At 64.6% G+C, this 54530-nt stretch carries 54 protein-coding genes, 1 tRNA gene and 1 pseudogene (2 of these 56 running past the window's edge); 28 read left to right on the top strand and 28 right to left on the bottom strand.

Going from position 1 to position 54530, the window contains the following annotated elements; translation table 11 throughout:
- Positions 1–112, top strand: the final stretch of a protein-coding gene (locus ACUCV0_RS05080) for a 3'-5' exonuclease (protein WP_482212179.1). Its footprint begins 440 nt before the window's first position; the window shows 112 of its 552 coding nt (coding positions 441–552); the start codon falls outside the window, past its left edge; its stop codon occupies positions 110–112.
- Positions 113–385: 273 nt separating this feature from the next.
- Here ACUCV0_RS05080 and ACUCV0_RS05075 read toward each other — a convergent pair whose 3' ends face one another.
- A complete protein-coding gene (locus tag ACUCV0_RS05075) occupies positions 386–607 on the bottom strand; it encodes a hypothetical protein (RefSeq protein ID WP_482212178.1) in 222 nt (73 codons plus the stop codon).
- 85 nt (positions 608–692) lie between these two features.
- On the opposite strand from ACUCV0_RS05075, the gene ACUCV0_RS05070 reads away from it, so the two are divergent.
- Positions 693–2768: a DNA cytosine methyltransferase gene (locus ACUCV0_RS05070; protein ID WP_482212177.1), complete on the top strand. Its 2076-nt coding sequence runs from the start codon at positions 693–695 to the stop codon at positions 2766–2768.
- A gap of 10 nt (positions 2769–2778) precedes the next feature.
- On the opposite strand, the gene ACUCV0_RS05065 is transcribed toward ACUCV0_RS05070, so the two are convergent.
- The gene (locus tag ACUCV0_RS05065; protein ID WP_482212176.1) at positions 2779–3489 is read right to left on the bottom strand and encodes an SLATT domain-containing protein; all 711 of its coding nucleotides are present in this window, start codon (positions 3487–3489) and stop codon (positions 2779–2781) included.
- A gap of 106 nt (positions 3490–3595) precedes the next feature.
- Here ACUCV0_RS05065 and ACUCV0_RS05060 point away from each other — a divergent pair, with 106 nt between their 5' ends.
- Both ACUCV0_RS05060 and ACUCV0_RS05055 read left to right on the top strand, forming a co-directional pair.
- The gene (locus tag ACUCV0_RS05060; protein WP_482212175.1) at positions 3596–3832 is read left to right on the top strand and encodes a DUF4224 domain-containing protein; all 237 of its coding nucleotides are present in this window, start codon (positions 3596–3598) and stop codon (positions 3830–3832) included.
- Between the two features lies 1 nt (position 3833).
- On the top strand, positions 3834–4901 hold the full coding sequence (locus ACUCV0_RS05055) for a tyrosine-type recombinase/integrase (RefSeq protein WP_482212174.1): 1068 nt from the start codon (positions 3834–3836) through the stop codon (positions 4899–4901).
- 121 nt (positions 4902–5022) lie between these two features.
- Here the strand turns inward: ACUCV0_RS05055 and ACUCV0_RS05050 are convergent.
- A tRNA-Ser gene (locus ACUCV0_RS05050) sits at positions 5023–5110 on the bottom strand.
- 127 nt (positions 5111–5237) lie between these two features.
- On the opposite strand from ACUCV0_RS05050, the gene ACUCV0_RS05045 reads away from it, so the two are divergent.
- The 7 genes from ACUCV0_RS05045 to ACUCV0_RS05015 all read left to right on the top strand — a co-directional run bounded on the left by ACUCV0_RS05045 (position 5238) and on the right by ACUCV0_RS05015 (position 9368).
- On the top strand, positions 5238–5906 hold the full coding sequence (locus tag ACUCV0_RS05045; protein WP_271654694.1) for a Bax inhibitor-1/YccA family protein: 669 nt from the start codon (positions 5238–5240) through the stop codon (positions 5904–5906).
- Between the two features lie 49 nt (positions 5907–5955).
- The gene (gene tusD, locus ACUCV0_RS05040) at positions 5956–6351 is read left to right on the top strand and encodes a sulfurtransferase complex subunit TusD (RefSeq protein WP_482212173.1); all 396 of its coding nucleotides are present in this window, start codon (positions 5956–5958) and stop codon (positions 6349–6351) included.
- A 1-nt stretch (position 6352) separates the two neighbouring features.
- Positions 6353–6709, top strand: coding sequence for a sulfurtransferase complex subunit TusC (gene tusC / locus ACUCV0_RS05035; RefSeq protein WP_482212172.1), 357 nt, complete (start codon positions 6353–6355; stop codon positions 6707–6709).
- Entirely contained in the window at positions 6706–7005 is a 300-nt protein-coding gene (tusB, locus tag ACUCV0_RS05030) for a sulfurtransferase complex subunit TusB (protein WP_482212171.1), read from the top strand. Before tusC ends, tusB begins: the two co-directional genes overlap by 4 nt.
- Position 7006: 1 nt before the next feature.
- Positions 7007–7321, top strand: coding sequence for a TusE/DsrC/DsvC family sulfur relay protein (locus ACUCV0_RS05025; protein WP_271654691.1), 315 nt, complete (start codon positions 7007–7009; stop codon positions 7319–7321).
- Positions 7318–8301, top strand: a complete 984-nt coding sequence (locus ACUCV0_RS05020) for a glycosyl transferase family protein (protein ID WP_482212170.1) — start codon at positions 7318–7320, stop codon at positions 8299–8301. Before ACUCV0_RS05025 ends, ACUCV0_RS05020 begins: the two co-directional genes overlap by 4 nt.
- A gap of 65 nt (positions 8302–8366) precedes the next feature.
- Positions 8367–9368 carry a glutathione S-transferase family protein gene (locus tag ACUCV0_RS05015; protein WP_482212169.1) on the top strand — a complete coding sequence of 334 codons (1002 nt, stop codon included), beginning with the start codon at positions 8367–8369 and terminating at the stop codon, positions 9366–9368.
- Between the two features lie 3 nt (positions 9369–9371).
- Here ACUCV0_RS05015 and cysG read toward each other — a convergent pair whose 3' ends face one another.
- From cysG to ACUCV0_RS04990, 5 genes are read right to left on the bottom strand one after another with little or no spacing between them, the layout of a single operon-like run.
- Entirely contained in the window at positions 9372–10766 is a 1395-nt protein-coding gene (gene cysG, locus ACUCV0_RS05010; RefSeq protein ID WP_271654688.1) for a siroheme synthase CysG, read from the bottom strand.
- Positions 10766–12043 (bottom strand): serine--tRNA ligase, encoded by a 1278-nt coding sequence (serS, locus tag ACUCV0_RS05005; protein ID WP_434776447.1) that lies wholly within the window; start codon positions 12041–12043, stop codon positions 10766–10768. The genes cysG and serS overlap by 1 nt, the downstream gene beginning before the upstream one ends.
- Before the next feature lie 48 nt (positions 12044–12091).
- Positions 12092–13420 (bottom strand): replication-associated recombination protein A, encoded by a 1329-nt coding sequence (locus ACUCV0_RS05000; protein WP_313649034.1) that lies wholly within the window; start codon positions 13418–13420, stop codon positions 12092–12094.
- A 10-nt stretch (positions 13421–13430) separates the two neighbouring features.
- Positions 13431–14054, bottom strand: a complete 624-nt coding sequence (gene lolA / locus ACUCV0_RS04995; protein ID WP_482212168.1) for an outer membrane lipoprotein periplasmic chaperone LolA — start codon at positions 14052–14054, stop codon at positions 13431–13433.
- A 17-nt stretch (positions 14055–14071) separates the two neighbouring features.
- Positions 14072–16555 (bottom strand): DNA translocase FtsK 4TM domain-containing protein, encoded by a 2484-nt coding sequence (locus tag ACUCV0_RS04990; protein WP_313649036.1) that lies wholly within the window; start codon positions 16553–16555, stop codon positions 14072–14074.
- 256 nt (positions 16556–16811) lie between these two features.
- Here ACUCV0_RS04990 and aat point away from each other — a divergent pair, with 256 nt between their 5' ends.
- From aat to infA, 3 genes are all read left to right on the top strand, one after another.
- Positions 16812–17501 carry a leucyl/phenylalanyl-tRNA--protein transferase gene (gene aat, locus ACUCV0_RS04985; RefSeq protein WP_482212167.1) on the top strand — a complete coding sequence of 230 codons (690 nt, stop codon included), beginning with the start codon at positions 16812–16814 and terminating at the stop codon, positions 17499–17501.
- Positions 17502–17536: 35 nt separating this feature from the next.
- Positions 17537–18244 (top strand): arginyltransferase, encoded by a 708-nt coding sequence (locus ACUCV0_RS04980; protein ID WP_059314652.1) that lies wholly within the window; start codon positions 17537–17539, stop codon positions 18242–18244.
- Positions 18245–18339: 95 nt separating this feature from the next.
- Positions 18340–18558, top strand: a complete 219-nt coding sequence (gene infA / locus ACUCV0_RS04975; protein ID WP_002553999.1) for a translation initiation factor IF-1 — start codon at positions 18340–18342, stop codon at positions 18556–18558.
- Positions 18559–18630: 72 nt separating this feature from the next.
- On the opposite strand, the gene clpA is transcribed toward infA, so the two are convergent.
- Positions 18631–20901 (bottom strand): ATP-dependent Clp protease ATP-binding subunit ClpA, encoded by a 2271-nt coding sequence (clpA, locus tag ACUCV0_RS04970; RefSeq protein WP_482212166.1) that lies wholly within the window; start codon positions 20899–20901, stop codon positions 18631–18633.
- A 48-nt stretch (positions 20902–20949) separates the two neighbouring features.
- Positions 20950–21306 (bottom strand): ATP-dependent Clp protease adapter ClpS, encoded by a 357-nt coding sequence (gene clpS, locus ACUCV0_RS04965; RefSeq protein ID WP_059314650.1) that lies wholly within the window; start codon positions 21304–21306, stop codon positions 20950–20952.
- Positions 21307–21527: 221 nt separating this feature from the next.
- On the opposite strand from clpS, the gene cspD reads away from it, so the two are divergent.
- On the top strand, positions 21528–21803 hold the full coding sequence (gene cspD, locus ACUCV0_RS04960; protein ID WP_271654681.1) for a cold shock domain-containing protein CspD: 276 nt from the start codon (positions 21528–21530) through the stop codon (positions 21801–21803).
- Positions 21804–21805: 2 nt separating this feature from the next.
- Here cspD and ACUCV0_RS04955 read toward each other — a convergent pair whose 3' ends face one another.
- Positions 21806–22126, bottom strand: coding sequence for an Rdx family protein (locus ACUCV0_RS04955; protein ID WP_482212164.1), 321 nt, complete (start codon positions 22124–22126; stop codon positions 21806–21808).
- Between the two features lie 71 nt (positions 22127–22197).
- On the opposite strand from ACUCV0_RS04955, the gene ACUCV0_RS04950 reads away from it, so the two are divergent.
- Positions 22198–24396, top strand: coding sequence for a patatin-like phospholipase family protein (locus ACUCV0_RS04950; protein ID WP_482212163.1), 2199 nt, complete (start codon positions 22198–22200; stop codon positions 24394–24396).
- Here the strand turns inward: ACUCV0_RS04950 and ACUCV0_RS04945 are convergent, their stop codons facing one another.
- From ACUCV0_RS04945 to recQ, 3 genes are all read right to left on the bottom strand, one after another.
- On the bottom strand, positions 24397–26595 hold the full coding sequence (locus ACUCV0_RS04945) for a FimV/HubP family polar landmark protein (RefSeq protein ID WP_482212162.1): 2199 nt from the start codon (positions 26593–26595) through the stop codon (positions 24397–24399).
- 240 nt (positions 26596–26835) lie between these two features.
- Positions 26836–27273, bottom strand: coding sequence for a MarR family transcriptional regulator (locus ACUCV0_RS04940; protein WP_059314645.1), 438 nt, complete (start codon positions 27271–27273; stop codon positions 26836–26838).
- 73 nt (positions 27274–27346) lie between these two features.
- Positions 27347–29485 (bottom strand): DNA helicase RecQ, encoded by a 2139-nt coding sequence (recQ, locus tag ACUCV0_RS04935; RefSeq protein ID WP_323148710.1) that lies wholly within the window; start codon positions 29483–29485, stop codon positions 27347–27349.
- A gap of 162 nt (positions 29486–29647) precedes the next feature.
- On the opposite strand from recQ, the gene ACUCV0_RS04930 reads away from it, so the two are divergent.
- Positions 29648–30235, top strand: a complete 588-nt coding sequence (locus ACUCV0_RS04930; RefSeq protein WP_482212161.1) for a UPF0149 family protein — start codon at positions 29648–29650, stop codon at positions 30233–30235.
- Positions 30236–30263: 28 nt separating this feature from the next.
- Here ACUCV0_RS04930 and dld read toward each other — a convergent pair whose 3' ends face one another.
- The 5 genes from dld to ACUCV0_RS04905 all read right to left on the bottom strand — a co-directional run bounded on the left by dld (position 30264) and on the right by ACUCV0_RS04905 (position 34998).
- Entirely contained in the window at positions 30264–31952 is a 1689-nt protein-coding gene (gene dld, locus ACUCV0_RS04925) for a D-lactate dehydrogenase (protein WP_482212160.1), read from the bottom strand.
- Positions 31953–32005: 53 nt separating this feature from the next.
- The gene (locus tag ACUCV0_RS04920; RefSeq protein ID WP_482212159.1) at positions 32006–32413 is read right to left on the bottom strand and encodes a ribbon-helix-helix domain-containing protein; all 408 of its coding nucleotides are present in this window, start codon (positions 32411–32413) and stop codon (positions 32006–32008) included.
- 69 nt (positions 32414–32482) lie between these two features.
- Positions 32483–34048: a GMC family oxidoreductase gene (locus ACUCV0_RS04915; RefSeq protein ID WP_482212158.1), complete on the bottom strand. Its 1566-nt coding sequence runs from the start codon at positions 34046–34048 to the stop codon at positions 32483–32485.
- Positions 34045–34572, bottom strand: coding sequence for a hypothetical protein (locus ACUCV0_RS04910; RefSeq protein WP_482212156.1), 528 nt, complete (start codon positions 34570–34572; stop codon positions 34045–34047). Before ACUCV0_RS04910 ends, ACUCV0_RS04915 begins: the two co-directional genes overlap by 4 nt.
- A gap of 30 nt (positions 34573–34602) precedes the next feature.
- A complete protein-coding gene (locus ACUCV0_RS04905) occupies positions 34603–34998 on the bottom strand; it encodes a VOC family protein (RefSeq protein WP_482212155.1) in 396 nt (131 codons plus the stop codon).
- Between the two features lie 294 nt (positions 34999–35292).
- Between ACUCV0_RS04905 and ACUCV0_RS04900 the strand changes: the two genes are divergently transcribed.
- Positions 35293–35652 (top strand): YbaN family protein, encoded by a 360-nt coding sequence (locus ACUCV0_RS04900; RefSeq protein WP_482212154.1) that lies wholly within the window; start codon positions 35293–35295, stop codon positions 35650–35652.
- A gap of 67 nt (positions 35653–35719) precedes the next feature.
- On the opposite strand, the gene ACUCV0_RS04895 is transcribed toward ACUCV0_RS04900, so the two are convergent.
- The 5 genes and pseudogenes from ACUCV0_RS04895 to ACUCV0_RS04875 form a co-directional block, all read right to left on the bottom strand.
- A complete protein-coding gene (locus ACUCV0_RS04895; RefSeq protein WP_482212153.1) occupies positions 35720–35896 on the bottom strand; it encodes a hypothetical protein in 177 nt (58 codons plus the stop codon).
- A gap of 57 nt (positions 35897–35953) precedes the next feature.
- A complete protein-coding gene (locus ACUCV0_RS04890; protein ID WP_482212152.1) occupies positions 35954–36565 on the bottom strand; it encodes a tRNA-uridine aminocarboxypropyltransferase in 612 nt (203 codons plus the stop codon).
- A 62-nt stretch (positions 36566–36627) separates the two neighbouring features.
- Entirely contained in the window at positions 36628–37758 is a 1131-nt protein-coding gene (locus ACUCV0_RS04885) for a methyl-accepting chemotaxis protein (RefSeq protein ID WP_482212252.1), read from the bottom strand.
- A gap of 153 nt (positions 37759–37911) precedes the next feature.
- Positions 37912–38193 (bottom strand): annotated as a pseudogene (locus tag ACUCV0_RS04880) (PAS domain-containing protein); the annotation flags it as partial.
- Between the two features lie 104 nt (positions 38194–38297).
- Positions 38298–39200 carry a LysR family transcriptional regulator gene (locus tag ACUCV0_RS04875; protein WP_482212151.1) on the bottom strand — a complete coding sequence of 301 codons (903 nt, stop codon included), beginning with the start codon at positions 39198–39200 and terminating at the stop codon, positions 38298–38300.
- Positions 39201–39336: 136 nt separating this feature from the next.
- Between ACUCV0_RS04875 and speB the strand changes: the two genes are divergently transcribed.
- The 5 genes from speB to ACUCV0_RS04850 all read left to right on the top strand — a co-directional run bounded on the left by speB (position 39337) and on the right by ACUCV0_RS04850 (position 45996).
- Entirely contained in the window at positions 39337–40287 is a 951-nt protein-coding gene (speB, locus tag ACUCV0_RS04870; RefSeq protein WP_482212150.1) for an agmatinase, read from the top strand.
- A gap of 136 nt (positions 40288–40423) precedes the next feature.
- On the top strand, positions 40424–41929 hold the full coding sequence (locus ACUCV0_RS04865) for a purine-cytosine permease family protein (protein ID WP_482212149.1): 1506 nt from the start codon (positions 40424–40426) through the stop codon (positions 41927–41929).
- 62 nt (positions 41930–41991) lie between these two features.
- The gene (locus ACUCV0_RS04860; protein WP_482212148.1) at positions 41992–43371 is read left to right on the top strand and encodes a sodium:solute symporter family protein; all 1380 of its coding nucleotides are present in this window, start codon (positions 41992–41994) and stop codon (positions 43369–43371) included.
- Between the two features lie 22 nt (positions 43372–43393).
- Positions 43394–44998: a 5-guanidino-2-oxopentanoate decarboxylase gene (locus ACUCV0_RS04855; protein ID WP_482212147.1), complete on the top strand. Its 1605-nt coding sequence runs from the start codon at positions 43394–43396 to the stop codon at positions 44996–44998.
- Between the two features lie 284 nt (positions 44999–45282).
- The gene (locus ACUCV0_RS04850; RefSeq protein ID WP_482212146.1) at positions 45283–45996 is read left to right on the top strand and encodes a DUF2238 domain-containing protein; all 714 of its coding nucleotides are present in this window, start codon (positions 45283–45285) and stop codon (positions 45994–45996) included.
- Here the strand turns inward: ACUCV0_RS04850 and ACUCV0_RS04845 are convergent.
- Positions 45993–47690: a dihydroxyacetone kinase family protein gene (locus ACUCV0_RS04845; RefSeq protein ID WP_482212145.1), complete on the bottom strand. Its 1698-nt coding sequence runs from the start codon at positions 47688–47690 to the stop codon at positions 45993–45995. The genes ACUCV0_RS04850 and ACUCV0_RS04845 overlap by 4 nt on opposite strands.
- A 109-nt stretch (positions 47691–47799) precedes the next feature.
- Between ACUCV0_RS04845 and ACUCV0_RS04840 the strand changes: the two genes are divergently transcribed.
- The 3 genes from ACUCV0_RS04840 to msrQ all read left to right on the top strand — a co-directional run bounded on the left by ACUCV0_RS04840 (position 47800) and on the right by msrQ (position 51796).
- Entirely contained in the window at positions 47800–50049 is a 2250-nt protein-coding gene (locus ACUCV0_RS04840) for a xanthine dehydrogenase family protein molybdopterin-binding subunit (protein WP_482212144.1), read from the top strand.
- A gap of 125 nt (positions 50050–50174) precedes the next feature.
- On the top strand, positions 50175–51185 hold the full coding sequence (msrP, locus tag ACUCV0_RS04835; protein WP_482212143.1) for a protein-methionine-sulfoxide reductase catalytic subunit MsrP: 1011 nt from the start codon (positions 50175–50177) through the stop codon (positions 51183–51185).
- Positions 51185–51796 (top strand): protein-methionine-sulfoxide reductase heme-binding subunit MsrQ, encoded by a 612-nt coding sequence (msrQ, locus tag ACUCV0_RS04830; protein WP_482212142.1) that lies wholly within the window; start codon positions 51185–51187, stop codon positions 51794–51796. Before msrP ends, msrQ begins: the two co-directional genes overlap by 1 nt.
- A 107-nt stretch (positions 51797–51903) precedes the next feature.
- Here msrQ and ACUCV0_RS04825 read toward each other — a convergent pair whose 3' ends face one another.
- Entirely contained in the window at positions 51904–52503 is a 600-nt protein-coding gene (locus ACUCV0_RS04825; protein WP_313649710.1) for an START domain-containing protein, read from the bottom strand.
- Between the two features lie 51 nt (positions 52504–52554).
- Positions 52555–52809 (bottom strand): YkgJ family cysteine cluster protein, encoded by a 255-nt coding sequence (locus ACUCV0_RS04820; protein WP_271654665.1) that lies wholly within the window; start codon positions 52807–52809, stop codon positions 52555–52557.
- Between the two features lie 184 nt (positions 52810–52993).
- Between ACUCV0_RS04820 and ACUCV0_RS04815 the strand changes: the two genes are divergently transcribed.
- Together ACUCV0_RS04815 and ppnP are read left to right on the top strand one after the other, a co-directional pair.
- Positions 52994–53545 (top strand): 3'-5' exonuclease, encoded by a 552-nt coding sequence (locus tag ACUCV0_RS04815; RefSeq protein WP_482212141.1) that lies wholly within the window; start codon positions 52994–52996, stop codon positions 53543–53545.
- Between the two features lie 83 nt (positions 53546–53628).
- Entirely contained in the window at positions 53629–53910 is a 282-nt protein-coding gene (ppnP, locus tag ACUCV0_RS04810) for a pyrimidine/purine nucleoside phosphorylase (RefSeq protein ID WP_027597776.1), read from the top strand.
- A gap of 83 nt (positions 53911–53993) precedes the next feature.
- On the opposite strand, the gene pdxB is transcribed toward ppnP, so the two are convergent.
- Positions 53994–54530 carry the final stretch of a 4-phosphoerythronate dehydrogenase PdxB gene (gene pdxB / locus ACUCV0_RS04805; RefSeq protein ID WP_482212140.1) on the bottom strand. 627 nt of this gene lie beyond the right edge of the window, so the window shows 537 of its 1164 coding nt (coding positions 628–1164); its start codon lies off the right edge, out of view — the gene reads right to left on this strand; it ends in the stop codon at positions 53994–53996.

Genomic DNA, 54530 nt, shown 5'->3' with positions numbered 1-54530 from the left:
AGCTGACCTGCCCTTCGAAGGGATCCAGCACCACGCGCTACACGATGCCAGGCATGAAGCGGCTCAGCTGATCATGGCGCTGACCCTGCACGAGTCGAGGCCAGCAGCATGATCCCTCTCTTTGCTCACGACATCGCCGAGCGCAACAGGGAGCGCGACTGGCTGAAAGGTAGAATGGACGCATACCAGGCCGCCGGCGGCAGCATCGCCACCCTGCCCTACCTGGCACCGCGGGAGCTGACCCGGGCGGCCGAATTCAACAGCAGCGCGCCCCGGGTTCGCGGTATCGCTGCTGAGTCCCAAGCAAAGAAACGCGCTCAGGCCGGACTACTACCTCACGGGGAAGAGCAATGCGCGGCAGCTCAAACGGAACTGATCCAAGACGCTACGCGTGCATAGCAACTGCCGAATCACGCGCCTCTTCTAGCTCAGTTATCGCGTTCGTTACATGCGGGTGCTCCACTATCCGGAGCATTTCATTGCCGAGCAGGCGCGTTCTGATTTCCTCCACTAGGTCGTCAATGTCGACGCCCTGCTCCTTCGCAACATAAAGCACCCCGACGAGAGCCTGATGAAGGGCTATCTCACGATCTGGTAGCTGGGCCATAGCTGATCTCCGACTAGATGGATTGATCAGCATAGCCCAGCCGAAGCGGTGCGCTGACCGATTCCACCTCACAAGGAAACCGAACATGACCGCATTCCAGCGGCGGGCCTCGCTCGACTTCAAAACACAGTATGGCCTGGGCTTCAGCAGCCAGGACGACGAGATCATCGTGGACTTCTTCTGTGGTGGCGGTGGCGCTGGCACCGGTCTGGAGATGGGTCTGGGCAGGCCGGTGGCCGTGGCCAAGAACCACAGCGCTGCGGCGATCAGCATGCACACCGCCAACCACCCCACCGCCCGGCATTTCACCACCGACGTGTTCGATGGCGACTCCGATACCGAGTGCGCGGGCCGGCCGGTCGGCTGGTTCCACATGAGCCCCGACTGCACCCACCACAGCCAGGCCGCCGGCGGCCAGCCGCGGAAGCGCGAGATCCGCAACCTCAGCTGGATCGGGCTGAAGTGGGCCGGCAAGAAACGCCCCCGGGTTATCAGCCTGGAGAACGTGAAGCAGATCCTGCAGTGGGGCCCGCTGATCGCCAAGCGCTGCAAGGCGACCGGCCGGGTGATGAAGGTCGACGGCACGGTGGCCGCCCAGGGCGAGCGCGTGCCGGTGCACCAGCAGTTCCTGGTGCCGGACCCGAAGCGCAAGGGCCAGACTTGGCGCCGTTTCGTCCAGCTGCTGCAGGGCATGGGCTACCAGGTGGAGTGGCAAGTCGGCCGGGCCTGCGACTACGGCGCGCCCACCAGTCGCGAGCGTCTCTTTATGATCGCCCGCTGCGATGGCCAGCCCATCGTCTGGCCAGCGCCGACGCACGCCAAGGCCCCGGCCAAGGGGCAAAAGAAGTGGCGCAGCGCCGCCGAGTGCATCGACTGGTCGATCCCCTGCCCCTCGATCTTCGAGCGGAAGAAGCCGCTGGCTGCCGCCACGCTGCGCCGAGTGGCCAAGGGCATGCGCAAGTTCGTGCTCGACGCTGCTGACCCCTTCATCGTGCCGATCGCCAACTGGTCGCAGGAGGTCGCGCTCTCGACGGCCAACCCGCTGCACACCATCACCGCCTGGCCTCGGGGTGGATCGTTCGCAGTGGCCAGCCCGGTCTTCGCGCCAGCCACCCACCAGGGCGGCGACCGGGTGAACGACCCGCGGCAGCCCCTGCCCACTGTCACCTGCGCAAACCGCGGCGAGCAGATGGTGGCCGCCCCCGTGTTGGTGCAGGCTGCCCATGGTGAAGGAAAGCCTGGCGGGGTGCAGCGCTGGGGCTCTGGCAGCCGGGACATCGCTCAGCCGGTGGGCGCAGTCACCGCCAGTGGCAGCGGAGGCCACTCGGTGGCCATGGCCCACTTGCTGAAATTCCGCTTCGACTCAGCAGGTGCTGCAGCCGATGAGCCGATGCCGACCATCACCAGCGGCGGCAACTGCCAGCGGCCGGCCGGCGCGGCCCATGCCATGGGCGTCTGCACTGCCTTCCTGGAGCAGGCGAACGGCGGCTTCAATACCACGCCAGCGCACAGCGTAGAGCGGCCGATGACCACCGTGACCAACTCGGGCAGCCAGCAGCGCCTGGCGGTGGCCACCCTCGCCCACCTGCGCGGTAACTGCGATGCCCGGGCGCCGCAGGATCCGCTGCACACTATCAGCGCTGCGGGCCAGCACCATGGTGCGGTCACCGCGTTCCTGTCCCGTCAGTTCGGCGCCTCCATTGGCCAGGGCGTGGACGAGCCGGCGCCGACCGTCACCGCCGGCGGCGGCGGCAAGACCTCGGTGGTCGAGCTGCAGCTGGCGCCCGAGGTCGAAGCCGGCGCCCTGCGCGTGGCGGCCTTCCTGATGAGCTACTACGGCACCGACAACACCAGCCGGCCGGACGAGCCGTCGCCCACGGTCACCACCAAGGACCGCCTGGCCCTAGTCACCGTCACCATCCAGGGCACGCCCTATGTGGTGGTGGACATCGGCCTGCGCATGCTGCAGCCGCGCGAGCTGTACCGCGCCCAAGGCTTTCCGGACAACTACCAGATCGACCGCGGCGCCGATGGCAAGGCCTTCACAAAGAGCCAGCAGGTACATATGTGCGGGAACAGCGTCAGCCCTCCTCACATGGCAGCGATCGCCAAAGCAAACGACCCTTGGTCGAACTCGAAGGTCCGGGCTTCGGCCGCCTAAAAGGCCTAAACTAGCGCCGATCTGAAACCACATAAAAAATACTGGGCATAAGTTTGGTCACGCCCAGCATGTCCAAAATAAAAACCGTCTCGAAAGCAAACAGAAACAATGGAATACCATATGGAAAGAGAGATACCCCTATCGTAACCGCGCGGTACCAAATACGAGGTATTCCGTATATAAAATAATCCCGAGGCATATCAAGCTTAGCCCAGCGATAGTCTACTCGGGAGTGGTTCTCAACGTCGGTCACGATTCTTGAGTATCGGAGCTCAATGTCGCCCAACTTGGATATCTCTATGTTTTTGTCAGCATCCATCAGGCGATTCATTTCCCTGACAAGCTCCTTCAGCCGGCTCCCGCATTCCGTTAGCAGCTCCGCCCTCATATCGTACTTAGCCGTACCTATGACGACCGAGAAGACCAGAACAGCAACAGCGAGGAATATCTGCATTGCATTCAATACAGGCCCACTAAAAGCCAACTCTATATTGGAGCTTTGAACGAGGGGGATCAATATCAGACCAAGCGACAGATAAGTCGTGGTAAAAAACGAGAACTTTGAATAATTTCTTAACCTATCAGCCGCTTCGAATCGACACTTTACTGTCGTCCTCATACTTGTGAGTAGCTTATCAGCTGGAGTCGTAACTATTTTCTCATGCGCATACAAAGAGAAAATATCTCGACTGATTTTCGAAACTGCTTCTTTCAAGTCCAATGCCGTATCCCTGGTTAAGTGACAGCTATTGACGCTTGTATCGGCAGTCACCCTCCTCCCTTTAGCAGAAGCTTATCGCTGGCGTCAGGCCAGCGAAGGACTCCCCATGCCAGAAGTATCCGAGTTCCTCGACGGCCAGGAGCTGGCCACCTTGATCGGCCGCAAGTCGAAAGCTGCCCAATGCGCCTGGCTGGACGCGCACGGGTGGCGCTACGAACGCAACGCCGCCGGCCGCCCAGTTGTAGGGCGCGTCTATGCACGATTGAAGCTGGCCGGTGTGAAACCCAATGCCACCAATGCCGCGTCTGACGCCTGGGCGCTGGACCTATCGAGAGTGAGTTGAGATGCGCCCGAAGGAACCAGGGAATAGGGATTTGCCGCCAAGGATGATCAGGCGGACCAGGAAGCTGAAGTCCGGAAGGGTCTGGGTGGCCTACTACTACAACCAGACCCTGCCGGGAGGGGGACAGAAGGAGATTCCGCTGGGCGGGGACCTCGACGAGGCGAAAGCGGAATGGGCGCGGCTTGAACGGACAACGATGCCGAAGTCCATGAAGCGCCTGGGAGATGTGTTCGATCGGTACGAGCGGGAGATTATCCCGTCGAAGGCAACCCGGACACAGCGGGACAACCTGCTATCGCTGAAGCAGCTCCGAGCAGCGTTCTCCGATGCGCCAGTCGAGGCGGTGACGCCGCAGGTCATTGCCCAGTACCGGGACAAGCGGACAGCGAAGGTTCGGGCGAATCGGGAGATTGCCCTGCTATCCCACGTCTACAACATCGCCAGGGAGTGGGGGATCACCAACATGGAGAACCCGGCCAAGGGCGTGCGGAAGAATAAGGAAACGCCGCGGGACTTCTATGCGCGGGACGAGGTATGGAATGCGGTCTACGCCCACGCCTGCATCGAGCTGCGCGACGCCATGGACCTGGCCTACCTGACGGCGCAGCGGCCCAGCGACGTGCTGGTCGCTCGCGCCGCCGACATCCAGGACGGGTTCCTGCTGGTTGCCCAAGGCAAGACATCCAAGAAGCTGCGGATCAGGCTTCTGGCCGGTGAGGTGCCGACCGCCTTGGGCGTGCTGGTCGAGAAGCTGCTGGAGCAGCGGAAGGAGCGGCGAGTGGTCGGGCCGTACCTGGTCACCACGCCAGACGGTCGCCGACTGACTTCGAGCATGCTCCGGATCCGCTTCGACGAGGCACGGATAGATGCTGCAGCGGCAGCGCTGGAAAGCCTCGATGAGATGTTGGCCGCCGCGATCCGCCAGTTCCAGTTCAGGGACATCCGGCCGAAAGCAGCCTCCGAGATCGAGGACCTGGGGCGCGCCTCGAAGCTCCTCGGCCACACCGACAAGCGCATCACCGAGACCGTCTACCGGCGCGTCGGCGAAGTGGTCGACCCTACCCGCTGATCCGGTAGTTACGGAAACCGGCTTTAAAGTTACGGAAACCGGCCGCATATAAAGGCTAGCTGGACTCGTGCGCCCAGAAACGCGAAAGCCCCGTCATGCGGGGCTTCCAGGGTGCTGCAGGTGGCGGAAGCGCAGAGATTCGAACTCTGGGACCCTTGCGAGTCGGCGGTTTTCAAGACCGCTGCCTTAAACCACTCGGCCACACTTCCGTAAGAGGGGCGCATAGTACCTGATGGCAACACACTGTCAAACACTCGCAAGCGATCCTTAAGCAACATTTGCTATCTTCGGGGTCGTACGGTACATCACACCGTCTATTTAGCTTTGGAGTACACCATGAACGAGCGTCAATACGCCTACAACCCTGCCCTCGCGCAATCTCGGGACGTCAGCCGTGTATTGCGCAACACCTACGCCCTGCTGGCCATGACTCTGGCGTTCAGCGGCCTGGTCGCCTTCGTCTCGCAGCAGATGCGGTTGCCCTACCCCAACATCTTCGTGGTCCTGATCGGCTTCTACGGCCTGTTCTTCCTGACCATGAAGACGCGTGACAGCGGCTGGGGTCTGGTCAGCACCTTCGCCCTGACCGGCTTCATGGGCTACACCCTGGGCCCGATCCTGAACATGTACCTGGGCTTGCCCAACGGTGGCAGCGTGATCGCCTCCGCAGCGGGCATGACCGCCCTGGCCTTCTTTGGGCTGTCGGCCTACGCCCTGATCAGCCGCAAGGACATGAGTTTCCTGAGTGGCTTCCTGATGGCGGGCTTCTGGATCCTGCTGGGCGCCGTGGTGCTGTCCTTCTTCGTCCAGATCAGCGGCCTGCAACTGGCCATCAGCGCGGGCTTCGTGCTGTTCGCCGCCGCGGCCATCCTATTCCAGACCAGTGCCATCGTGCACGGTGGTGAAGACAACTACATCATGGCTACCATCACCCTGTACGTCTCGATCTACAATATGTTCCTCAGCTTGCTGCAGATCTTCGGATTCGCCAGCAACAACGATTGATCATCAGCGGTAGCCCAAGAGGCCCGCTTCGGCGGGCCTTTTTACATCCATGAAATTTGCCATCGTTGTCCTTTCCCCCCCCCAGGCGCCCTCGGCGCGGCGGGCCCTGCGCTTCTGCGAAGCGCTGTTGGGCGGGGGTCACGAACTGTCGCGACTCTTCCTCTACCGCGACGGCGTCCATAACGCCTCACACGCCTCGGTCAGCGGGCAGGACGAGTTGGACCTGCCCGCGCGCTGGCGCGAGTTGATCGAACGTCACCAGATCGACGCCGTGGTCTGCATCGCCGCTGCCCTCAAGCGCGGGCTGCTGGACGAGAACGAAGCGCGGCGCTATGAACGGGGTGGCGCAGTGAACGTGCACGCGCCCTGGCAGTTGTCCGGCTTGGGGCAGTTGCATGAAGCGATACAGGACGCCGATCGCCTGCTCTGCTTTGGAGGCGACTAGCATGGCCAAGAGTACCCTCGTCATCTCTCGTCAGCCGGCGCTGGGCGGTCCGGCTCCTCGCGAGGCACTGGATATCGTGCTGGCAGGTGGCGCCTTCGAGCTGCCCCTGGCGATGCTGTTCGCAGGCCCTGGGGTGACCCAATTGCTGGCAGCCGACAGCACTGCCCTCGAGCAGAAGGATCTGAGCGCCAATCTCTCCGCCCTGTCGCTGTTTGGCGTCGACGCTATCTATGCGGAAGCCTCGGCCCTGCAGCGTCTGGGCATCACGCCCGAGCAGTTGCCCGGCTGGGTGACCCCACTCGAACCCGAGGCGTTGGCCACGTTGATCCACGACCATGACCAGGTGATTTCCATTTGACGACTCTGCACCTGTTTTCCCGCTCGCCGCTGACGGAGTCCGATGCGCTGGACGGCTTGACCTGGGTCCGTGGCGGGGACGCCATCCTGCTCACCGGTGGCGCCGTGGAGGCACTGCGCCCGGGTAGCACCGCCAACCAGGCGTTGGCACGACTGCCTGCGGAAGCAGGCCTCTACGCGCTCGCGGAAGACGTCCAGGCCCGCCGCCTGCATCCGGAGCGTGGCGTGACCCTAATCGATTACCCCACTTTCGTCGACCTGAGCGTGAGCCACGCCAAGGTCATCAGCTGGACCTAGTATGCCCTCTCTCGACCTCGACCCCGAAGGCTATCTGCGCGATCTCTCCCAATGGAGTCCCGAGGTAGCCCGGCAACTCGCACTCAAGGAAGGCATCGAATTGACCGAACGCCATTGGCAGGTGCTGCAGGCGCTCCGTGACTTTTATGCGCAATTCCAGCTATCACCAGCCAATCGGCCGCTGATCAAGTACATCGCCCAGACACTGGGCCCCGAACTGGGTACCAGCCTGCAGCTCAACCTGCTGTTCAAGGGAGCGCCGGCCAAGCTCGGCGCCAAGCTCGCCGGCCTGCCGAAACCGGACAATTGCCTATGACCTTCACCACGCCCGAAGAACATCCCTTCGCCGTCTACGTCCGCGCCCTGGGCAAGGGCAAGCGCGGTGCCCGCAGCCTGACCGAAGTCGAAGCCGAAATGGCCATGGGCCTGATCCTCGACGGCCAGGTGACCGATGCCCAGCTCGGCGCCTTCCTCATGCTGCTGCGCCACAAGGAAGAAAGCCCCGAAGAGCTGGCAGGCTTTACCCGCGCCGTTCGGGCGCGCCTGCAGTCTCCCGGCTTCCCCGTTGACCTCGACTGGCCGTCCTACGCCGGCAAGAAGCGGCACCTGCCCTGGTACCTGCTCGCGGTGAAGTGCCTGGCCGGCAGCGGCGTGCGGATCGTCATGCATGGCGGCGGCACCCACACGGGGGGCCGGCTCTACACCGAGCAATGCCTGGGAGACCTGGGTCTGCAGACGGCCAAGGATTGGCAGGACGTCGGCGCCCTGCTCGACCGCGGCCAGCCCGCCTTCCTGCCGCTGGCGGCCTGGATGCCAGCGCTGCAGCGGATGATCGACCTCAAGGCCGAACTTGGCTTGCGCTCTCCGATCCACTCCCTGGTACGGCTGCTCAATCCCAGTGGCGCGCGCTGCATCCTGCAGAGCATCTTCCATCCGGGGTACCAGGAGGTACATCGCGAGGCCAGTCGCCTGCTGCGTGACGACAGCATCGTCATCAAGGGCGAAGGGGGCGAGGTCGAGCGCAATCCCGATGTCATCGCTCATCTCTATGGCACCCGTGGCGGCGAAGCCTGGGACGAAAGCTGGCCGGCGCTTACCGAGCGCCGCCAGGTCAAACCGGAGCGCCTCGATCCGGCGCTGCTGGCCGCTACCTGGCACGGCGAGGCGGAAGACCCCTATGGCCGTCTGGCAGTCATCGCGACGCTAGCCGTGGCCTTGCGCGCCCTCGGCCAGGATCAGGCGAGTGCCCAGAGCGAAGCCGAACGCCGCTGGGAGGCGCGTGATCGCACGCTCTGACGTCGCCGTCGGAACCCAGGGTGGTCACCTGGGTTCCTAACCGCAACGTAGCGGAGGATGACGATATGGGCTTGTTGGTCGATGGGCAGTGGCAGGACCGTTGGTACGACAACGGCAAGGACGGCCATTTCAAACGGGAAGAGGCCCAGCGCCGTGACTGGATCGCCCGCCCGGAGCAGGCCATTCCGGAAGAAGCCTCGCGCTACGCGCCTGAGGCCGGCCGCTATCACCTCTATGTCTCCCTGGCCTGCCCCTGGGCCCATCGCACCCTGATCTATCGCAAGCTCAAGGGTCTTGAAGCCCTGATCGACGTTTCGGTGGTCAGCTGGCTGATGCGTGAGGAAGGCTGGACCTTCGATCCCGCGCACGGCTCCAGTGGCGACGATCTCTATCAGCTCGACCGCCTGTACCAGCTCTATCAGCGCGACCAGGCCGACTACACCGGTCGGGTCACGGTACCGGTGCTCTGGGATCGCCAACAGGAACGCATCGTCAGCAACGAATCCGCGGAGATCATCCGCATGTTCAATGGCGCTTTCGATGACCTGACGGGGAATCACCTGGACCTCTACCCGGAAGCCCTGCGCGGACAGATCGATACCCTCAACGAGCGCATCTATCCGACGGTCAACAATGGCGTCTATCGTGCCGGCTTCGCTACCACCCAGGAGGCTTACGAAGAAGCCTTCGACGAGGTCTTCGCCACCCTCGACGATCTCGAACGACTGTTGCAGCAGCAGCGCTATCTCACTGGCGAATGGCTGACCGAAGCCGACTGGCGCCTGTTCACCACCCTGATCCGCTTCGACGCCGTCTACCACGGTCACTTCAAATGCAACCTGCGAAGAATCCTTGACTATCCGGCGCTACAGGGCTGGCTCAGGGAGCTTTACCAATGGCCAGGTATCGCCGAGACCGTGGACCTCCAGCACATCAAGCATCACTACTACGGCAGCCATGCCCAGATCAACCCGACCGGCATCGTACCCAAGGGGCCGGCCCTGGAGCTGGACCTGCCCCATGGCCGAGAGGTCCTGACTGGGGCAGGCATCCAGGGATCGGGCTGAACGTCAAGCCGTGGCCTGGGCGCCTTCGAACCAGGCCAGCTTCTCCCGTAGCGCTACCACTTCGCCGACGATCACCAGGGTCGGCGCATGGACTTCATGCTCGGCTACCAGTTGGGGCAGGTCTTGCAAGGTGCCGGTAAACACGCGCTGATTGCTCGTGGTGCCCTGCTGGACCAAGGCCGCCGGCGTCGCCGGGTTCTTGCCATGGGCGATGAGCTGCTGGCAGATGGTCGGCAGCCCGACCAGCCCCATGTAGAACACCAGGGTCTGCCCGGGAGCGACCAGGTCGGTCCAGGGCAAGTCGGCCGAGCCATCCTTGAGATGGCCAGTGACGAAACGCACTGATTGGGCATGGTCCCTGTGCGTCAAAGGAATGCCGGCATAGGCGGCGCAGCCGCTGGCGGCAGTGATACCCGGCACCACCTGGAAGGGAATGCCTTCCGCTGCCAGCTCCTCGATCTCCTCGCCGCCCCGACCGAAGATGAAGGGATCCCCGCCTTTTAGCCGCAAGACCCGCTTGCCCTCCTGGGCCAGCTTGACCAGCAGCCGGTTGAGATCATCCTGGGGTACTGCGTGCTCGGCGCGCCGCTTGCCGACATAGATGCGATCGGCGTCGCGACGGCACATGTCGAGGATGGTAGGCGCTACCAGGCGATCGTAGAGCACCACGTCGGCCTGCTGCATCAGCCGCAGCGCGCGGAAGGTCAGCAGATCCGGATCGCCAGGACCGGCACCGACCAGATAGACCTCACCCCGAAAGGTGGCCGTCTCGCTGGTGAGCTTGGCTTCCAGCAGTTGCTCGGCGGCCTGAGGCTGGCCTGAAAAGACTTTTTCCGCGACCTCGCCCTGGAATACCTCTTCCCAGAAGATCCGCCGCGCCTGCAGATCGGCGAAGCGCGTCTTGACCCGGGCACGGAAGCGCTGGGCCAGTTGCGCCAGTTGACCATAGGTGGCAGGAATCCAGCTCTCCAGCTTGGCCCGCACCAGGCGGGCCAGCACCGGGGCATCCCCACCACTGGAAATGGCGATCACCAGCGGCGAGCGATCGACGATGGCCGGGAAGATCACGGTGCACAGCCGCGGCGCATCCACCACGTTGACCGGCAGACCGAGGGCCTGGGCGTCATGGGATACCGCCTCGTTGACGCCGTCATCATCGGTGGCCGCGATCACCAGGCAGTGCCCGGCGAGCTGATCCGCCGCATAGCGCTCGACCCGACAACTACCGCCCCGCGCCTCGACGAAGGCGCGTACCTCCGGCTCGATCTCCGGCGCCACCAGGGTGATGCGGGCACCGGCTTCGGCCAGCAGCACGCTCTTGCGCAGGGCGATATCGCCCCCGCCGACCACCAGCACCGGACGGCCATCGAGCTTGTGGAAGAGCGGCAGGTAATCCATCAGCCGATGACCTCGAGGCCGCCCATGTAGGGCTTGAGCACCTCGGGTACGCGGATGCTGCCATCGGCCTGCTGGTAGTTCTCCAGCACGGCGACCAGGGTGCGACCCACGGCCAGGCCGGAACCATTGAGGGTGTGCACCAGTTCGGGCTTGCCCTCGGCGTTGCGGTAGCGAGCCTGCATGCGGCGGGCCTGGAAGTCGCCGCAGTTGGAGCAGGACGAAATCTCACGGTACTTGCCCTGGCTCGGCACCCAGACTTCCAGGTCGTAGGTCTTGGTGGCGCCGAAGCCCATGTCGCCGGTGCACAGCGACAGTACACGGTAGGGCAGCTCCAGGCGCTGCAGCACGGTCTCGGCGTGGCCGGTCAGTTCTTCCAGGGCCTGGAAGGAAGTGCTCGGCTCAACGATGTGGACCATCTCCACCTTGTCGAACTGGTGCTGGCGGATCATGCCGCGGGTATCGCGACCCGAGGCACCGGCTTCGCTGCGGAAGCACGGCGTGTGGGCGGTGAATTTCAGTGGCAGACGCTTGGAATCGAGGATCTGGCCGGCGACCAGGTTGGTCAGGGTGACCTCGGCGGTAGGGATCAGGTAGAGGTCGCTCTCGCCTTCCCGGCCGATCTTGAACAGGTCTTCCTCGAACTTGGGCAGCTGACCGGTGCCCTGCAGCGTCTCGGCCTGCACCAAGTAAGGCGTGTAGGTCTCTTCGTAGCCATGCTCTCCGGTGTGCAGGTTCAGCATGAACTGCGCCAGGGCGCGGTGCAGACGCGCGATGGGACCGCGCATGACGGCGAAGCGGGCGCCGGAGAAGCGTGCAGCGGTCTCGAAATCCAGCCAGCCGTAGGTTTCACCTAGGGCGACGTGGTCCTTGATCTCGAAATCGAAATCGCGCGGCGTACCCCAACGGCGCACTTCGACGTTCTCGTCCTCGTCCTTGCCAACCGGCACCGAGGCGTCGGGCAGATTGGGCAGGCCCAGCAACAGGGCATCCAGTTCACCCTGGACACTGTCCAGCTCGCGCTTGGCCTCTTCCAGTTCGCTGCCCATGCGATCGACTTCGGCCAGCAACGGCGCGATGTCTTCACCGCGGGCCTTGGCCTGGCCGATCCCCTTGGAGCGGGCGTTACGCTCGGCCTGCAAGGTCTCGGTGCGGGTCTGCACGGCCTTGCGACGGGCTTCCAGCGACTCCACCAGGCTGACGTCCAGGACGTAGCCACGGGTCGCCAGACGTGCGGCTACCTCCTCGGTTTGGGTGCGAACCAGTTTCGAATCAAGCATGTCCGTGTCTCTTACTTAGGAATTGGGGGCAGCAGTGTGGGCGAAGCGTCAGGAACGCCGCCGGCGCTGGCGCGGGCTGGACTGGTCGAGGTCCGCCAGGTGCTGCAGTTTATCGCGGATCTTCAGCTCCAGCCCACGGGGAACCGGCTCATAGTAGCGGCGCGGCTCCAGTTCCTCGGGAAAGTAGTCCTCCCCCGCGGCATAGGCTTCCGGCTCATCATGGGCGTAGCGGTATTCGTCGCCGTAGCCAAGGTTCTTCATCAGCTTGGTGGGCGCGTTACGCAGGTGCAGCGGCACCTCGCGCGAGCCGTTCTGGCGAACATCGGCCAGGGCGGCCTTGTAGCCCAGGTAGACGGCATTGCTCTTGGGCGCGCAGGCCAGATAGACGATCGCCTGAGCGATGGCCAGTTCGCCTTCGGGACTGCCCAGGCGCTCCTGGACGTCCCAGGCATCCAGGCACAGGCTCAGGGCGCGCGGATCGGCGTTGCCGATGTCCTCGCTGGCCATGCGCACCACGCGCCGGGCGATGTACAGCGCATCGCAACCGCCGTCGATCATCCGGGCGAACCAGTAGAGCGCGCCATCGGGGTTGGACCCACGCACCGACTTGTGCAGCGCGGAGATCTGGTCGTAGAAGGCCTCACCGCCCTTGTCGAAGCGGCGACGCTGGTCACCAAGCAGGCTCTGGAACAGGTCGGCGTCCAGGGCGCCGCCATCCTCGGCCAGGTCGGCAGCATTCTCCAACAGATTGAGCAGGCGCCGGCCATCGCCGTCGGCGGCGGCCAGCAGCAGCGCCAGGGCATCGTCGGGCAGGCTCAGATGGCGCTCGCCCAGCCCCTTGGCACTGGTCAGGGCGCGATGGGCCAGACCACCGAGGGCCTCGTCATCCAGACTCTTGAGCACATAGACCCGGGCCCGCGACAGCAGCGCATTGTTCAGCTCGAAGGAGGGATTCTCGGTGGTCGCCCCGATAAAGATCAGGGTGCCGTCCTCGACATAGGGCAGGAAGGCATCCTGCTGCGACTTGTTGAACCGGTGTACCTCGTCGACGAAGAGGATGGTACGCCGGCGGTACTGTGCGGCCTGCTGCTTGGCCACTTCCACCGCATGGCGGATTTCCTTGACCCCGGAAAGCACGGCCGACAGCGTTTCGAAGTGGGCATCGGAGACCTGGGCCAACAACCGCGCCAGGGTGGTCTTGCCCACCCCGGGCGGCCCCCAGAAGATCATCGAATGCAGCGCGCCCTGCTCCAGCGCCTCGCGCAGGGGCTTGCCCCTGGCCAGGAGGTGTTGCTGACCCGCGTATTCATCGAGGGTCTCGGGACGCATGCGGGCAGCCAAGGGCTGCCCGACGGGTGCGGTGCTGAAGAGATCCATAGGGGTGCGATCACTCCTGGATGACGTCGGCTCCCTTGGGCACCTGGAAGGTGAACTGGGATGCGGCCACCGGCTCGTTGAGCTTGACGTTGAAGAAGAGGATGTTGGTTCTCTGACCAGCGCCGTCGATCAACTGCATGTCGTTGATCACCCCGTTGCGGAAGGACAACCGCAGGCTGTCGAACAGGGTGTCCTTGGTCTTGGGCTTGAGCACGAAGTCGACGACGTTGCCCGCGTCCTTGCTGCTGACGTCGAAGCTACTTTCGATCTTGGAGATGTCACCCGACAGCAGCAGCGCCGGCGTCTGGGTCAGGCGCAGGTCCAGCTTGCGAATGGTGACCTGCTCCAGATCCGGATCGTACAGCCAGACCTGCTTGCCATCAGAGACCAGCAACTGCTCCTGGGGCGCATCGGAATGCCAGCGGAACAGCCCAGGGCGCTTGAGGCTCATGTTGCCCGCCGTTTCCTGCAACCGGGTCCCGGAGCCGTCCAGGGTCAGCTGCGAGAAACGTGCGGTCAGGGTCTGGGCCTTGTCCAGCAGTTGCGACAGACGACTCACCGACGCCTGGTCGGCATGGGCGGAAACGCTTACGGCAGCCAGGGCCGCCAGGGCAAAGCAACGCAGCTTGTGCATCAAAGTCCTCATGGATATCAGTCTCTCACCGGAGCAGGCGCTGTGACTTCGCGCGAGCCGTTGGTGTTCATGGGCGATACGACACCGGCCATCTCCATGGTTTCGATCATCCGTGCCGCCCGGTTGTAACCGATCTTGAGCTTACGCTGGACCGCGGAGATGGAGGCACGCCGGCTCTCGGTCACGAAGCGCACGGCCTCGTCATAGAGCGGATCATCCTCGTCGCTATCACCGCCTTCGCCACTACCGCCCTCGCCACCCGCACCAGCGCCCTCATCCGGGCCGCTGAGGATGTCCTCGATATAGTCAGGCGCGCCCCGCTGCTTCCAGGCCTCGACGACCCGATGGACCTCGTCGTCGGAGACGAAGGCGCCATGGACGCGGATCGGCAGACCGGTACCCGGCGGCAGATAGAGCATGTCCCCGTGACCGAGCAGCTGCTCGGCGCCGCCCTGGTCAAGAATGGTCCGGGAGTCGATCTTGCTCGATACCTGGAAGGCCATCCGGGTGGGAATGTTGGCCTTGATGAGACCGGTAATGACATCCACCGAGGGTCGCTGGGTCGCCAGGATCAGGTGGATACCGGCGGCGCGCGCCTTCTGCGCGATCCGCGCGATCAGCTCTTCGACCTTCTTGCCGACGATCATCATCATGTCGGCGAATTCGTCCACCACCACCACGATGGTCGGCAGCGTCTTCAGCAGCGGTGCCTCGTCGTCCATGCTCTCGCGACGATAGAGCGGATCGGTGAGCGGCGTGCCCGCTTCTTCGGCGTCCTTCACCTTGCGGTTGAAGCCGGCGAGGTTACGCACGCCCATGGCCGCCATCAGCTTGTAGCGGCGCTCCATCTCCGCCACGCTCCAGCGCAGGGCGTTGGCGGCCTCCTTCATGTCGGTGACCACCGGGCAGAGCAGGTGCGGAATGCCCTCGTAGATCGACAGTTCCAGCATCTTGGGGTCGATCATGATCAGCCGTGCGTCTTCCGGGCTCGACTTGAACAGGATTGACAGCAGCATGGCGTTCACGCCCACGGATTTACCGGAACCCGTGGTACCGGCCACCAACAGGTGCGGCATCTTGGCCAGGTCGGTAATGACGGGCTTGCCACCGATGTCGTGGCCCAGGGCAAGGGTAACGGGCGACTTGAACGCCGCGTACTCGGGCGATTCGAGCACCTCGGAGAAACGCACCATCTGGCGGTCTTCGTTAGGAATCTCGATACCCACGGTGGTCTTGCCAGGGATGACTTCCACCACTCGCACACTGAACACCGCGAGCGAGCGCGCTAGGTCCTTGGCCAGGTTGGAGATACGACTGACCTTGACGCCTGCGGCCGGCTGGATCTCGAAACGGGTGATCACCGGACCGGGATGCACGCTCTCCACGAGCACCTCGACGCCAAACTCCTTGAGCTTGACCTCCAGCAGGCGCGACATGTTCTCGAGGAACTCCGGCGAATAGCTCTGCTGTTTCTTCTCGGCACGATCCAGGATCGACAGCGGCGGCAGCGTGCCTTCCAGGCCCGCATCGACCCAGGTTGCGGCAGCCGGCGTCGAATGAGGGACCGGCGCCGCTGCGGGAGCGGCCTTGCGCGGTGGTGGCGTCGGCATGGCAACGGTGGCAGCCGCAGCGACCGGGGCGGCGGCCTTGGGTGCAGGCTCGACCGGTTCGGCAACGACGCGACTGGACGCCGGCATCTCGATGCGCGGTGCAGCACGCTCCATCCGAGGCGGCGGTGCGATATCGAGCAGATCGTCCAGGTCTTCGTCGGCGACCGGAATCGGCACCTCGCGGGCCTTGGCCTTGCGCGCGACCGGCGCTGATACCGGTTCGTCGAAGACGTCCAGCTCCGGCGCCTGGCGACGGCCACCCGCGAGACGACTGAAACCGCCCTGCACCAGATCCAGGAGATCAAGCACGACCTTGCCGGTGAAATCCATCACCTTGAACCAGGACAGGTCGGTGAACACCGTCAGTCCCAGCAGGAACAACGCCAGGAACAGCAGTGTACTGCCCTGCACATTGAGCGCAGCGACTGACAGCTGCCCGAGGCTTTCCCCCAGGGCACCCCCTGCGGAAGCCGGCAGTGCCGATACCGCATGGAAATGGATGTAGGCCAGTACCGACCCCGAGATGATCAGCAGCACCAGGCCGGTCAGTCGCCAGGAGAACAGCCAGCCACTCCATTCCCAGGGCAGATGCCGCTTGCGGAAGATTTGCCAGGTCTTGACCGCGAGCAACACGGGAAACACGAAGGCGAAATAGCCGAGCGCCATGAACAGGACATCTGCCAGCCAGGCACCGGCGCGGCCGGCGGCATTGTGGACCTGATCGATGCGACTGGTATGGGTCCAACCCGGATCAGAGGGGTCATAGCTCAGCAGAGCCATGAGCAGATACAGGCACAAGGCGGCCAGTGCGATGAGCACCACCTCCTTGAGACGATAATGCAGATGCTCACGCCATTGGTTGACGTGGCTGACAGAACTGGATTGCTTCAAGCGCGCTTTTCCCGCACACGGAACGTGTGACCGTGAATCAAAAACAGTGCGCCATTCTAGATCGCCCGGGCCCTGGTTCTACAGTCCCGAGGCGAAACATGGCACGATAGCGGACGGCAGTACCGGAACCGCCTTCAGGCACAACATTGGAGCATTCTTTCGTTGTCCTGACAAAGAGTTATGACGATTTCTTGAGCTGGTTACGCACTAGGCTCCCACCTGCAGCTTCCTGCATCAGAAGGCGCCCTCCCCTACCATGGTGAAATGGCTGACTCGCGAAAGCCCAGACTTTCCGCCCCTGCAACAGGCATTACGCGAACCCAATGGCCTGCTGGCCATTGGCGGTGACCTCAGCGCAGCGCGCCTGGTCAGCGCCTACCGCCATGGCTGTTTCCCCTGGTACCAGGACGGCCAGCCCCTGCTCTGGTGGTCGCCCGATCCGCGCACGGTGCTCTTTCCTCCCGACCTGCACGTCTCTCGCAGCCTGGCGAAGACCTTGCGCAAGACCCGGCTCAGCGTGACCTACGACAAGGCCTTCGCTCAAGTCATCCAGGCTTGTGCCGGACCTCGGCGCGATGCCGACGGCACCTGGATCACTACCGAGATGCAGCAGGCCTATGGGGAGCTCCACGCCCAAGGCTGGGCTCACTCGGTAGAGGTCTGGGACGGCGACCAGCTGGTTGGCGGACTCTATGGCATCGCCATGGGCAAGCTGTTCTTTGGCGAATCCATGTTCAGCCACGCGGACAATGCCTCCAAGATCGGCTTCGTGACCCTGGTGCGCGATCTCGCAGCCTGGGGTTTCGTGATGATCGACTGCCAGATGCAGACGGCGCATCTGCAGAGCCTTGGCGCCAGCAGCCTTCCTCGGGAACGCTTTGCCGAATACCTGGCCAAATACCTGGATCAGGCCAGTATGGCCGCCTGGCCTACCTCATGCGGGTGACTTACACTCAGGCTAGGCTTATGTAGAGGTTCGACATGACCGAGCTGGCGAGACTCAAGTTCTACGCAACCCAGCCTCACGCTTGCAGTTACCTGCCCAACGAGCAGGCGACCACGTTGTTTCTCGACCCCTCGCAGCCCATGAACGGCCAGATCTACGCGGAACTGTCCGAACTGGGTTTTCGGCGCAGTGGCGATCACCTCTACCGCCCCCACTGCCAACTGTGCAAAGCCTGCGTTCCCGCCCGCATCCCCGTCATCCGCTTCCGCCCCAGCCGCAAACAGAACCGCGTCCTCAAGCGTAACCTCGACATCAAGGTCACCCGCTGCGACCCGGGCTTCACCGAAGAACGCTATCAGCTGTACGCCCGCTACATCAGCGAGCGCCATGCCGATGGCGATATGTTCCCACCAAGCCGGGGGCAGTTCTCCACTTTCCTGGTCAGCCACCTGCCTTACGCCTTCTTCTACGAGATGCGCGTAGAGGATCGCCTGGTCGGTGTCGCCGTTACCGACGTGCTGCCCAATGGCATGTCGGCGGTCTATACCTTCTACGACCCCAACGAAGAGAAGCGCAGCCTGGGTGTCTTCGGTATCCTGTGGCAGATCGCCGAATCCCGCCGACTGGGCTTGGATGCGGTTTATCTCGGCTATTGGATCAAAGGGTGTCGCAAGATGTCCTACAAGACCGAGTATCGCCCCATAGAGCTCTTCGTCAATCAACGCTGGGTAGCCCTGGCCTGACGAAATAGCGCTTTTTCTGAATTTCTGTCAGAATATGGGCCTTTTTCGCCCGGACTGCTCTGGGCCTATTCTTGTCACCGAGGGCTTTTCTATATATGTCGAAAGAAGACAGCTTCGAAATGGAAGGTACTGTCGTCGACACCCTGCCCAACACCATGTTTCGCGTGGAGTTGGAAAATGGGCACGTCGTCACCGCGCACATCTCCGGAAAGATGCGTAAGAACTACATCCGCATCCTGACGGGCGACAAGGTTCGCGTGGAGCTGACGCCTTACGATCTGAGCAAGGGCCGGATCACCTACCGCGCGCGTTAAGCGGATCCTTTCATGAAAAAGCCCGGCAATGCCGGGCTTTTTCATGGGCGCTGATAAAACCGCGACCTGCCCTCAGGCAGGTTCGGCCGTGGTTTCGAACTCGAACTCCAGTTCGTCGTTCACCGCATCGATGTGGACGATACCGCCATGGTCCGCCAGGTCCCCGAACAGGATCTGCTCGGCCAGCGGCCGCTTGATCCTGTCCTGGATGAGTCGCGCCATGGGACGGGCGCCCATCTGTACGTCATAGCCACGCTCCGCCAGCCAGCCACGAGCCGCATCGCTGACTTCCAACTGGACACGCTTGTCTTCGAGCTGCGCCTGGAGTTCGGTGAGGAACTTGTCGACGATGCTCTTGATGACTTCAGTGCTCAGGCGGCCGAACTGGATGATGGTGTCCAGGCGGTTGCGGAACTCCGGTGTGAAGCTCTTCTTGATGACTTCCATGGCATCGGACGTGTGGTCCTGCAGCGTGAAACCGATAGAGGCACGAGAGGCGGTTTCCGCACCAGCGTTGGTGGTCAGGATCAGGATCACGTTGCGGAAGTCGGCTTTGCGGCCGTTGTTATCCGTCAGGGTGCCATGGTCCATGACCTGCAACAGCAGGTTGAATACCTCGGGATGCGCCTTTTCGATTTCGTCGAGCAGCAGCACACAGTGCGGTGTCTTGGTGATCGCCTCGGTCAGCAACCCACCTTGGTCGAAGCCGACGTAGCCGGGAGGCGCGCCGATCAGACGGGACACGGTGTGGCGCTCCATGTACTCGGACATATCGAAGCGCACCAGCTCCACACCCATGGCCTTGGCCAGTTGCCGCGCCGCCTCGGTCTTGCCCACGCCGGTAGGACCGGCGAAGAGGAAGGAACCAACGGGCTTGTCCGGCGATTTCAGACCCGCACGGGAGAGCTTGATAGCCGTGGACAGGGATTCGATGGCCAGATCCTGACCGAAGACGGTCAGCTTTAGGTCCCGCTCCAGGTTGCGCAGCAGTTCCTTGTCGGAGCTGTTGACGGTCTTGGGGGGAATCCGCGCGATCTTGGCGACGATGTCTTCAACCTGCTGAACATCGATGCGCGCGGCACGACGCTCTTCGGGCTGCAGACGCTGGTAGGCACCCGCCTCGTCGATGACGTCGATGGCCTTGTCGGGCATGTGCCTGTCGTTGATGTAGCGGGCCGCGAGTTCCGCGGCGGCACGCAGCGCTTCATCGGTGTACTCAATGTGGTGGTGCTGCTCGAAGCGCCCCTTGAGGCCCCGCAGGATGCCATAGGTGTCATCCACCGAGGGCTCGACCACGTCGACCTTCTGGAAACGTCGGGCCAGCGCCCGATCCTTCTCGAAGATGCCGCGGAATTCCTGGAAGGTAGTCGAGCCTATGCAGCGGATCTCACCGGAGGACAGCAGCGGCTTGAGCAGGTTTGAGGCATCCATCACCCCGCCTGAAGCAGCGCCGGCACCAATGATGGTATGGATCTCATCGATGAAGAGCACGGCATGGGGCCGCTTCTTCAATTCGGCCAGCAGCGCCTTGAATCTCTTCTCGAAATCGCCGCGGTACTTGGTACCCGCCAGCAATGCCCCGAGATCCAGGGAGTAGACCACGCTATCAGCCAGCAGATCAGGCACCTGACCATCGACGATACGCTTGGCCAGGCCCTCGGCGATAGCCGTCTTGCCAACGCCTGCCTCCCCTACCAGCAGCGGGTTGTTCTTGCGGCGCCGGGCTAGGATCTGGGCGACGCGCTCTACTTCGTGCTCACGCCCAACCAGCGGATCGATGCGACCCTGACGGGCCTGCTCGTTGAGGTTGCTGGCATAGGCTTCGAGCGGATTGTTGGAGGAACTGGGCTCGCCGCCCTCTTCCTCGGCGGCGTCTTGATCCTGCTCGGCTTCGGGCGCGGCCCCAGGCACCTTGGAGATGCCGTGGGCGATGAAATTGACGACATCGATCCGGGCCACGCTCTGTTGCTTGAGCAGGAAGACCGCCTGGCTTTCCTGCTCGCTGAAAATGGCGACCAGCACATTGGCGCCGGTTACTTCGCGCTTACCCGAACTCTGCACGTGGAAGACCGCGCGCTGCAGGACACGCTGGAAGCCCAGCGTCGGCTGCGTCTCGCGCTCATCATCCTGCTGAGGAATGAGTGGGGTGGTGGAATCTATGAATTCCAACAGATCGCGGCGCAGGCGATCGATGTTGGCGCCGCAGGCTCTCAACACGGTGGCGGCCGCTTCATTGTCCAGCAGCGCCAGCAGGAGGTGCTCAACGGTCATGAATTCATGACGCTTCGTCCTCGCCTCCTTGAAGGCGAGATTCAGGGTGACTTCGAGCTCACGATTCAACATAGCTTCACCTCATAGCCCAAGCAGCACAGTAGCCCAAGCAGCACAGATCTAACTTTCGATTTCGATTTCACACAATAGCGGGTGGTTGCACTCCCTCGCATATTGATTGACTTGCATGGCCTTGGTTTCAGCGACATCGCGAGTAAATGTTCCGCAGACTGCCTTTCCCTGGGTATGCACGGTAAGCATCACCTGGGTAGCGGCTTCGCGGTTCATGCTGAAATAGCTCTCCAGCACCTCTACGACGAACTCCATGGGGGTGTAGTCATCGTTATACATCAGAACACGATATCTGGCTGGCCGTTTTAGCGCAGGTTTTGCCTCCTGCACTGCCAGGCCACCGTTGTCGCCGTCCTGATGTTCGTTGTCGTCCGCCGCCAGTCGGATGGGGTCGATTGCACGCATTCTGATCGATTCCGAATTTCGGGATGAATAGCAGGAAAAAAGAGCTTGATCCACGTCTCAGCCACCCGTTGCCTTGCCTTGACTAAGGCTGAAAGGGTGTTACAAACATCCTGTACCCGACGAGGTACCAAGGGTTCCGTAGTAGTGGCGCCTGTGTGGATTCACTGGAACTGTAGTCGAATGATACTCCAGGCTTGGAGTCCTTTGCAGAGGGAGCCGGTATGCTCAGTGGCAAGGTCAAATGGTTCAATAACGCCAAAGGATATGGCTTCATCGTTGCAGAAAACAGTGATGAAGACCTATTCGCTCATTACTCGGCCATTCAGATGGACGGTTACCGCACACTCAAAGCGGGCCAGGCGGTCAACTTCAATATCGTTCAGGGCCCCAAGGGCCTGCATGCCGTGGAGATCCGTGCGGCTGAAGTAAGCGCGACCGCTGCCGCGCCTGCCACCAACACCCTCGATGTACGGGATACGGTCAGTACGGAAGCCTGATCTCACGCCCCTTCGGGGGCGCCATCTCCCGACCCGCTTCGCCTGCCTTCGCCATGCCCCAGATCGCGCTCCGGAAACAGCAGGTCCCTGACCCGGCTCTTCAGCGCCCTGGCATCGGGAAAACCGCCGTCCTTTTTTCGCTCCCAGAGCACCTCTCCGCCACAGGCGATCTCGAACACCCCACCGGTACCCGGTAGCAGCGTCACCCCACCCAGATCGGTCCCAAATGTACTGAGCAGCTCCTGGGCCAGCCAGCCCGAGCGCAGCAGCCATTGGCACTGGGTGCAGTAGTGGATGGTGATGAAAGGTTTGGCATCAGCCACGGTACACCTCGCAAGGCCTGGGCTCCTTATAATACGCAGCCCTTGATCCTGTCCGCCATGTGGTCCGACCTATGCGCCCGTTGCTGCTGGTAGCCTGTCTTCTCCTGTCCGCCCTGGCCTGGGGCGCGCCACCGCCTACCGTCGGCCTGGTGCTGTCCGGCGGCGCCGCGCGAGGACTTGCCCATATCGGCGTGCTGAAAGCACTGGAAGAGCAAGGTATCCAGGTTGATGCCATTGCCGGTACCAGCATGGGTGCGGTGATCGGCGGGCTCTATGCCGCCGGCTACAGTGCCGAGGAGCTGGAGCGCATCGCCCTGGACATGGACTGGGGCCAGGTGCTGTCCGACCAGCCGCCACGCAAGGATGTCCCCTTTCGCCGCAAGCAGGATGACCGGGACTTCCTGATCAAACAGAAGCTCAGCTTTCGCGATGATGGCACTCTGGGCCTCCCCATCGGCGTGATCCAGGGCCAGAACCTGGGGATGATGCTGGAAAAGCTGTTCGTGCATACCAGCGATACCCGGGACTTCAACCAGCTGGCCATTCCCTTCCGGGCAGTGGCGACGGACATCACCACCGGCGAGAAGGTGGTCTTCGATCATGGCCATCTGCCCCGCGCCATTCGCGCCAGCATGTCGATTCCGGCGGTGTTCGCCCCCGTGGAAATCGACGGGCGACTGCTGGTGGATGGCGGCATGGTCGACAACATTCCCATCGACGTCGCCCGGAACATGGGGGCGCAACGCGTCATAGTGGTCGATATCGGCACCCCTCTGCTCAAGCGCAAGGACCTGACCACGGTGCTGGACGTGCTCAACCAGTCCACCACCCTCATGACCCGCAACAATTCCCAGGCCCAGCTGGCGACCCTAGGCAAGCAGGACCTGCTCATCCAGCCGCCGCTGGCCAGCTATACCAGCGCCGACTTCAGCGAGGTCAAGGCACTGATCGATGCGGGCTATCGGGCTACCATGGCCATGGCCAGCGAACTGGCGGTACTGCGCAGGAATGCGCCAAGCGAGCCGTCCTCGGCGGTGGCTGCAGCCCGGTCGCCCAGCAGCCGGACCCCGGTCATTGATGCCATCCGCATCGAGAATGATTCCAAGGTAGAAGACGAGGTCATCCGTCACTACATCCGTCAGCGGCTGGGAGAGCCGCTCAATGTCGAACGCCTCCAGGACGACATGAGCACGCTTTACGGCCTGGACTACTTCGATCAGGTGGAATACCGCATCCGTCGGGACGGGCCCGGTGACAATGTGCTGATGATCTATGCCCGCGGCAAGCGCAGCGGCACGGACTTTCTGCGGCTGGGCCTGAACCTGTCGGACGACCTGCGGGGCGACAGCGCCTTCAACTTCGGCGCCAGCTATCGCATCAACGGCCTCAATCGCCTGGGCGGCGAATGGCTGACGCGGGCCCAGATCGGCGATCACCAGGAGCTCTACAGCGAGTTCTACCAACCTCTGGATGTCGGTTCACGTTACTTCATCGCGCCCTACGTCGGTGGCGAGGCACGCAATATCGAACAGCTGGAGCGCAATCACCCCATCGCCGAGTACCGTCGCGAACGCTATGGCTTCGGCCTGAACCTAGGCCGGCAGATCGGCAACAAGGCCGAGGTGCGGCTGGGCATCGGCCACGACTGGGGTAGTACCAAGGTGCACGTCGGACCGCGTGACACCCCGGAGGAATCCTTCACCGAAAGCTTCTATGAGCTGCGCTATTCGCTGGACGATCTGGACGACGTGAACTTCCCGCGTGAGGGCCAGGACCTGGCGTTGACACTCAAGCAATTCGATCCCAGCCTGGGCTCCGACTCCCGCTACCGGCAGCTGGACCTGCACCTGAACAAGGCGCTCAGCTATGGCTACAACACCTTCGTGATCGGCGGCGGCCTGGGTCGCACCTTGTCGACCGACAGCGATACCAATGTGGTGACCAGCAGTTTCCTGCTGGGCGGCGCCTGGCAGCTCTCGGGCTATCGCCAGGACGCCTTGTCTGGCCAGAACTACGGCCTGGCGCGGCTGATCTACTACCACCAGCTCACCCAGCGTTCACTGTTCCCGCTGGACACCCCGGTCTACCTGGGTGGCAGCCTGGAACAGGGGCGCATCTGGAATCGAGACGACGACTATGACAGTGGCAACATCAGCGCCGCCAGCCTGTTCCTGGGCCTGGACACGCCACTGGGACCGCTCAAGTTCACCTATGGCCTGAGCGACCAGGGCGAGCACGCGTTCTACATCAACCTGGGCAACAGCTTCTGATCACGCGATACGGGAGAGCAGCATTTCCGCTCGCTCGCGCTGGCTGTCACTGCCCTCGCTGACGATCTCCTGCAGCAGCGAGGTGGCATGCTGAAGGTCGCCTTGGTCGAGACAGGCCTCGGCCTCGGCGAAGCGTCGGGCGATGTCGTCGGTCATGAAGTGCTCGTCGAGACTCATGTCCAGCTCCAAGACCGCCGGCAACTCGCCCAGCCCCTCAGGAAAGTCGTCTTCCAGGGTGATCTCCAGGGCATCGGCCTGCTTCCAGCCGGAATCGGCGTCCAGCTCTTCGGTCAGGGCGATCGCTTCATCGAGGCTCAGATCGGCGAGATCCAGATCGTAGTGTTCTTCGGTCACCGGCGCTGGCGCAGCCGGCTCGGCGAATTGCAGCTCCGCCGACCACTCGCTGGCCGGCGCATCGAACGCCGGCAGATCGAGATCCAGATCCTCTTCGGGTAGATCATCTGGCGCATTGGCCGAAATGCCCGGAAACTGTGCGTGCAAGACGACAAGACTGGCCGCCGCCCCGCCCAGGGCCAGAAAGCGCTGTTCGTGCTGGCTGAACGCCTGGGCCTCACCCAGGGTGGCCAGCACCCTGAGCAGCAGCAGACGTAGATCCTGGCGACGATCGTCTTCGGCGAGACCGCTCTCCAGCACCTCTCTCGCCTGACCATAGCGACCATAGGCGATGTAGATTTCCGCTCGACCGGCATGATCGTCGACCGGTGCCGGACTGGCCGAGGCAGGAGTCTTGGCGCGGACGGGCACCGGCTGGGTAGCCGCCAGCACCGGCTCGGGCAAGGGCTCGGCCGGCTCCACGTCCAGCTCCTCGTCTTCGCTGAAGACCGCTGCCTGCTCCGCCTGGCGACGACGCCACCAGAGCACACCAGCCAGGGCCAGGATGGCCGCAGCACCGGCCAGCAGGAGCGAACGCGGTGACAGCAGGCCTTCGTCGGCCTCGCCTGAGACAGGACTGCTGGCAACAGCAGCCGCTGGAGGAGGAGCCGTTTCCGTTACCGGGGTCGCCGACACCTGTGTCGGAGCAGGCGTTGGCGTGGCCAGGGCTACCGACCGCGCCTGATTCAGTTGCTGCTGCAAGCCATCCCGGTCTTGCTGAAGCTGGGTGATCTGGGCTTCCTTCTGCGCCAGCAGCGTATCGTAACGTTCCTGCAACTGGGTGAGCTGCCCCTCCAGATCGCCGACCTGCCGCCCGAGATCCTGGGTCACCAGCAAGGGCTTGGCGTCTTCCGGGATGCTTCCAGCTGGCTGAGACGGGGTCGCTGGCGGTGCTGCAGAATCGGCTGCGGGTGCTGGCGTGGAAACCGGCGCTGTGGCAGCCCCCGGCGCGGCTGGCGCAGGTGCGGGCGCAGGCGTAACGGGCGCGACAGGGACCGGGCTGGCTGCGGGCTGTGGTGCAGCCTTGGCCACCACCGGCTGCCGCGGCGCGGGCTCATTGACACCCGCCGGCAGACGCAGTCGCTGGCCGGCTTTCAGCCTTCCAGGATCGTTGTTGGCGAAGGACGCCAGATTGAGCGCGAACAGATCCGCCATCAGTTGCTCCGCCGACCGATTGGCCAACGGACCAAGACGCTTGGAAATGCTCCAGAGGGTGTCCTTGGGCCGCGTCTGGTAGATGCCGTCACCGGCGGCCAGGCCTGGCGAGGGTGCGAGCTCGGGCTGCCGAGGCGCGGACTCACGCGCCGCCGGGCTAGCGGCCGAAGTGCCGGCGCGAGCAGGGGCAACCGGAGTGGGCGCTGGTGCGGTACCGGCAACACTGGTAGGTGCGCCACTGCTGCGAGGCGGATCCACCAGCAGGGTGAACTCACGCAGCTGCTTGCCGCCCGGCTGTTCCAGCTGGACGATGAAGCCGAGATAGGGCTCGACCAGGGAGCGGCGGGAGGTGACCTCGATGTAGCTGCCCGCGGCCGTGCGCAGGTGCGGGGTGAACACCAGATCGTTCAAGAACTGGGTACGGTCGACCCCCGCCTGGGCGAACGCTTCGTTCGTGGCCAGGTGGATGCGGAAGTCCCCGGCCTCGGCAGCACCGATGTTGACCAGCTCGATTCGCGCCCGCAGGGGCTCGTTGAGAGAAGACTGGAGCGTGATACCACCCAGGCCGAGGGCAAGCGCCGCTTGAGGAAGAGTGGTCAGCGTGGCGGCCGACAGAAGGAATAAGGCAAGGGGACGGCGTTTCGCGACCATGGATACCGCTGCGTCAGGTATTCGAAGAAACCGGTGTTTTAGCGTGGTGGCTCACAAAAATCGCCTCCGCTACGCTGGAACGTAGCATCGATACCGACAGACGGCAAACCGATGGTCGTCAGCGCAGAAAAGGCGATGGTGGGTGAGTTAGGCCGCCAGCTGCGGTGCCAGACGTCTCGGCCCGGACTTGCGCCGGCATCTGGCCCCGGCCTCGGGGCTGGTCAAGCCGCCAGACGGCATTCAACCGCGTTCGAGATTGGCGAGGACGCGCTGGTGCACCTGCTGACAGATGGCGATCTCCGCGTCATCCAAGCCGCTGAGCAGCTCCTTGCGCAGGGCCTCGGCGATGGTCTCGATCTTCTCGATCAGCGGACCGGCTTCCTGGGTCAGCATGATGCGCTTGGCGCGGCGATCTTCGGTGACCGCCAGACGCTTCACCAGCCCCTGCTTCTCCAGACCGTCCAACAGCCGGGCCAGGGTCGGCCCCTCGATACTGATGCTCTGCGCCAGCTCGCGCTGGGTAGGCTGCACGCCTTTCATCCGGGCGAGGTTCAGCAACACCTGCCAACGGGCCTGGGAGAGCCCCAGATGACTCAGGCGACGGTCGAGCTCGGCGCGCCAGGCACGAGAGACATGAAAGATCTGGCGGCCGAACAGATGTGGATCGGTAGGGGTCATTCAGGCTAAACCTTGTACTTGGATTTTCTCATTATTCTGGTTGAAGGCACGGCGGGGCAACCGCCGTGCCTCGCTAGTCGGCCAATTCCGCCTGCAGGGCAGCCCGCACGCAGTACAGCGCACCGCTCGCCACCCGCCCCTCGAAGCGCGCGGCGATCTGGGCTACCGGCGGCAATTCGCCCTCGTCTTCGAGGAAGGCGTCCTGAATCTCCGCCAAGAGGTCCTCGGGCAAGTCCAAGGCCTGTTCCAGCGCGATCTGCTGCTGGGCGATGGCTTCGGCCAACAGGGCATAGACATTCTTTTCCGAGCAACTCAGCTGCCGTGCGGCCTGCTCTGGCGTCATGCCGGCACGCACCAGGGTCAAGACCTCATGGCGCACGTCGGCGACCGGGGCCGGGGCGGCGCTGCCATCGGTCAAGGCATCGAGGAAGGCCTGACCATAGCGCTCCAGCTTGCGTGCGCCTACACCACTGACACGGCTCATCTCGTCCAGCGAACGCGGCTGGCTGCGCAACATCTCCAGCAGGGTGGCATCGGGGAAGATCACGTAGGGGGGCACCGAGTGCTCCTCGGCCAGCTTGCGCCTCAGGGTGCGCAGGACTTCCCACAGCTCGCGTTCATCGGCACGCACCAACTGGCTGGCGGCACTGGCCGACCCGCTGCTACCCGTACCCCGCCCACGTTGAGGCTTGGGATCGCGGCGCAATTCGATGCGTACCTCGCCGCGCAGCAGGGGTCGGCAGCTTTCGGTCAGCCGCAGACCACCGTAGCCATCGACGTCAACCTCGGCCAGACCACGGGCGACCAGCTGGCGGAACAGGGTGCGCCATTCATCTTCGCCGCGGGCCTTGCCCAGGCCGAACACGGCCAGGCGCTGGTGGCCGAGGCTGGTGATCTTTTCGGTCTCGCGACCGAGCAGGATGTCGACCAGGTGCCCTACCCCATAGCGCTGACCGCTGCGGTAGATGGCCGACAGCGCCTGGCGCGCCGGTTCGGTGGCGTCCCAGGTCTCGACGGTGTCGATGCAGTTATCGCAATGACCGCAGGGCTGGGGCAGGTGCTCGTCGAAATAGGCCAGCAGGACCTGGCGGCGGCAGCGAGTTTCCTCGCACAGCGCCAGCATGGCTTCGAGCTTGTGCCGCTCGATGCGCTTGTGGCGCTCGTCGCCTTCGGAGCTCTGCATCATCTGCCGCAGCAGCAGCACATCCTGCAGGCCGTAGGCCATCCAGGCATCGGCAGGCAAGCCATCACGACCGGCACGACCGGTTTCCTGGTAGTAGGCTTCGAGGCTCTTGGGCAGGTCGAGGTGGGCGACGAAGCGCACGTTGGGTTTGTCGATGCCCATGCCGAAGGCGATGGTGGCGACCATGATCAGCCCTTCCTCATTGAGGAAACGCTTCTGGTTGGCGGCGCGGACGTCGCTGGGCAGGCCGGCGTGATAGGGCAAGGCAGGAAACCCCTGGCCACTGAGCTGTTCGGCCACCTCCTCCACCTTCTTGCGCGACATGCAGTAGACGATGCCGGCATCGCCACGGCGCTCGGCGAGAAAGGCCAGCAGCTGCTTGCGCGGCGCTTCCTTGGGCACGATGCGATAGAAGATGTTGGGACGATCGAAGCTGGAGAGAAAGCGCTCGGCCTCCTCCAGGTGCAGGCGGCTGGCCATCTCTTCGCGGGTGCGGGAATCCGCCGTAGCGGTCAGCGCCAGGCGCGGCACGCCGGGAAAGTGCTCGGCCAACTGACCGAGCTGCATGTATTCCGGTCGGAAGTCATGACCCCATTGGGACACGCAGTGGGCTTCATCGATGGCGAACAAGGCGATGGGCAAGCGCTTGAGGAAGTCCAGCATGCGCGGCTGCACCAGGCGCTCGGGCGCGAGGTAGAGCAGCTTGATCTCGCCACGCTCCAGCCGTGCGGCGACGGAACGCTGCTGTTCGCCGGTCATGGTGGAGTTGAGGGCGGTGGCCGCCACACCAAGCTCTTCGAGGGTGGCGACCTGGTCGTCCATCAGGGCGATCAGCGGCGAGACCACCACGGCCACGCCGGGGCGCATCAGGGCCGGCACCTGGTAGCACAGGGATTTACCGCCGCCCGTGGGCATCAGCACCAGCGCATCGCCACCGCTGGCCACGCGCTCGATGATCCGGGCCTGGTTGCCACGGAACGCGTCGTAGCCAAAGACGTCTTTAAGGATGCGCAGCGCGGGTTCTGACATGAAGCCTCCTCGAATGGAAAGGCCATTATACGGATGCCGAGGTCGCTGCGGCGGTGCTTTTCCGTCGGCCGGCCACCGGCCGCCAGGTTCGACGTGACTCGGGCGCTCGTCTACAATTCCGGCCGTCCTGCCCTTTCGAATCCTTTCCGAGGTAAGTAGCCGATGTCCTTCGCCGAACAATTGACCCGTCTGCGCGATTTTCTCGATGCAGACGATCTGCACGAAGAAGCGCTCGACTACGTAGCCGCCCATGGCTACCTGACCGCCCTGTCCATCTGCCCGGAAGAGGTCCCCGAACGCGAGTGGATCGACGCCCTGTTCGCGGAGCCGCCGCAGTATCGCGATGCCACTCAGCAGGAAGAGATCGAGCGTTCCCTGGTGCAGCTCAAGGCTCATATCCTGCGCGTACTGGGCAGCGATGAGGAACTGGACCTGCCCTGCGACCTGGACCTTGGCCCCGAGCCGGACGAATCCGAGCTGCGCGGCTGGTGCATCGGGTTCATGGAAGGGGTGTTCCTGCGCGAAGCCGTGTGGTTCGAAGATGCCGAAGACGAAGTCAGCGAGCTGCTGCTGCCGATCATGGTCGGCTCGGGTCTGTTCGACGAACAGCCCGAGTTCTCCGAGATCGCCCAGGATCGCCGTCTGGTCGCCGACATGATGGTGCAGATCCCGGAATTGCTGACCCAGCTGTTCCTGCTCTGCCACTCTCCCGAAGAGAAGCCGGCGCTGCTCAAGCCGCGCCAGCACTAGCGAGGAACCGCCTTGCGGGCGCTGCCAGCTAGTGCCAGTGCGCCCGCTTGGAGGTCTTGCCGATCCCTGGATTGAAGCAGTTGCAGGGGTCCAGGGTGCGATAGTGGTCCACCATCGCCGGCGCTGCCGGATAGAGATGCCCGACATTGTGCTCGGCGGGATAGTGGGCCCCACGCTGGTTGAGCAGGGCCAGTAGCTCAGCCTTGACCTCCTGCCAAGAGGCTCCGGCACTGAGCAGATAGTCCTGATGGAAGACGTGGCAGAAGAAATGCCCGTAATAGAGCTTGTGCTCGATACGATGCTCTATCTCCTGAGGTAACTGCTCAAACCAATCCTGATCGTTACGCGCCAAGGCGATGTCCAAGGCAACCACCCCGGCGCACCGCTGGGGATGCACCGCGGCGTAGCGCACGGCCGCGCCCGCAGTAGCGAATCGGTGCAGAAAGGCCGCCGCCCCCTCTTCCGTCGAACACTGGAAATAGTCTCCTGAACCACCGGGATAGCGTTCAGACAGGAGCGCCCGCAATACCGGGATACCTTCGCCTGCCGCCTTGATCATCAGGTGGTGCTCGAAACGGTCGCGAAACGCCAGCAGTCGCGCCGGCAGGTGACTGCCGAACAGCCCACTCGCCCACTGCATCAGCCGATCGCTTAGGTTGGCCGGCACGCCCGGCAACCGCTCGGCCAGGGCATCCAGGCGACTTTTGCAGGTGAAAAGCGCCGGCAGGCGCTGGGTTCCCAGTCGCCGCACCAGCAGGAAGATATCCTTGCCGTAGCGCTCGGCAATGTCGAAGGCGCCGCGATGCAGGTACTCGGCGGCGATGGGTAAAGGCGCCGGATTGGCCAGCAGCGATCGCCTGATCCAGGTGAGCTCTCCAGGATCGTTGGTGCCAATGTAGAAGACCTGGGTATCGCGCTCTTGCTCGAAGGTATCCAGGCGTACGGCGAAGACCATCACCCGACCGGCTGAACCTGCTGCCTCATAGAGACGCCGGGGATCGGCGTTATAGCGCGCGGGAGTGTCCGCCTCGATGTCTCGAACGTGCCGGGTATAGTCGGGATCGGAAGCCGCCTTGTCGATCGGCCAGGTGACGACGCTGTCGTCATAGGTACCTCGCTCCAGCCGCGAGAGGATTTCCTCGGGCGCGTCGCCCAGCTCGATTCCCAGGTGGTTGACCAGCTCTAGCTGACCCGCGTCGTTCAACCGAGCGAACAGCGCCAGCTCGGTGTAGGCCGGGCCCCGGCGTATGAGCGAACCGCCGGAGTTGTTGCAGATGCCGCCTATCACCGAGGCGCCCAGGCAAGAGGAGCCGATGACCGAATGAGGCTCGCGGCCAAGTGGCTTGAGGGCCTTTTCCAGCTCGTCGAGAGTAGCCCCTGGTAGCGCCACTACCTGTCGGCCCTGCCCTAGCAGCTGCAGGCCCTTGAGCCGCCGGGTGCCTATTACCACCACCTCTCGATCATAGTCATCACCGAAGGGCGTGGAACCACCCGTCAGGCCGGTATTGGCGGCCTGAGCAATCACTACGACCCCTTGCCGAACGCAGACCTGCAGCACCCTCCAGAGGGCTACCAGGCTGTCTGGCAATACCACGGCGCGGGCCTGGCCGGCACCGAAGCGATAACCCCGCAGGTATCGGCGCATCGGTCCGGGACGGGTGAGCACCGCGGACCGACCGACCACGGCTTGCAATTCACTGACGAGAGAGTTCTGCATGAGGAAGGCTCGCGACAAAGAAGGCTGGCATGCCGCCCTCGGAAAGCTTGAGGCTACATGAGGTAGCGGCTGCGTAGGCGTCCGGCAACCGACGTCCCGCCACTGCTGGCCCGCTCGCGCAACCTCAGGGCTTCCGCCTCCAGATCGAGAATCTCCGCCGCGCTCCGGGTGCCGACATGATCGGCCGGCAGCAGTCCTTGCAATTGCAGATCGACGAACCTCAGACAAGACACCCGCAGGAAGGAGGTGAAGTTGCCCATATCGTGACCGGCGTCGATGGATTCGTTGTAGAGCTGATGCAGCAGTTGCGGCACGTTGAGTTCGTCGCGGCTGGCGATCTCCTCCAGCACCAGCCAGAACATCCTTTCCAACCTGACGCTGGTGACCATCCCATCCATGCGGATGGAGCGAGTCTGACTTTCCCACAGCTGAGGATCGGCCCCTATGAATAGACGGCACATGCTGAACTCCTCGACCGTCGCCACGGCGGCGACGGTCTTGATGGACGGAATGGGCTTCGACGAAGTCGGCTAGAGATCGCCTCGCGCCAGCTGGCCAGCGATGTATTCGGCCTGGCGGATGGCCAGGGCGACGATCGTCAGCGTGGGATTGGCGGCCGCTCCGGTGGTCATCACCGAGCCGTCGGAAATGAACAGGTTGGGAACGTCATGGGTGCGGCCCCAGCGATCGACCACGCCCTCTTCCGCACGCTCGCTCATCCGGCAGGTGCCCAGGTTGTGCGTCGAGGGATAGGGAGGCGTGCGATGACAGCCCAGGGCACCAACTGCCTGGTACAGGCGCTCGGCCCGCTCATAGGCATAGCTGCGCATGGCCACGTCGTTGGGATGGTCGTCGAAGTGGACGTTGGGTGCCGGTAGCCCCCATTGATCGCGCACTTGATCGGACAGGGTGACACGATTGGTCGCCTGGGGCATGTCCTCGCCCACGATCCACAGGCCAGCGGTGTTGGCGTAGGTTTCCATGAGCCGAGCGAATTCCGGCCCCCAGGCGCCAGGATCGGCGAAGGCCGCCAGGAAAGCCGGTCCCAGGGCGATGGTTTCCATGTAGTAGCCGCCGACGAACCCCCGGTTGGGATCGTGCATGGCCTCGTCGGCAATGATGCCGGCCATGGTTTCGCCGCGGTACATGCGCACCGGCTTGTCGAAGTGGGCGTACACCGAGCCGGTCAGGTGCCTCATATAGTTGCGCCCGACCTGGTCGGAGCTGTTCGCCAGACCGCGTGGGAAACGGCCGCTTTCGCTGAGCAGCAGGAGGCGTGCGGTTTCGATGGAGTTACCGGCGACGCATACGAGTCGCGCCGCCTGGCGGTGCATATTGCCCTCGGCATCGACATAGAGCACCGCGTCGGCCTGCCCTGCGGCATCGTGGGTGATGCGCACCACATGACTTTCCGGACGCAGATCCAGCAGCCCGGTCTGCAGCGCACGCGGGATTTCACGGACCAGGGTGCTCCATTTCGACTTGTGCTTGTCGCCTTGGAAGTTGAAGCCATCCTGGATGGACGCCGGACGGCCATCATAGGGCTCGGCGTTGGTGGCGTAGGGGCCGGTGGCGTAGAGCTTGTAGCCGACACGTTCGGCGCCGTTGGCGAACACCTTGTAGTTGTTGTTGGCGGGTAGCGGTGGCCGGCCGTGTCGATGGGTGGAGCCCATCGCTTGTTCAGCACGATCATAGTAAGGCGCGAGTTCTTCCAGCGTGATCGGCCAGTCCAATAGCGTGGCGCCGGCAACCTCGCCGTAGGTCGAGCGTGCCTTGAACTCGTACTCCTTGAAGCGTGGCGTGGCACCCGACCAGTGGGTAGTGGTGCCACCCACTGCCTTGACGATCCATGCTGGCAACTCGGGGAAGTCTTGAGCGATGCGCCAGGAACCACTAGTGGTCCGGGGATCGAGCCAGGCCATCTGGCGGAAGGCCTCCCATTCGTTGTTGTGGTAGTCCTCGTTCTTGAGGAAGGGGCCTGCTTCCAGCAGCACGCAGGGCACACCTGCCTTGGTCAGTTCGTAGGCCAGGGTGCCGCCGCCAGCACCTGATCCGATGATGACCACGACCTTTTCATCCAGGGAGATACTGCTCATAGGTCTGCTCCGTACTCGGCGATCCGCGGCTCGGGTAGCCAGTCGAGATCGTTGAATCCGCGCTTGATATAACCACCCTTGTCATAGCTGGGCCCTTCGTAACCGAGGGCATCCCAGGCTTCCGGATCGTCGTAGAGGGTCACCACGGCGGTGCTGCGCACTAGCTTGAAGAAGGCAGTGGATTCCAGCGTCTTCAGGTGGGCCTCTGCCGCCCTATCGTCGAGATCGGCAAACCCGGACTGCAGTAATTCATGCAGCGCTGCCGCGAACTCGACCTTGATACCGGGGCTTTTGTCAGTGGCCTTGAAGATCGCTGCCACACTACGGTCGTAAGCCGCTCGGGACAGCTTGGGGTGGGGATACAGGACCCATACCAGCCGCGCGAGCAAGGCGTGGCAGCGGCTATCGCCGGATGGGTTCAACGGAAAGGGACTACCGGTGAGCTGCGCCATCGCGGTTGGCGAAGCGTCTGGGTGATTGGGGGTAGTCGTCGCGTGCAAGGGTGTTGTTGTTGTTCTTTGCATTCGTTTTCTCCCAAGGATGAGATGCGGGTGCTACTGGAAGCGACCTCCGTGCTGAATGACCTCTATCTGATAGCCGTCCGGATCCTGGACGAAAAAGAAGCGCGCCACGGTCTGGCCCTCCTGTTCGAGGCTAACCAGCTTGCGCGGGGCGAAACCTGCGGTGGTGAAACGTTGGTGCTCGGCTTCGATATCCGCCACCACGAAGGCAGCATGCCCATAGCCGTCACCCAGCACATAGGGTTCGGTGCGGCCCTTGTTGACGGTGAGTTCCAGCTCGAAGCTGTTTTGCGGATTAGCCAGATAGATGAGTGTGAAGCTGTCGAAGTCGAGCCGGTCGATGACTTCCAGGCCGAAAGCACGGCCGTAGAAATCGACGGAGCGGGTCTCATCAAGGACCCGGATCATGCTGTGCACGAATTTCGCCATACCTGCCTCCAATCGCGTGGGGTGCAGTTGAGAGTAGCGAGTGGGAATCCGCGAGGGGTATTATCAGGATACTACTCGTCTGGCTGCCGTTCCTGCGCTCAATGACGCTGAATGTTGCAGCTGTTCGTGGCCAGACCGCCCTGCTGTGAAGGATCCCTGCCCATGCTGTTCCGGATGCCACCGGAGGCCGTCGCGCCGCCCTGCCCCGTCGCGGCCACCTCCGCTTCGACTGCTGGTATCCCTGGTATCGATTGGCTTACCGGCCGATCCTGTAGCCCGACAGAGACTTGACCGATGGTTCGCTATCTCCTGCTGGCGCTTGGCTGGCTCAGCGTTGCGCTCGGTATCATCGGGATCTTTCTACCGCTGCTGCCCACCACGCCCTTCCTGCTCTTGGCGGCCGCCTGCTTCATGCGCAGCTCGGAGCGCTTCTATCTGTGGCTCGTCAACCACAAGTGGCTGGGGCCCTGGATCAAGCCCTACCTGGAAGGCGAAGGGATCCCGCTCAAGGGCAAGGTCTACGCCATCGTCGCCATGTGGATCAGCGTGGGCTTTTCCTGCTGGCTGGTGCCCTATGTGTGGGCACGGGTGGCGGCCTTTGCCAGTTGTGCGGCGGTAACGGTCTACCTGCTCCGGCAGAAGACCCGGCGTTAGCAGGCGATGGGCATAAAAAAGGGCGATCAGTGATGATCGCCCTTTTTTCATGGGTGACGCGGTGGCATCAGGCCGCTCTGGCCATGGGGGTCGGCGGTGCTTGGTCGGGGACGGTGGGCTCGCCCGGCTCGCTGGGCTGGATGGGGGCGGGATCGGGCTGATCGGGCTCGCCCCCCGCGCGGGGCATGGCATAGGCGGCAAGGGTGGCGAATTCGTCGTACGAATGGATCGGGAAGCGGGACATGGCGTGACTCCTCTGCTGACTCTCTAGGTAGAGTGGTCCTGCAGCAGGGGAATTCCCTCAATCACCCCGCACCGGCCCGCGATGATTGCGTGCAAAGGTTTCTGCGCCCATGGCGGCGATCTGGCCATCGATGAGCGCTTCGAAAGGCGCCAGCAAGGCCTCGAAGCGGGCCGGTGCCTCCAGTGCATTCAGCGCTGCCACGACGGCCTCCACGGTGGATAACGCCTCGGCTGCAGGGGCCTTGCGTACGCGATAGCGCGACGGTGGGCCGGGTGGCAAGGAGACCCTCGGCAGCGCCGCCAGCGCCGGATTGGTGTGCAGCAGCAGGCGCGCCTTGCGCCAGGTGCCATCGGGAATCACCAGCAGCCGTTTCGCCGGGGTCGCGCTCGCGGGCGGCAGTCGGTCGATCGTGACCGCTTCGGGGCCCGGGAACAGCAGCCAGGCTTCATGGCCGGCGAGCCAGCGTGGGAGGTCGGCAAAGGTCTCGCCGATCTCCAGTTGTGCATTGGCGAGCCCCAGGGCGGCCAGGCGCGCGGTATTGAGCGGATGGCGTCGTTCGCTGGGATGCTGCAGCAGCAGTATCCGCGTATGGCTGGACAGCGAAGGGATCAGTGCGCACAGGCACAGCGACAGTGGGCGCTGGCAACGCGCGCAGGCGGGACGGGACATCGGGATTTCCGCAGCGGAGGACGGCGACGATCATACCGGATCACCGACGCTCCCCCGGCACCTCAGCGATTGAAGCGTGCGGTGAGGTCGTGCAGGTAGTCGGCCATGCCTTCCAGTTCGCGACTCAGTTCCGAGCCACGGCGGGCCTGAGCCGAGCTGTTGTCGGAAAGATCGGCGATCCGGCTGATCTGCCGGTTGATGTCTTCGGAGACATGGCTCTGCTCTTCCACGGCGGTGGCCATCTGCTGACTCATGGCGGTGATGAGGCTGACCGATTCGCTGATGCCTTCCAGGGACTCGCGCACCGCCGCCGAATGGCGTTCGCTCTGGCGCGAGGTCTCTTCACCGCGACTGGCGGTGGCCACGGCGCGCTCGGCATTGGCCTGCAGTTTGGCGATGATCTGGTGGATCTGTTCGGTGGACTCGCGCGTGCGGGAGGCCAGGGAGCGGACCTCGTCGGCCACCACGGCGAAGCCACGACCGGCTTCACCGGCACGGGCGGCTTCGATGGCGGCGTTCAGCGCCAGCAGGTTGGTCTGCTCGGCGATGGCGGTGATGACGTCGGCGACGCTGCCGATGCTCTGGGTCGAGCTGGCCAGCTCGCCCACCGCCTGGCCGATGTCGCTGACCGCCGTGCCGAGTTCGCGCATGGACATCAGGCTTTCTTCAGCCTTGTCGCGTCCGGAATGCACCATGTTCTCCGCGTTGGCGGCGGCCTGGGCGGTCTCCTGGACGTTTTGCGAGACCTCGTGGATGGTGGAGGTCATCTGGGTGATGGCGGCGGCGGACTGGTCGGTCTCGTGGCGCTGCTGCTCCAGCAGCTCGGCCCCGGACTGGGACAGCTGGGAAGACTCGCGGGCCTTCTGGCGTACGCTGTCGCCAACGTCGGCCAGACGCGTCAAGGCGGTCTGCAGGCGCGCGGCTTCGCTGTGCAACGCGAGATCCAGACGCGCCGGGGCGCCGATCTGGTCGCTGTAGGTCGGCGCGACCACATCGCTGGAGAACATCTTGGGATGATCGGCGAGAATGCGCTCGATACTGGCGCGCTGGCGATACAGCTGGTGGGCACTGACGCCCAGCAGGGCGGCGACGATAAGGGCTACCTGAGCGGTGTCGTCCAGGAGGAAGTGACCGCCCAGGATGACGCCGGCGGCTGCCACGGTCGACCAGCAGGCGGAGATGGCGCTGGTCAGGCGACGGATCCGGGGCACGGGTGCCTTGCCGGCATTGATCCGGGCATAGAGCTCGCCGGCGCGGCGCACCTCGTTGGCACTGGGCAGGGAACGCACGGATTCGTAGCCGATCACCCGCCCCTGTTCCAGGATCGGCGTGACGTAGGCACTGACCCAGTAGAAGTCGCCGTTCTTGCAGCGATTCTTGACGATGCCCATCCACGGCTTGCCCTCCTTGAGGGTCGCCCACATGTGGCCGAATACGGGGGGCGGCATGTCGGGATGACGCACCAAATTGTGCGGACTGCCGATCAGCTCCTCCCGCGTATAGCCACTGATGGCGATGAACGCTTCGTTGCAGTAGGTGATGTTCCCCTGCAGGTCGGTGGTGGAGATGAGTCGCTCTTCTTCCTTGAAGGTACGGCCCTGTTGGGTGACCGGCAAATTCGTGCGCATGCGGGTGCCTTATCTAGCAGGTTATCTACTCCGTGGGACATCAACCATTTAAATGGTGGCTAATTGCCCGCACAGGTGAAAACGGTAACCCTTTGGTTATCGTCCTAGTCGCTATCGGCATGTTGCATCTGGGCTTTAAGAATGCGTTGAAAACTCTGGATAAGCGGCTCCCTTCCACGCCCTCGGCGCGTGATGAGGGAGAACGGCGCCTGATAGCCAAAGGTCGCCGGTTGCAGAGCCTTGAGGCGCCCCTGGTCGACCCAGGCATGGACATAGTGCTCCGGCAGGTAGCCGATATAGGCGCCGGAGAGGATAAGGATGAGCTGGGCCTCCATGCTTTCGACTGTGGCGGCGCTTTCCTTGAAGCCATGGCGTGCCAGCTCAGCCTGACTCCAGTAGCCGCGCCGCACCATGCGCTGGCGGGTGATCACCTCGGCGGGAATGCGCCGTTCCGGGAACAGCGGATGACGATCGCTGCAGTAGAGCCAGTGCTGCTCGCGGTACAGCGGCTGGTAGACCACCCCGTTCATGCGCGCGGAAAAGGCACCCACCGCCAGGTCCAGCCGTCCTTCGAGCACGCCCAGCTGCAACTCGTAGGGACTGGTCACCGCCAGATACAGGTGGACGCCGGGATAGTCGTGGGTATAGCTGCCGATCACATCGGCCAGCGGCAGCGCCGGCTCGCTGGACAGTGAATCCAGCACGCCCAGGTTGAGGGTGCCGCTCAACTCGCCCTTGAGGGTGGTGGCATAGCGTTCGAAGCCTTCGATCTCGCCCAGGATGCGCAGCGTCTCCTGGTGAAAGAGTTCGCCCTTGCTGGTCAGGGCGAAGCCGCCACGGCCGCGATGACAGAGGGTGACCCCGAGCTGACCTTCCAGCTGGCTCATGTAGGTGCTGATGGCCGAGGTGGACAGGTTAAGTTCCTGCTGCGCCGCGGCGAAGCCCTGGTGGCGTACCACGCAGGCAAACAGCTTGAGCAGGCGGATGTCGTGGAGAGCATTGGCCATGGCGGACTCCCGGTGGACGCGGCCCGGCAGTCTAGCCATTAGTTCAGAAATCTCTGAAGTGATTTTTTGCCCGCGCCGATTCTTCGCCGGTCAGTGACTTTGCACAATCGGGTCATCAGCACAACGAGGATGACCCGTGGAAAAGATCCTGCACCAGCCGCTAGGCGGCAACGAGATGCCCCGCTTCGGCGGCATCGCCAGCATGCTGCGGCTGCCCCACCTCACTTCCCCGGCCGGACTCGACGCCGCCTTCATCGGCATCCCCCTGGACATCGGCACCTCGTTGCGCTCCGGCACCCGCTTCGGGCCGCGGCAGCTGCGCAGCGAATCGGTGATGATCCGTCCCTACAACATGGCCACCGGCGCGGCGCCCTTCGATTCCCTGAGCGTCGCCGATCTGGGCGATGTCGCCATCAATACCTTCAACCTGCTGGACACGGTGCGGCTGATCGAGGAGCACTACGACCGGGTGCTGGAGCACGATGTCACCCCCCTCACCCTGGGCGGCGACCACACCCTGACGCTGCCCATCCTGCGGGCCATGAAGAAGAAATACGGCAAGATCGGCCTGGTGCACGTGGATGCCCATGCCGACGTCAACGAGCACATGTTCGGCGAGAAGATCGCCCATGGCACCACGTTCCGCCGCGCCGTGGAAGAAGGCCTGCTGGACTGCGACCGGGTGGTGCAGATCGGCCTGCGGGCCCAGGGCTATGCCGCCGACGACTTCGACTGGTGCCGCGAACAGGGCTTCCGGGTGGTGCAGGCCGAGGAGTGCTGGCATCAGTCCCTGACCCCGCTGATGGCCGAGGTGCGCGAGCGGGTGGGCGGCGGGCCGGTGTACCTGTCCTACGACATCGACAGCATCGACCCGGCCTGGGCGCCAGGCACCGGTACCCCGGAGATCGGCGGGCTAACCACCATCCAGGCGCTGGAAATCATCCGCGGCTGCCGCGGCCTCGATCTGGTGGGCTGTGACCTGGTGGAGGTGTCGCCGCCCTACGACACCACCGGCAACACCGCCCTGCTCGGCGCCAACCTGCTCTACGAGATGCTCTGCGTGCTGCCGGGGGTGGCCTACCGCTAAACCCCTTCGGTGCGGTGACCCGCCATGACGGTCGCCCACCCGCTGTCTTTCGCTGCCGAACACCGGCGGGCTCCTGGCTCGCCGACAACAAGAACGTGGGCCCTGCCCTGCGTATAACCGTGTCGAGGCGTCATCCATGGATCATCATGACGGCATCACCCGTATCGAAACCTTCGGCGTCGAGCAGATTCCCGACCACGAACGCCATGCCACCCCCTTCGATCTCTTCCGCCTGATCTTCGGCGGCGCCAACACCTTCGCCACCGCTGTCCTGGGTAGCTTTCCGATCCTGTTCGGCTTGTCGTTCCTGGCCGGCGTACTGGCCATCGTGACCGGGGTCCTGTGCGGCGCGCTGATCCTGGCGCCCATGGGCCTGTTCGGCGCGCTCAACGGCACCAATAACGCTGTCTCCTCCGGCGCTCACTTCGGCGTCCATGGCCGTATCGTCGGCTCCTTTCTCTCGCTGCTCACCGCCATCGCCTTCTTCTCGCTGTCGGTGTGGAGTTCCGGTGATGCCCTGATAGGCGGGGCGCAGCTCCTGATCGGGCTGCCGGAGAACGCCCTGACCCTGGGCCTGGCCTACGGACTGTTCGCCGTGCTGGTGCTGACGGTCTGCCTCTATGGCTTTCGCTTCATGCTGTGGGTCAACAAGATCGCCGTGGTCAGTGCCAGCCTGCTGTTCCTGCTGGGCATCCCGGCCTTCGTCGGCAGCTTCGATGCCGGTTACGCCGGCACGCTGCGACTGGGCGAGCCCGGCTTCTGGGCGGCCTTCGTCGGCGCAGCGCTGGTGGCCATGAGCAATCCGGTGTCCTTTGGCGCCTTTCTCGGCGACTGGTCGCGCTACATTCCCCGGCAGACGCCGCGCCTGCGCATCCTGCTGGCGGTGATCACGGCCCAGGCCGCCACCCTGATTCCCTTTCTGTTCGGCCTGGTCACCGCCTCCCTGGTGGCGATGCAGGCCCCGACCTACATCGCGCAGAACAACTATGTGGGTGGCCTGCTGGCCATCGCCCCTACCTGGTATTTCCTGCCGGTGTGCCTGCTGGCGGTGATCGGTGGCCTGTCCACCGGCACCACGGCGCTCTATGGCACCGGCCTGGATCTTTCCAGCGTGCTGCCGCGGTTGCTGACGCGGGTACGGGCAACCCTGCTGATCGGCCTGGCGGCCATCGCCTTCATCTTCATCGGGCGCTTCAGCTTCAATCTGGTGCAAAGCGTTTCCACCTTCGCCGTGCTGATCGTGACCTGCACCAGCCCCTGGATGGTGATCATGATCCTGGGCCTACTGGTCCGCCGGGGCTTCTATTGCCCGGACGATCTGCAGGTATTCACCCGCGGCGAGCGCGGGGGCCGCTACTGGTTCCACCATGGCTGGAACTGGCGCGGCGTGGGCGCCTGGATTCCCAGTGCCCTGCTCGGGCTGGCTTTCGTCAACCTGCCCGGCCAGTTCGTGGGCCCTCTGGGCGATCTGGCCGGCGGCATCGACCTGAGCCTGCCCCTGGCCCTGGGCAGCGCCGCCCTGCTCTATCTGCTGCTGCTTCTGCTGTTCCCGGAACCGGCTGCCGTCTATGGCCCGGTCGGCGCACGGCGCCTCAGACGCCGCCGTGACCGCACATCGCTTACAGGCATCCGCGCCGCCTGACCCCGAACCTGTCACGAGGCCGGCACGCTCGGCCCTGTCTAGTCCTGCAAGAGATCCCGCCAATGATCCTGGATATTTCCGTCGTCCTGGCCTACGCCCTGGCCATGCTCCTGCTCGGCTGGTACGGCATGCGCCGTGCTCGCAATCAGGAAGAATTCCTTGTCGCCGGCCGCAACCTCGGCCCGGCCTTCTATCTGGGCACCATGGCCGCCACGGTGCTGGGTGGCGCCGCCACCGTCGGCACGGTACGGCTGGGCTATGTCCATGGTCTTTCCGGCTTCTGGCTGTGCGCCATGCTTGGCGGCGGCATCCTGGTGCTCAACCTGTTTCTCGCCAAACCACTGCTCAAGTTGCGCATCTTCACCGTGACCCAGGTGCTGGAACGGCGTTACACGCCCCTGGCACGCCAGGCCAGTGCCGCCATCATGTTCGTCTATGCGCTGATGCTCAGCGTGGTCTCGGTGCTGGCCATGGGTACGGTGATCCAGGTGCTGTTCGAACTGCCCTTTTGGAGCGCCATCCTGCTCGGCGGCAGCGTGGTGGTGATCTATTCCAGCATTGGCGGCATGTGGTCGCTGACGCTGACCGACATCGTCCAGTTCATCATCAAGACGGCCGGCCTGATGTTCGTGCTGCTGCCCATCTGTCTCGCCCGAGTAGGCGGCTGGGACGCCCTGGTGGCGAAGCTGCCGACCAGCGCCTTCGCCCTGACCACCATTGGCTATGACACCATCCTCACCTACTTCCTGATCTACTTCTTCGGCATCCTCATCGGCCAGGACATCTGGCAGCGCGTCTTCACTGCTCGCAGCGAAGGCGTGGCGCGGGTGGCGGGCAGCCTGGCCGGGGTTTACTGCGTGATCTATGGCCTGGTGGGCGCCTTGATCGGCATGTGCGCCCGGGTGCTGTTGCCGGACCTGGGCGATGCCAACAATGCCTTCGCCGCCATCGTCCGCAGCGCCCTGCCGGACGGCATTCGCGGCCTGGTGATCGCCGCCGCCCTGGCCGCCATGATGTCCACCGCCAGCGCCGGCCTGCTGGCCGCGTCCACCACCCTGACCGAAGACCTTCTGCCCCGGCTGCGCGGCGGCAAGGCCTCGACCCTGGGCATGGCCCGACTGTTCACCCTGCTCACCGGCCTTGCCGTGCTCGTCATCGCGCTGCTGGTGAACGACGTCATCGGCGCCCTGACGCTGGCCTACAACCTGCTAGTGGGCGGCATCCTGGTGCCCCTGCTAGGGGCCATTTTCTGGAAGCGCGCCACCACGCCCGGGGCCCTGGCGAGCATGCTGCTGGGATCCGGCGCGGCCATCGTCTTCATGCTCAAGGATGGCCTGGAAGCCAATACGCCGATCTACTTCAGCCTGGCGCTGAGCCTGCTCAGCTTCGTGCTGGTAAGCCTGCTCACGCCGCGCGCCGAGGTTGCCGGCCGTCCTGCCTGATCGACCCTGGAGGAGAATGCGCATGACCACCTGTGGCGAATTTCTGGTCCGCCAACTGGCCGCCTGGGGCGTGGACACCGTCTTCGGCATCCCCGGGGTCCATACCGTGGAGCTCTATCGCGGCCTCCCCGGCAGCGGTATTCGCCACATCACCCCACGCCATGAACAGGGCGCGGGCTTCATGGCGGACGGCTATGCCCGGGCCAGCGGACGGCCCGGGGTATGCTTCGTCATCAGCGGACCCGGACTGACCAACTGCCTGACCGCCATGGCCCAGGCCTATGGCGATTCGGTCCCGCTGCTGGTGATTTCCAGCGTCAACGAACGCGCGCGGCTCGGCCATGGCGCCGGCTATCTGCATGAGCTTCCGAACCAGCGCAACCTGACGGCCGGGGTTACCGCCTTCAGCCATACCCTGCTGGAGGTGGACGGCCTGCCAAGCGTACTGGCGCGTGCCTTCGCCGTGTTCGACGGCGAGCGGCCAAGGCCGGTCCATCTGGAACTGCCGCTGGACATCATCACGGCACCGGCCGATCACCTGGCACTGATGCCCAAGCCCAAGCTGGCCCGCCCGGAGCCGGCCGCGGCCCTGCTCGACTGCGCCGCGGTTCGGCTGCGCGAGGCCGAACGTCCGCTGCTGTTGATCGGTGGTGGCTGCCAGGACGCGGCTGACGAGGTACGCGCGCTGGCCGCCGCGCTGGATGCGCCCACTGCCACCACCATCAATGCCAAGGGTCTGTTGCCACCTGGCCATCCCCTGGCACTGGGCAGCAACCAGGCGCTACCACCGGTACGCGCCCTGGCGCGGGAGGCGGACGTCATCCTGGCAGTGGGTACCGAACTGGGCGAGACCGACTACGATGTGGTCTTCGACGGCGGTTTCCAGCTGACCGGCGACCTGATCCGCATCGACTTGGACCCCAGGATGCTGGTCACCGGCCACCCGCCCTGGCTAGGCCTGGTGGGCGACGCCCAGGTCGCGCTGCAGGGTCTGCTGCAACGCCTGCCCGCCCGCAAACTCGACCCAGCCGGGCCCGGCGCCCGGCGCACGGCCATTGCCCAGGCTGGCCTGGCGCGCGAACTGGCCGGCTGGGCGCACTTTCGCCAGCTGTTCGAGCGGCTGCAAAGGGCGCTGCCGGACGCGCGCTACGTGGGCGATTCCACCCAGACCGTCTATGCCGGCAATCACCTGGTGGAATTGGACGGTCCACGGCGCTGGTTCAATGCTTCCACCGGTTACGGCACCCTGGGCTATGGCCTGCCCGCCGCCCTGGGTGCACGCCTGGCCGACCCCACGCGCCCGGTGATCTGCCTGGTCGGGGACGGCGGTCTGCTCTTTACCCTCAGCGAGCTGGCGAGCGCCGTGGAAGCGAGGATCGGCATCGTCATCCTGCTGTGGAACAACCACGGCTACGGCGAGATCCGCCGCTATATGGAACAGCGGGACATCACGCCCCTGGGCGTCGACTTGGTCACCCCGGATTTTCTCGCGCTGACGCGGGCCTTCGGCTGCCTGGCCGAACGCGCGCGGGATCTGGATCATATCCAGGACCTGCTCGCCACCGCGCCAACCGATCGACCACTGCTGATCGAGCTGCGCGAGGTAGCACCCTTCGTGTCGGTTTGATCAGTCAGGCAAGGGAACCATGGCGAGCGCGCTGCACCGCCCGATCTCGCTAGGGATCAGACCGCAGACGGGGCGCATCGGCATCCGAGCAAGATCGCTGCCTAGATCCTGGGTCGGCACTTGAGATCCAGCAGCACCCGGAACCTACAGGGGCCCTGCGAAGGTTTCGCGTACCCATGCCGCCTGGACGACGGGTACCCGGGCGTCAGGTGCCTGCGTTGCGCCTGGGGTTTTCTCACCGAAGCCGCGCGGGTGCTGGAACGCTGGCAGGTGTCGATCTGTCCATGCAGCAGTGGTCGCCACCGCGACTCGCCTCCTTCCGTCCCCGCAAGGCCCCCAAGCATTTGAACGTTTCCCCGTGTTCCCGGCTACAACTGGTCCTGCTGCTGATACTGGTCACCCTTACCCTGGCACTCGGCTGGGCACCCGTGGACCGGCTGACCTGGGGGATCGAACAGCTGCTGGTAATCCTGGCAGTGGTAGCCATCGTGGTTATCCAGCGACGGTTTCCGCTCTCGGCCAGCGCCAGCCTGCAACTCTTCGCGTTTCTCGTACTGCACCAGATCGGCGCCCACTACACCTATTCCCAGGTTCCCTACGACGATGCCTGGCAGGCGCTGACCGGTTTCCGCCTGGACGAGGCTCTGGGTCTGCAGCGCAACCATTACGACCGCCTGGGGCATTTCGCCTACGGGCTGCTGCTGGCCCGTCCCCTTCGTGAAGTGGTCCAGGGCCTGACCGGGCTACGCGGCTGGCAGAGTGCCTATGTCGCCCTCGAGTTCGTGCTCGCCTCCTCGGCGGGCTACGAGCTCATGGAATGGCTGGGCGCTGACCTGCTGGCGGGCGATGCCGCGGAAGCCTTCGTCGGCGCCCAAGGCGATCCCTGGGACGCACAGAAAGACATGGCACTGGCCTTTCTCGGCGCCTTGCTCTCGCTGGTCTGCCGCCATGGCTGGCCCGGACGTCGCGGGACCGGCCATGGCGTTGGTTCGCGCTAGCGGGCGATCACGGGTTCCAACGCGCCCAGCCAACAGACCACGGCCACGGCGCCGCCATCGGGAATGCCACGGGTACGTTCGCCCAGGTAACTGGCACGGCCCTGGGCCGGAACCATCTCGGCGGTAGCCTCGGCGCCCTTCCGAGCGGCAGCCACCGCTTCGGCGAAGGCCTGCGCCGGGCTGGAGCCAGCCTGGGCAGCTGCCAGCAAGGTATCCGCGGCAGGTCGAAGTGCATCGAGCATCGTGCGCTGGCCCGGCTGGGCGCCGCCCAGCTCCGCCAGCGCCTGGACACCCTGATCGAAGGCCTGGGCCCACTGGGCCAGTGTCGGTCGCGCGACCCCGTCCAACACCTGGGCCGCGCGGACCAGCGCGCAGGCATAGAAGGGTCCGGAACTGCCACCGATGGCACGCCGCAGGGCCTGTCCCATGGCTGCCAGGGCACTGGCCGGGGTGTACCAGGCGCTGGCTGTCAGGGCGCGCATCGCCTCGGCGCCACGGGCCAGGCTGGTGCCCAGATCGCCATCACCGGCGCGGCTGTCCAGGTCGGTGAGACGGGTTTCGTTGGCCAACAGGCTGGCGATCACGGCGTCCACTGCGGCATGCAGGCGCTCCGCCAGGGGACCGGGCGTGCACGTCGTCGCCTCGGCCGTCACCTGAGGCGCGGACAGCAGACGCGGCGCCGCTGGCACCCGACCGTCACCGGGCCAGGCCCGCGCCTGGGTTGGCGCATCCAGCAATGCCAGGCGCGCCTCGTCCACCGGTAGCAGCGACAGCGAACAGCCCGGCATGTCCAGGGCACTGAGGAAGGTACCGGTCCAAGCCCGCTCCACGCTCAGGCCGCGCCGACGCAACTCGATCAGCGCCGCCCGGGCCACCAGGGCGAGCTCCAGCGGCGGCGTGGCGCCCAGGCCATTGACCAGCAAGGCGAGACGCGTCCCGCCAGGATAGCCGCCATCCTCGACCAGGGTATCCAGCAGTCGCGCCACGGTGGCATCGGCGCCTAGCCAGGGCCCGCGCTCGACGCCCTGCTCGCCGTGGATACCAAGGCCCCACTCCACCTCGTCGTCCGCCAGTTCGAAGCCTGGGTGCCCCACCGCCGGCACCGTGCAGGCGCCTAGGGCGACCCCCATGCTGCGCAGTTCGGCGCTGGCCGCGCGCGCCAGGCTGGCCACCTCGGCGAGGGGTCGCCCAGCGGCGGCAGCGGCGCCGGCGAGCTTATGGATCAACACGGTGCCGGCGATGCCACGACGCTTCTCCGGCGCCACGGTATGGCGCAGGGCCGCGTCGTCCGCCACCAGCACCGTTTCGACGGGAATGCCTTCGCTGCGGGCCAGTTCCGCGGCGAGGCCGAAGTTGAGGCGGTCACCGGTGTAGTTCTTGACGACCAGCAGCGCGCCCGCCGGGCCGGCCGCCGCCCGGATGGCCGCCAGTACGGCATCCACGCTGGGCGAGGTGAAGACGTCGCCCGCCACCGCCGCCGTCAGCATCCCCTCGCCGACGTAGCCGGCATGGGCCGGTTCATGGCCGCTGCCGCCACCGGAGATAACCGCCACCGGGCGTTCGCGGACGTCAGCCAAGGGCTGGCGTAGTATCACCTGTTCGTCGGCCAGCAGGGCAAGACCGGGGTCCAGGCTCACGAGACCTTCGAGCAGCTCGCGAACCACGGTGACGGGGTTATTGATCAGCTTCTTCATCGGGCACTCCTGAGGGCGAGAGGTCGCCGCAGTATGGCACGCGACCAGTGGCACGAACGGCACGCCGCCAGGGCCGGTCTGCCGAATGGCCACCCACCGGAGCCTGCCCATGTCCTCTGCCCCTCACCGCCTCGAAAGCCCGGCCAAGGTCACGGGTGCCGCCCGCTACAGCGCCGATCTCACCCATAGCGACATCCCAGGCATGCCGCTGCATGCCGCCCTGGTGCAGAGCGATCACGCGCAAGGACAGGTGGCGCGGCTGGTGGTGGCGGCCGCCGAGCGGGCACCGGGTGTGCTGCTGGTCATGACGCACCTGAACGCCCCGCGCCTGCAGCCGATCAACACCCTGCCCGGCGGCGAGCTGGGCCGCTTCCTGCCCTTGCAGGACGACCGCCTCCAATACAGCGGCCAGCCCCTGGCGGTAGTGGTCGCCGAGCGGGCGGACCAGGCCGAATTCGCCGCACAGCTGATCGAAGTGGAGTACAGCGCAGAAGCGCTGAAGCAAGACTTCGACTTCACCCGGCTGCCGGCTGAATATCCGCAGGTGGTCGGCGCCGGCGAACCGGCGATCACCGAGCGCGGCCAGCCCGATGCGGCCTGGACGCAGGCGGAAGAGCGCCTGGAGTTGGAGTACACCACGGAGCCCCAGCATCACAATGCCCTGGAGCCCGGGGCGGCCCTCGCCGCCTGGGACGACCAGGGTCGCCTGGTGGTGGACGCCGGCACCCAGTTCACCTATGGCGATGCCTATGCCCTGGCGCAGGCGTTCGACCTCGGCGTCAGCCCGGACTTCCCCGCCGTGATGCGCGCCGGTCGCGCCGAGGCGGACTTCTCCACGCGCATCCGTTTTCGCTCGCCCCTGGTCGGCGGCGGCTTTGGCGGCAAGAAAGGCAATGCCCATCCCCTGCTCGCAGCCATGGCGGCGCGGCTCGCCGGCCGGCCCGTGAAGCTGGTGTTGACCCGGCGGCAGACCTTCTCGCTGATGCCCTTTCGGGGCGCCACTCGCCAGCGATTGCGCCTGGGCGGCACTCGCGACGGCCAGCTGAGCGTGCTGCTGCAGGAGGCCCTGATCCAGAACGCCCACACCTCGAACTTCATAGAACCCGTCGGCGAGATGACGCCCAAGCTCTATGCCTGCCCTCACCTACGTACCGGCCATGCCACGGCGCGGCTGCACCTCAATGCACCCAGCTGGCTGCGCGCCCCGGGCGTGGCAGTCAGCCAGTTCGCGGTCGAGAGCGCCCTGGATGAATGGGCCCATCACCTGCGCCTGGACCCGCTGGACGTACGGCTACGCAACCATGCCGACGTGGAACCCCAGAGCGGCAATCCCTGGTCGAGCAAGAGCCTGCGCCAATGCTACGCGGCCGGTGCCGCCGCCATCGGCTGGGCGGACCGTGATCCCGGCATCGGCGCCATGCGCGATGGCGATCTGCTGATCGGCTACGGCATGGCTACCGCGGTCTACCATGTCGCCCAGATGGCCGCCTCGGCACGCATCCGGCTGAGCGCCAATGGCACGGCGGTGGTCGAGAGCGCCACCCACGAGCTGGGCCAAGGCAGCTGGACAGCGCTCACTCAGTTGGCCGCCGAGGCGCTGGGTCTGCCCCTGGAACGTGTTCAGCTGCAAGGGGGCGACACCGACCTCCCCTACAGTTCCCTGACCGCCAGCTCCTCCACCACGCTCAGTCTCGGTGCGGCCATCCAGGCCGCTGCCGACCAGCTGCGCCGGCGCCTGGTAGCACTGACCGGGGCGGATGCGCCCGACGCCGGGGGTTGGCGCCTCGCGGACGGCGCTCTGGTCAGCGAGCGTGACCCAGATCAATGTCATGAGCTGGGCCCGTTGCTGCAATGCCATGGCCTCGCCGAGGTGAGCGCTGAAGCCAGCACCGCCGACCAGGTGGCCCAACGCCCGGCGCTCGGTCGTGCCGCCTTTGGCGCCCAGTTCGCCGAGGTGGCGGTGGATCCGCAGCTGGGAACGGTCCGGGTCCGCCGCCTGGTGGGTGCCTTCGCCGGTGGCCGTATCGTCAATCGCCGTCTGGCCCAGAACCAGTTGGAGGGCGGCATGATCTGGGGCCTCGGCCAGGCGCTGCTGGAACAGAGTCGACTGGACCTGGCGCAAGGGCGCTGGATGAATGCGGATTTGGCCGAAGCCCTGGTGGCCACCCAGGCCGACGTGCCCGTGCTCAAGGCCCTGCTGCTGGACGAAGACGATCGCCTGGGGCATCCGCTGGGTATCAAGGGGCTTGGCGAGATCGGCGTGGTCGGGGTTGCCCCGGCCATCGCCAATGCGGTCTTCCATGCCACCGGCATCCGGGTGCGGCAGTTGCCCATCACCCTGGACAAGTTGCTCGGCTGAGCGAAACGGCCTTCCGCCAGACCGGGGCGGCAGGCTATCGTCTGGCCTGGAAGCTTTTCACGACCGGGATGTCTCACGCTGATAGCCAGCCGCGCCCTCCTGCGCGCATCCCGTCGAGGTTCGTCATGCCGATCAAGATCGTTCCGCGCTCTGCCTGTCGTGGGTCGGAGATCACCCCCGAAGCCGTCTACCTGTCCCGGCGCCAGCTGCTCGGTGCCAGTGGCGCCCTGCTCGCTGGTGCCGCCCTGCCCGGCTGGGCAATGGCCGCCGCCTCTACCTATGGTGACGTCGACGCCGCCAAGGGCCCCGACTGGTTCGAGCGCAAGCTGCCGGAAACCCGTTGGCAGGCGGCCACGGTCAAGGGCGAAGACATCACCCCCTTCAAGGACGCCACCCACTACAACAACTTCTACGAATTCGGTCCGGACAAGAGCGATCCCGCGGCCCACGCGGGCCAGCTGCCGACCCAACCCTGGAGCGTGGTGGTCGATGGCGAGGTGGGCAAACCCGGCACCTATGGCCTGGAGGATCTGTTCGGGCCCGACACCCTGGAAGAACGCATCTATCGCATGAGGTGCGTGGAGGCCTGGTCGATGGTCATTCCCTGGCTGGGCTTTCCGCTGGCCAGCCTGCTCAAGCGCGTCGAACCCACGGGCAAGGCCCGCTACGTCAGATTCGAGACGCTCAAGGACCCGAAGCACATGCCTGGCATGAACTCCAGCTTCGCCCTGCTGGACTGGCCCTATGTCGAGGGCCTGCGCCTGGACGAGGCCATGCATCCGCTGACCCTGATGACGGTAGGCATGTACGGCCGGGTGCTGCCCAACCAGAACGGCGCGCCGCTACGCCTGATCGTGCCCTGGAAGTACGGCTTCAAGGGCATCAAGTCCATCGTGCGGATCAGCCTGGCGGAAGAACAGCCGCGCACCACCTGGCAGTGCATGGCGCCCAACGAGTACGGCTTCTATGCCAACGTCAATCCGGAAGTGGATCACCCGCGCTGGAGCCAGGCCCGCGAACGTCGGCTGCCCAGCGGCCTCTTCAGCCCCAACGTCCGGCCGACCCTGATGTTCAATGGCTATGGCGAGGAAGTGGCCTCGCTCTATGCCGGCATGGATCTGCGGAGAAACTACTGATGGGATTGCTGCTTTGGCGGGTCGCGGTGTTCATCGCCGCACTCTGTCCGCCGCTGTGGTGGCTGTACCAGGCATGGATCTTTGCCCTCGGCCCGGACCCAGGCAAGGCGCTGGTGGACAAGCTGGGCACCGGTGCCCTGGTGCTGCTGTTGCTGACGCTGAGTCTGACCCCGCTGTCGCGGCTCACCCGCTGGAAGCTCTGGCCGGTGATCCGCCGTCAGCTGGGGCTCTGGACCTTTACCTATGCCCTGTTGCACTTCCTGGGCTACCTGGCCTTCGTACTGGGCTTCGACCTGTCGCAACTGGGCGTGGAGTTGCAGCGCCGCCCCTACATCATCGTCGGTGCCGCAGCCCTGCTGATCCTGCTGGTCCTGGCCGTCACCTCCAATCGCCCGGCCATGCGCCGCCTGGGCAAGCGCTGGAAGGAGCTGCATCGGCTGGCCTACCTGGTGCTGGGCCTGGGGCTCTTGCACTACCTGTGGATCGTACGCTCGGACCTAGAGGAGTGGTTGATCTATGCCGCCATCGGCGCTGCATTGCTGGCCTTCCGCCTGGTGGATGGCTGGCGTCGTAGAAGACGCAGTCAGGCAGCCACCCTCCCTGCTCGTTGATTACAGCTGTCGAGGCAGGGAGGCACATTCTCCACGCCTCAAAATCATAGGGGTGGTATTAAAAGGCCGGCGCCAGGGGCGCCAGGCCTTTGGATAGAAATGATCGATCAGCGCTGCGCGGCCTGGCGCAAGCCTTTCAAGGTGTTGAGCGGTGCATCCACCACAAAGCTGTTGGCCAGCCAGGACGGCACGCTGCCACCCGGCTCGCTCTGGGCCTCGTAGGTCACTTCCGAGCCGCCATTCTTCGGCACCACGCGCCACTGGCCCTGGAAGCTCGCCACCCGTACATAGCCATCGGCGGCGGGACGGTAATCCGGCTGACCTTCGAGGGTACGGGTGAAACCGCCGTCGGGGGTCTTCTGCTCGGTGATGTGCAGCACCACGTCGCGCGCGGTCACCGGCCAGGGCATATCGATGCGCATATAGGTCCAGGCCTGGTTGTCCTGACGCTTGAGCACCTGCAGCGACTGGCAGCGGAAGATCCACTTGCACGAGCCCACCGGATCATCCTGCAGGCGAGCGATGGTGGCCGGATCGGCCTTGATCTGGACCACACCGCGGTAGGCCTTGTACTTGGAGCCAGCGACGGCACGGGTATAGACCTGGATACCGTCTTCCTGCTTGGCGAGCTGCCAGTCCTCGGCCTGGGCCAGGCCGGTGGCTGCGAGCAAGGTCAGGGCAAGGATGGAGCGAAGCGGCTTGTGCATGGGACGTCCCTTGTTGTTGTGGTTGTCGGAGAGCGTTGTCGAGTGATCGGATCAGGCGGCGGTCTCGCCTTCGAGCCGCAACAGGATGGCCATGGCCTCGGCACTGCTGGTGCCACAGAAGGCCGGCTCGGCCAGGAAGCCTCCACATACGGCAGGACGTAGCGGCGAGCCGAACAGATCGCAGCGATTGGTGCTGTCCAGATGGGCGCAACGCACGCCGGATGGCTTGCCCTGGGGCATGCGTGGCAGCGGTGAGGAGATCGACGGCGCGATGCAACAGGCGCCACAACCCGGACGGCATTCCATGGTGAAACTCGCAGAGAAGAGGCTTGAAGCTTAAAACCAAGGCTGGGGCCTCACAAGCGAATCGTGACCAGATGTCGCTATACAGTCATGAATGTAACATCCATTCGCACGATGCTACGCAACCCAGAGATTTTTCGGCCGTCTTATCTGCGATGAGCGAGGCGGCTGGCCCGAGGGCGTGACAATGAAGCATTGGCTGGTGCTGGACCTGGAAGCGACCACCGACGAAGGTGGCTGGCCGCTGGAATTGATGGAGATCATCGAGATCGGCGCGGTGATGGTGGACGCCGAGGGCCAGGAGCTGGATCGCTACCAGAGCTTCGTCCAGCCTGAGCGCCTGCCGCTGCTGACACCCTTCTGCCGCGACCTCACCCATATCAGCCAGGCCGATGTCGATGGGGCCGAGCCGCTGGCGGGCACCTGGCCAACCTTCGAGCGCTGGCTGGGCGCCTACGAAACCACCCTGGCCGGCTGGTGCAGCTGGGGCGACTTCGACCGCCGCCTGCTCGAGCGCGCCTGGCGTGAGCATGACCTGCACACCCACCTGGCCCGCGTGCCGCACCGCAATCTCAAACAGGCCTTCGCCAAGGCCCGCGGCCTGGCGCGCCCGCTGGGCCTCACCGCGGCGCTGGAGTCGGCCGGACTGGCCTTTACCGGGGTGCTCCATCGTGCCGAGACCGACGCGCGCAACACCGCCAAGCTGTTGCCGGCCAGTCTGCCGGCCTTCGAGCGCTGACCGACGCAGGAAGCGGTGACAGCCGGGGACGGCCTTGGGCATACTCGCGGACGGTTCTAACCGCTCTCGCACAAGGAAACCCGATGTTCAAGGTCAACGAATACTTCGACGGCACCGTCAAATCCATCGCCTTCAGCCTGAAGTCCAAGCCTGCCACCCTGGGCGTCATGGCCCCCGGCGAATACGAATTCGGCACCAGCCAGCTGGAGGTCATGCACGTGGTGGCCGGCGCCCTGACCGTGAAGCTGCCGGGCAGCGAGACCTGGGAAACCTTCGCCGCGGGCAGCCAGTTCACCGTGCCGGCCAACGCCAAGTTCCAGCTCAAGGTCGCGGAAGACACCGCCTACCTCTGCGAATACCACTGAGTCCGTGCGTCCCGTCACTCGGCCATCCAGGCCGACTGGTGGGGGCCGCTACCCCGCCTGAACGCTTCCGCTTCGGCTCTGTCCTAAGCGACACCGCCGCTTTCGGAGTCGTCGCCATGTCGCCAGCTGCAGCCCAGGGCACTCGCCAGCCGAGTCATGCCCGCCCCTTCGAGCACCAGCCCCGGAATCTCCCGACGCATGGGGTAGCCCTTGCGCAGGGCGTCGAACGCCTGGGCACGCGCCAGGGCCGGCAGGCCGAGGGTCGCGCGTAGCGCCGCATCGTCATCACGCGGATCGTAGACCACACGACAGACACGCTTGAAGGCCGTCGCCTGCGGCGTGTCCCCGCTGAACACCAGGCGTTCCAGCTGCTGCGGCGGCAACAGGTCGCCCAGACCCAAGCGTGGCGTTTCTCCCGCCCAGGTGCAAAACGCCTCATAGATCTGCGCCGTGCCGCGCCACTTGCCTTCCAGGCTGTGCCCGGCAATATGGGGCGTCCCCAGGTGGCAGAGACGGGCCAATTCAGGGTCGATACCTGGCTCGCCTTCCCAGACATCCAGTGCCACCGCCAGCTCGGCGCCACCGGCCAGATGAGTACGCAGCGCGGCGTTGTCGATCAC

The sequence above is a fragment of the Pseudomonas sp. VMV1 genome, assembly GCF_056790235.1.
This window is presented reverse-complemented; position numbering and strand designations above follow the sequence as displayed.

Coding starts and splice junctions, on each gene's coding strand:
- ACUCV0_RS04930 (WP_482212161.1), top strand. CDS start 29,648: ATGTCCTTCGCCGAACAATTGACCCGTCTGCGCGATTTTCTCGATGCA.
- tusD (WP_482212173.1), top strand. CDS start 5,956: ATGAAATTTGCCATCGTTGTCCTTTCCCCCCCCCAGGCGCCCTCGGCG.
- clpS (WP_059314650.1), bottom strand. CDS start 21,306: ATGCGTGCAATCGACCCCATCCGACTGGCGGCGGACGACAACGAACAT.
- recQ (WP_323148710.1), bottom strand. CDS start 29,485: ATGTCAGAACCCGCGCTGCGCATCCTTAAAGACGTCTTTGGCTACGAC.
- serS (WP_434776447.1), bottom strand. CDS start 12,043: ATGCTTGATTCGAAACTGGTTCGCACCCAAACCGAGGAGGTAGCCGCA.
- ACUCV0_RS04945 (WP_482212162.1), bottom strand. CDS start 26,595: ATGGTCGCGAAACGCCGTCCCCTTGCCTTATTCCTTCTGTCGGCCGCC.
- ACUCV0_RS05070 (WP_482212177.1), top strand. CDS start 693: ATGACCGCATTCCAGCGGCGGGCCTCGCTCGACTTCAAAACACAGTAT.
- ppnP (WP_027597776.1), top strand. CDS start 53,629: ATGTTCAAGGTCAACGAATACTTCGACGGCACCGTCAAATCCATCGCC.
- ACUCV0_RS05055 (WP_482212174.1), top strand. CDS start 3,834: ATGCGCCCGAAGGAACCAGGGAATAGGGATTTGCCGCCAAGGATGATC.
- msrQ (WP_482212142.1), top strand. CDS start 51,185: ATGGGATTGCTGCTTTGGCGGGTCGCGGTGTTCATCGCCGCACTCTGT.
- aat (WP_482212167.1), top strand. CDS start 16,812: ATGGTGAAATGGCTGACTCGCGAAAGCCCAGACTTTCCGCCCCTGCAA.
- ACUCV0_RS05025 (WP_271654691.1), top strand. CDS start 7,007: ATGCCCTCTCTCGACCTCGACCCCGAAGGCTATCTGCGCGATCTCTCC.
- ACUCV0_RS04920 (WP_482212159.1), bottom strand. CDS start 32,413: ATGTGCCGTCTATTCATAGGGGCCGATCCTCAGCTGTGGGAAAGTCAG.
- infA (WP_002553999.1), top strand. CDS start 18,340: ATGTCGAAAGAAGACAGCTTCGAAATGGAAGGTACTGTCGTCGACACC.
- ACUCV0_RS04850 (WP_482212146.1), top strand. CDS start 45,283: ATGCAGCAGTGGTCGCCACCGCGACTCGCCTCCTTCCGTCCCCGCAAG.
- ACUCV0_RS04890 (WP_482212152.1), bottom strand. CDS start 36,565: ATGTCCCGTCCCGCCTGCGCGCGTTGCCAGCGCCCACTGTCGCTGTGC.
- ACUCV0_RS04940 (WP_059314645.1), bottom strand. CDS start 27,273: ATGACCCCTACCGATCCACATCTGTTCGGCCGCCAGATCTTTCATGTC.
- ACUCV0_RS04915 (WP_482212158.1), bottom strand. CDS start 34,048: ATGAGCAGTATCTCCCTGGATGAAAAGGTCGTGGTCATCATCGGATCA.
- ACUCV0_RS05015 (WP_482212169.1), top strand. CDS start 8,367: ATGGGCTTGTTGGTCGATGGGCAGTGGCAGGACCGTTGGTACGACAAC.
- lolA (WP_482212168.1), bottom strand. CDS start 14,054: ATGCACAAGCTGCGTTGCTTTGCCCTGGCGGCCCTGGCTGCCGTAAGC.
- ACUCV0_RS04895 (WP_482212153.1), bottom strand. CDS start 35,896: ATGTCCCGCTTCCCGATCCATTCGTACGACGAATTCGCCACCCTTGCC.
- ACUCV0_RS04855 (WP_482212147.1), top strand. CDS start 43,394: ATGACCACCTGTGGCGAATTTCTGGTCCGCCAACTGGCCGCCTGGGGC.
- ACUCV0_RS05020 (WP_482212170.1), top strand. CDS start 7,318: ATGACCTTCACCACGCCCGAAGAACATCCCTTCGCCGTCTACGTCCGC.
- ACUCV0_RS04980 (WP_059314652.1), top strand. CDS start 17,537: ATGACCGAGCTGGCGAGACTCAAGTTCTACGCAACCCAGCCTCACGCT.
- ACUCV0_RS04815 (WP_482212141.1), top strand. CDS start 52,994: ATGAAGCATTGGCTGGTGCTGGACCTGGAAGCGACCACCGACGAAGGT.
- ACUCV0_RS04825 (WP_313649710.1), bottom strand. CDS start 52,503: ATGCACAAGCCGCTTCGCTCCATCCTTGCCCTGACCTTGCTCGCAGCC.
- ACUCV0_RS04845 (WP_482212145.1), bottom strand. CDS start 47,690: ATGAAGAAGCTGATCAATAACCCCGTCACCGTGGTTCGCGAGCTGCTC.
- ACUCV0_RS05045 (WP_271654694.1), top strand. CDS start 5,238: ATGAACGAGCGTCAATACGCCTACAACCCTGCCCTCGCGCAATCTCGG.
- ACUCV0_RS05075 (WP_482212178.1), bottom strand. CDS start 607: ATGGCCCAGCTACCAGATCGTGAGATAGCCCTTCATCAGGCTCTCGTC.
- ACUCV0_RS04875 (WP_482212151.1), bottom strand. CDS start 39,200: ATGGCCAATGCTCTCCACGACATCCGCCTGCTCAAGCTGTTTGCCTGC.
- clpA (WP_482212166.1), bottom strand. CDS start 20,901: ATGTTGAATCGTGAGCTCGAAGTCACCCTGAATCTCGCCTTCAAGGAG.
- ACUCV0_RS04910 (WP_482212156.1), bottom strand. CDS start 34,572: ATGCAAAGAACAACAACAACACCCTTGCACGCGACGACTACCCCCAAT.
- ACUCV0_RS04860 (WP_482212148.1), top strand. CDS start 41,992: ATGATCCTGGATATTTCCGTCGTCCTGGCCTACGCCCTGGCCATGCTC.
- cspD (WP_271654681.1), top strand. CDS start 21,528: ATGCTCAGTGGCAAGGTCAAATGGTTCAATAACGCCAAAGGATATGGC.
- tusC (WP_482212172.1), top strand. CDS start 6,353: ATGGCCAAGAGTACCCTCGTCATCTCTCGTCAGCCGGCGCTGGGCGGT.
- ACUCV0_RS04900 (WP_482212154.1), top strand. CDS start 35,293: ATGGTTCGCTATCTCCTGCTGGCGCTTGGCTGGCTCAGCGTTGCGCTC.
- ACUCV0_RS04840 (WP_482212144.1), top strand. CDS start 47,800: ATGTCCTCTGCCCCTCACCGCCTCGAAAGCCCGGCCAAGGTCACGGGT.
- ACUCV0_RS04950 (WP_482212163.1), top strand. CDS start 22,198: ATGCGCCCGTTGCTGCTGGTAGCCTGTCTTCTCCTGTCCGCCCTGGCC.
- ACUCV0_RS05060 (WP_482212175.1), top strand. CDS start 3,596: ATGCCAGAAGTATCCGAGTTCCTCGACGGCCAGGAGCTGGCCACCTTG.
- msrP (WP_482212143.1), top strand. CDS start 50,175: ATGCCGATCAAGATCGTTCCGCGCTCTGCCTGTCGTGGGTCGGAGATC.
- dld (WP_482212160.1), bottom strand. CDS start 31,952: ATGCAGAACTCTCTCGTCAGTGAATTGCAAGCCGTGGTCGGTCGGTCC.
- ACUCV0_RS05000 (WP_313649034.1), bottom strand. CDS start 13,420: ATGGATCTCTTCAGCACCGCACCCGTCGGGCAGCCCTTGGCTGCCCGC.
- ACUCV0_RS04865 (WP_482212149.1), top strand. CDS start 40,424: ATGGATCATCATGACGGCATCACCCGTATCGAAACCTTCGGCGTCGAG.
- ACUCV0_RS04905 (WP_482212155.1), bottom strand. CDS start 34,998: ATGGCGAAATTCGTGCACAGCATGATCCGGGTCCTTGATGAGACCCGC.
- ACUCV0_RS04820 (WP_271654665.1), bottom strand. CDS start 52,809: ATGGAATGCCGTCCGGGTTGTGGCGCCTGTTGCATCGCGCCGTCGATC.
- cysG (WP_271654688.1), bottom strand. CDS start 10,766: ATGGATTACCTGCCGCTCTTCCACAAGCTCGATGGCCGTCCGGTGCTG.